The organism is Psychrobacter pygoscelis, from assembly GCF_004335015.1.
GTDB lineage: Bacteria > Pseudomonadota > Gammaproteobacteria > Pseudomonadales > Moraxellaceae > Psychrobacter > Psychrobacter pygoscelis.
Genome location: NZ_RQRU01000001.1, coordinates 1 through 57,671, shown reverse-complemented (window position 1 = coordinate 57,671; position 57,671 = coordinate 1). Strand labels below are relative to the sequence as shown.

General features: G+C 43.8%; 42 protein-coding genes and 1 pseudogene. 19 read left to right on the top strand and 24 right to left on the bottom strand.

All coding sequences use genetic code 11. From position 1 onward, the window contains the following. The first annotated feature begins 38 nt into the window (after positions 1–38). Positions 39–470, top strand: a complete 432-nt coding sequence (locus tag EGV92_RS00210) for an HIT domain-containing protein (RefSeq protein ID WP_131667218.1) — start codon at positions 39–41, stop codon at positions 468–470. A gap of 309 nt (positions 471–779) precedes the next feature. Here EGV92_RS00210 and fdx read toward each other — a convergent pair whose 3' ends face one another. From fdx to EGV92_RS00170, 8 genes are all read right to left on the bottom strand, one after another. After that, positions 780–1,118, bottom strand: coding sequence for an ISC system 2Fe-2S type ferredoxin (fdx, locus tag EGV92_RS00205; protein WP_131667216.1), 339 nt, complete (start codon positions 1,116–1,118; stop codon positions 780–782). A 159-nt stretch (positions 1,119–1,277) separates the two neighbouring features. Continuing rightward, a complete protein-coding gene (gene hscA, locus EGV92_RS00200) occupies positions 1,278–3,164 on the bottom strand; it encodes a Fe-S protein assembly chaperone HscA (protein ID WP_131667214.1) in 1,887 nt (628 codons plus the stop codon). Between the two features lie 175 nt (positions 3,165–3,339). Further along, positions 3,340–3,933 carry a Fe-S protein assembly co-chaperone HscB gene (gene hscB / locus EGV92_RS00195; RefSeq protein ID WP_131667213.1) on the bottom strand — a complete coding sequence of 198 codons (594 nt, stop codon included), beginning with the start codon at positions 3,931–3,933 and terminating at the stop codon, positions 3,340–3,342. A 262-nt stretch (positions 3,934–4,195) separates the two neighbouring features. Then, positions 4,196–4,516: an iron-sulfur cluster assembly protein IscA gene (gene iscA, locus EGV92_RS00190; RefSeq protein ID WP_131667211.1), complete on the bottom strand. Its 321-nt coding sequence runs from the start codon at positions 4,514–4,516 to the stop codon at positions 4,196–4,198. A gap of 337 nt (positions 4,517–4,853) precedes the next feature. Then, complete coding sequence (gene iscU / locus EGV92_RS00185) at positions 4,854–5,246, bottom strand: Fe-S cluster assembly scaffold IscU (RefSeq protein WP_131667210.1); 393 nt, start codon at positions 5,244–5,246, stop codon at positions 4,854–4,856. Positions 5,247–5,393: 147 nt separating this feature from the next. Continuing rightward, positions 5,394–6,620, bottom strand: coding sequence for an IscS subfamily cysteine desulfurase (locus EGV92_RS00180; RefSeq protein ID WP_131667208.1), 1,227 nt, complete (start codon positions 6,618–6,620; stop codon positions 5,394–5,396). Further along, the gene (locus EGV92_RS00175; RefSeq protein ID WP_131667206.1) at positions 6,617–7,114 is read right to left on the bottom strand and encodes an Rrf2 family transcriptional regulator; all 498 of its coding nucleotides are present in this window, start codon (positions 7,112–7,114) and stop codon (positions 6,617–6,619) included. Before EGV92_RS00175 ends, EGV92_RS00180 begins: the two co-directional genes overlap by 4 nt. A gap of 624 nt (positions 7,115–7,738) precedes the next feature. Beyond that, positions 7,739–8,383, bottom strand: a complete 645-nt coding sequence (locus EGV92_RS00170) for a hypothetical protein (RefSeq protein ID WP_131667204.1) — start codon at positions 8,381–8,383, stop codon at positions 7,739–7,741. Between the two features lie 864 nt (positions 8,384–9,247). Between EGV92_RS00170 and EGV92_RS00165 the strand changes: the two genes are divergently transcribed. Then, positions 9,248–9,520: an HU family DNA-binding protein gene (locus tag EGV92_RS00165; protein WP_131667202.1), complete on the top strand. Its 273-nt coding sequence runs from the start codon at positions 9,248–9,250 to the stop codon at positions 9,518–9,520. A gap of 842 nt (positions 9,521–10,362) precedes the next feature. Beyond that, a complete protein-coding gene (locus EGV92_RS00160) occupies positions 10,363–12,237 on the top strand; it encodes a SurA N-terminal domain-containing protein (protein ID WP_131667201.1) in 1,875 nt (624 codons plus the stop codon). Between the two features lie 203 nt (positions 12,238–12,440). Here EGV92_RS00160 and purH read toward each other — a convergent pair whose 3' ends face one another. The 6 genes from purH to mrcB all read right to left on the bottom strand — a co-directional run bounded on the left by purH (position 12,441) and on the right by mrcB (position 21,368). Beyond that, the gene (purH, locus tag EGV92_RS00155) at positions 12,441–14,021 is read right to left on the bottom strand and encodes a bifunctional phosphoribosylaminoimidazolecarboxamide formyltransferase/IMP cyclohydrolase (RefSeq protein ID WP_131667199.1); all 1,581 of its coding nucleotides are present in this window, start codon (positions 14,019–14,021) and stop codon (positions 12,441–12,443) included. Positions 14,022–14,404: 383 nt separating this feature from the next. Then, positions 14,405–14,704: a DNA-binding transcriptional regulator Fis gene (fis, locus tag EGV92_RS00150; RefSeq protein ID WP_131668034.1), complete on the bottom strand. Its 300-nt coding sequence runs from the start codon at positions 14,702–14,704 to the stop codon at positions 14,405–14,407. Positions 14,705–15,386: 682 nt separating this feature from the next. Next, complete coding sequence (locus EGV92_RS00145; protein WP_131667197.1) at positions 15,387–16,523, bottom strand: DUF3426 domain-containing protein; 1,137 nt, start codon at positions 16,521–16,523, stop codon at positions 15,387–15,389. A gap of 156 nt (positions 16,524–16,679) precedes the next feature. Beyond that, positions 16,680–17,630 carry a 50S ribosomal protein L11 methyltransferase gene (gene prmA / locus EGV92_RS00140; RefSeq protein WP_131667196.1) on the bottom strand — a complete coding sequence of 317 codons (951 nt, stop codon included), beginning with the start codon at positions 17,628–17,630 and terminating at the stop codon, positions 16,680–16,682. Positions 17,631–17,746: 116 nt separating this feature from the next. Then, positions 17,747–18,802 carry a tetratricopeptide repeat protein gene (locus tag EGV92_RS14125; RefSeq protein ID WP_242678538.1) on the bottom strand — a complete coding sequence of 352 codons (1,056 nt, stop codon included), beginning with the start codon at positions 18,800–18,802 and terminating at the stop codon, positions 17,747–17,749. A gap of 67 nt (positions 18,803–18,869) precedes the next feature. Continuing rightward, positions 18,870–21,368 carry a penicillin-binding protein 1B gene (mrcB, locus tag EGV92_RS00130; RefSeq protein WP_131667194.1) on the bottom strand — a complete coding sequence of 833 codons (2,499 nt, stop codon included), beginning with the start codon at positions 21,366–21,368 and terminating at the stop codon, positions 18,870–18,872. A 504-nt stretch (positions 21,369–21,872) separates the two neighbouring features. Here mrcB and EGV92_RS00125 point away from each other — a divergent pair. After that, positions 21,873–24,749 carry a heavy metal translocating P-type ATPase gene (locus EGV92_RS00125; protein WP_242678603.1) on the top strand — a complete coding sequence of 959 codons (2,877 nt, stop codon included), beginning with the start codon at positions 21,873–21,875 and terminating at the stop codon, positions 24,747–24,749. 146 nt (positions 24,750–24,895) lie between these two features. On the opposite strand, the gene EGV92_RS00120 is transcribed toward EGV92_RS00125, so the two are convergent. Further along, positions 24,896–25,615, bottom strand: coding sequence for a Bax inhibitor-1/YccA family protein (locus tag EGV92_RS00120; protein ID WP_131667192.1), 720 nt, complete (start codon positions 25,613–25,615; stop codon positions 24,896–24,898). Positions 25,616–25,875: 260 nt separating this feature from the next. Here EGV92_RS00120 and EGV92_RS00115 point away from each other — a divergent pair, with 260 nt between their 5' ends. Continuing rightward, positions 25,876–26,892 carry an NAD(+) kinase gene (locus tag EGV92_RS00115; RefSeq protein WP_165525526.1) on the top strand — a complete coding sequence of 339 codons (1,017 nt, stop codon included), beginning with the start codon at positions 25,876–25,878 and terminating at the stop codon, positions 26,890–26,892. Between the two features lie 138 nt (positions 26,893–27,030). Beyond that, positions 27,031–27,342: a YeaC family protein gene (locus tag EGV92_RS00110; protein ID WP_131667190.1), complete on the top strand. Its 312-nt coding sequence runs from the start codon at positions 27,031–27,033 to the stop codon at positions 27,340–27,342. Between the two features lie 235 nt (positions 27,343–27,577). Here EGV92_RS00110 and EGV92_RS00105 read toward each other — a convergent pair whose 3' ends face one another. The 5 genes from EGV92_RS00105 to EGV92_RS00085 all read right to left on the bottom strand — a co-directional run bounded on the left by EGV92_RS00105 (position 27,578) and on the right by EGV92_RS00085 (position 35,400). Further along, a complete protein-coding gene (locus EGV92_RS00105; RefSeq protein ID WP_131667188.1) occupies positions 27,578–27,952 on the bottom strand; it encodes a HopJ type III effector protein in 375 nt (124 codons plus the stop codon). 137 nt (positions 27,953–28,089) lie between these two features. Further along, positions 28,090–28,335 (bottom strand): carbon storage regulator CsrA, encoded by a 246-nt coding sequence (csrA, locus tag EGV92_RS00100; protein ID WP_131667187.1) that lies wholly within the window; start codon positions 28,333–28,335, stop codon positions 28,090–28,092. 535 nt (positions 28,336–28,870) lie between these two features. Next, entirely contained in the window at positions 28,871–30,157 is a 1,287-nt protein-coding gene (locus tag EGV92_RS00095; protein WP_131667185.1) for an aspartate kinase, read from the bottom strand. A 250-nt stretch (positions 30,158–30,407) separates the two neighbouring features. Then, entirely contained in the window at positions 30,408–33,083 is a 2,676-nt protein-coding gene (alaS, locus tag EGV92_RS00090; protein ID WP_131667184.1) for an alanine--tRNA ligase, read from the bottom strand. Between the two features lie 454 nt (positions 33,084–33,537). Further along, positions 33,538–35,400: a DUF389 domain-containing protein gene (locus tag EGV92_RS00085; protein ID WP_131667182.1), complete on the bottom strand. Its 1,863-nt coding sequence runs from the start codon at positions 35,398–35,400 to the stop codon at positions 33,538–33,540. A 661-nt stretch (positions 35,401–36,061) separates the two neighbouring features. Here EGV92_RS00085 and EGV92_RS00080 point away from each other — a divergent pair. Then, the gene (locus EGV92_RS00080; protein WP_131667180.1) at positions 36,062–36,277 is read left to right on the top strand and encodes a hypothetical protein; all 216 of its coding nucleotides are present in this window, start codon (positions 36,062–36,064) and stop codon (positions 36,275–36,277) included. 191 nt (positions 36,278–36,468) lie between these two features. On the opposite strand, the gene EGV92_RS00075 is transcribed toward EGV92_RS00080, so the two are convergent. After that, a complete protein-coding gene (locus EGV92_RS00075; protein ID WP_131667178.1) occupies positions 36,469–37,974 on the bottom strand; it encodes a L,D-transpeptidase family protein in 1,506 nt (501 codons plus the stop codon). A gap of 499 nt (positions 37,975–38,473) precedes the next feature. On the opposite strand from EGV92_RS00075, the gene prmB reads away from it, so the two are divergent. Beyond that, positions 38,474–39,586 carry a 50S ribosomal protein L3 N(5)-glutamine methyltransferase gene (prmB, locus tag EGV92_RS00070; protein WP_131667177.1) on the top strand — a complete coding sequence of 371 codons (1,113 nt, stop codon included), beginning with the start codon at positions 38,474–38,476 and terminating at the stop codon, positions 39,584–39,586. Positions 39,587–39,649: 63 nt separating this feature from the next. Further along, positions 39,650–40,756: a chorismate synthase gene (aroC, locus tag EGV92_RS00065; protein ID WP_131667175.1), complete on the top strand. Its 1,107-nt coding sequence runs from the start codon at positions 39,650–39,652 to the stop codon at positions 40,754–40,756. A gap of 238 nt (positions 40,757–40,994) precedes the next feature. Here the strand turns inward: aroC and EGV92_RS14315 are convergent. Next, positions 40,995–41,267 (bottom strand): annotated as a pseudogene (locus EGV92_RS14315) (hypothetical protein); the annotation flags it as partial. 579 nt (positions 41,268–41,846) lie between these two features. Between EGV92_RS14315 and EGV92_RS00055 the strand changes: the two are divergent. From EGV92_RS00055 to EGV92_RS00025, 7 genes are all read left to right on the top strand, one after another. Further along, positions 41,847–42,740 (top strand): hypothetical protein, encoded by an 894-nt coding sequence (locus EGV92_RS00055; protein ID WP_131667173.1) that lies wholly within the window; start codon positions 41,847–41,849, stop codon positions 42,738–42,740. A 304-nt stretch (positions 42,741–43,044) separates the two neighbouring features. After that, on the top strand, positions 43,045–44,190 hold the full coding sequence (gene serC, locus EGV92_RS00050) for a 3-phosphoserine/phosphohydroxythreonine transaminase (RefSeq protein ID WP_131667171.1): 1,146 nt from the start codon (positions 43,045–43,047) through the stop codon (positions 44,188–44,190). A 378-nt stretch (positions 44,191–44,568) separates the two neighbouring features. Then, the gene (locus tag EGV92_RS00045; protein WP_131667169.1) at positions 44,569–46,563 is read left to right on the top strand and encodes an extracellular solute-binding protein; all 1,995 of its coding nucleotides are present in this window, start codon (positions 44,569–44,571) and stop codon (positions 46,561–46,563) included. A gap of 190 nt (positions 46,564–46,753) precedes the next feature. After that, positions 46,754–47,533, top strand: coding sequence for a hydroxyacylglutathione hydrolase (gloB, locus tag EGV92_RS00040; RefSeq protein ID WP_131667167.1), 780 nt, complete (start codon positions 46,754–46,756; stop codon positions 47,531–47,533). A 126-nt stretch (positions 47,534–47,659) separates the two neighbouring features. Then, positions 47,660–48,724: a microcin C ABC transporter permease YejB gene (locus EGV92_RS00035; RefSeq protein ID WP_131667165.1), complete on the top strand. Its 1,065-nt coding sequence runs from the start codon at positions 47,660–47,662 to the stop codon at positions 48,722–48,724. A 45-nt stretch (positions 48,725–48,769) separates the two neighbouring features. Then, entirely contained in the window at positions 48,770–49,822 is a 1,053-nt protein-coding gene (locus EGV92_RS00030) for an ABC transporter permease (protein WP_131668030.1), read from the top strand. A gap of 63 nt (positions 49,823–49,885) precedes the next feature. Then, positions 49,886–51,574: an ATP-binding cassette domain-containing protein gene (locus tag EGV92_RS00025; RefSeq protein ID WP_131667164.1), complete on the top strand. Its 1,689-nt coding sequence runs from the start codon at positions 49,886–49,888 to the stop codon at positions 51,572–51,574. Between the two features lie 124 nt (positions 51,575–51,698). On the opposite strand, the gene folE is transcribed toward EGV92_RS00025, so the two are convergent. Further along, on the bottom strand, positions 51,699–52,265 hold the full coding sequence (gene folE, locus EGV92_RS00020) for a GTP cyclohydrolase I FolE (RefSeq protein WP_131667162.1): 567 nt from the start codon (positions 52,263–52,265) through the stop codon (positions 51,699–51,701). A gap of 470 nt (positions 52,266–52,735) precedes the next feature. Here folE and EGV92_RS00015 point away from each other — a divergent pair, with 470 nt between their 5' ends. Then, positions 52,736–53,536, top strand: a complete 801-nt coding sequence (locus tag EGV92_RS00015; protein WP_131667160.1) for an enoyl-ACP reductase FabI — start codon at positions 52,736–52,738, stop codon at positions 53,534–53,536. A gap of 160 nt (positions 53,537–53,696) precedes the next feature. Next, positions 53,697–54,380 carry a YoaK family protein gene (locus tag EGV92_RS00010; protein WP_131667158.1) on the top strand — a complete coding sequence of 228 codons (684 nt, stop codon included), beginning with the start codon at positions 53,697–53,699 and terminating at the stop codon, positions 54,378–54,380. A 114-nt stretch (positions 54,381–54,494) separates the two neighbouring features. On the opposite strand, the gene EGV92_RS13795 is transcribed toward EGV92_RS00010, so the two are convergent. Continuing rightward, positions 54,495–54,659, bottom strand: coding sequence for a hypothetical protein (locus EGV92_RS13795; protein WP_165525525.1), 165 nt, complete (start codon positions 54,657–54,659; stop codon positions 54,495–54,497). Between the two features lie 1,253 nt (positions 54,660–55,912). Between EGV92_RS13795 and EGV92_RS00005 the strand changes: the two genes are divergently transcribed. Continuing rightward, on the top strand, positions 55,913–57,671 hold a 1,759-nt coding region (locus tag EGV92_RS00005), incomplete at its 3' end, for an ESPR-type extended signal peptide-containing protein (RefSeq protein WP_278248236.1).

The following is a 57,671-nucleotide window of genomic DNA, read 5'->3' as shown; positions in this document are numbered from 1 at the left end:
TTAGCTGGTTTATTCGTTACTTTAGAGACAGTGTTCCTATGTTCCAATTACATCCTACCTTAGCTCAAGATACTTTTTTAGTCGGTGACTTTCCATTATCTACCTGTCGATTGATGAATGACTGTCAATTTCCTTGGTTGATTTTGGTACCCAGAGTAAGCGGTATCAAAGAGCTTTATGAGCTACCTGAAGCCGAGCAGATACAATTTTTGCGAGAGTCCAGTTGGTTGTCTAGCCAATTAGCAAAGGCCTTTCAAGCCGAAAAAATGAATGTGGCTGCACTGGGCAACCAAGTGCCGCAGCTACACTTTCATCATATTGTCCGCTATCAAAACGACATTAAATGGCCAAATCCTGTTTGGGGAACGCCTGCGGTACCTTATACTAAAGAAGTGTTATCGCAGATGCAGCAGACCCTTATGATGGCGCTGCGTGGTCATCATCAGATGCCATTTGATTGGAAGATGTAGATCAGCTGTGATTATTAAAGCTGCTGTAGAAGGTTGAGAGTTTTAGACTTCTTTAGCTCAAACAGCCCTAAGTATTATTCAGTGGTTGTGGATTACACGACTATTAATAGTCACTCTGTAGCAAATTTTAGAGTAATTTAATCATAGCTGCGACCTATCTGGATGTTGACAATATCAATATTTAGTTTAGGTTGAGTGGTGTTGATTACTTCAGTGTAGACGGCTTTGATACAAAAAAGGCAAGCGCTAAGAGTTAGCGTTTGCCTTCTTGCACGATAGAGCTATAAAGTAGCTCTAACTGAATATTTATTAATGATTTTCTTTAGCGTGATTTAGGGTGTATTTAGGAATCTCAATGGTGAGGTCTTTGTCTTCTACAATGACCTGGCACGATAGTCTTGAGTCTGCCTCAAGTCCCCAAGCGCGGTCCAACAGATCAGCTTCAATATCATCCATCTCATCCAAGCTATTAAAGCCTTTTCGTACCACGACATGACAAGTGGTACAAGCCTTCGACATCTCACATGCGTGCTCGATACTAATGCCTTTTTCTAACAAGCCAGCACATAAGTTGCTACCGCTATCAAGGTCGACTTCTGCACCTTCAGGGCAAATTTCATGATGGGGTAGTACAGTAATCTTTGGCATAGGTACAACATCCATTGCTAATCAATCAACTAAAATTTAGCCCAAATATAATATATATTTGAGCTTACGAATCGCACTCAATAATATCTATAAGTTACCGATGCGCGCCTAATTATTTATGTAGGGCTATTGGGCACTGGCCGTAAGCATAATTAGCGCCTACCAATCTTCTGCTTTGGTTCCCGCCATCGTACTCTTGATACTTAGGTCCATAATGCGAACTGCAAAAGCATCGCTACCTGGTTTTAATTCGGCTTGGGCTTGATCTATTGACGCTTGATCATCTGAGCTTATAGCGTCCTTCACCGCTTGGATATTCTGCTTGAGCGCTTCAATCTCTGCTTCGCTAAGTAGGCTTGCGAAATCTTTGAGAGCAGATTCTAATGCCAGTACTTCACGCTCTGCTTCTACCTTAGTCTCAATAAGTGAGCGAGCTTGCTTATCTTGTTCAGCGAATTTGAATCCAGCCAATAATAGCTGCTCCTTTTGCTCGTCTGATAATCCATAAGCAGGGGAGATTTCGATCTGACTATTTGTTCCCGTAGTGGTCTCTTGAGCGCTTACGGTTAGTTGGCCATTGGCATCAATACTAAAGGTCACCTCAATTCTAGCAAAGCCTGCCTTCATAGGCGGGATACCAAACAGCTCAAAGCGTCCTAGCGTACGGCAGTCAGCCACGGTCTCGCGCTCGCCTTGGACCACATGAATAACCATACCGGTTTGACCATCTTGGTAGGTAGTAAATACTTGGCGTTTTTTCACTGGGATTGGTGTGTTGCGCGGAATAATAACTTCCACCAAGCCGCCCATCGTTTCAAGACCTAACGATAAAGGAGTGACATCCAGTAGTAGCATACTATCATCGCTGCCGTTGACCAGTTGATGCGCTGCTTGAGCGGCCCCTAAAGCGACGACCTCATCCGGGTTGTGTCGGCATAAAGGCTGGGTAGCAAAAAAGTCGGCTACCAGCTCTTGAATCACAGGCATTCGGGTAGATCCACCAACTAAGATGACCTCATTAAGGGCAGACTTGTCTAGCCCGGCATCGCGCAGCACTTGATCACAGACTTGTAAGGTGCGGCGGCTCACTGGTTCAGTAATTGCGGTCAGGTCAGTTTGCGATAGTTTGCCTTGCCAAGACTGACCATTAATAGTTACTTCTACTTCAACTTGCTCATGATCACTAAGCTGCTGCTTGTAGCGTTTTGCCTGCCTAGCAAGCTCCGATTTATCATGGCTACTGATATTACTTGGAGAGTGCCCAGATTGTTTAATTAACCAATTAGCAATAAGGCGATCGATATCATCGCCACCTAAAGCGCTATTACCACCGGTAGCTAACACTTCAAATACCCCATCAGTCAACTTCAATATAGACACATCAAATGTACCACCGCCCAAGTCATAAATCAGGTAGTAATGGGTCTTTTGAGCGGATGAAGAGTCTTCGCTAGCCCTATCAAGGCCATAGGCAATAGCAGCAGCCGTGGGCTCATTGAGTAGGCGGAGGACATTAATACCAGCCGCAGTAGCCGCATCCTTAGTCGCTTGCCGCTGAGCTTCATCAAAATACGCTGGCACGGTAATCACTGCGCCGGCGATACTGTCCTCGGGTAAGGCAGAGATGGCACGCTGATAAAGGGTATTGAGTATCTGCGCGGAGACACCAACAGGAGAGATATCACCTTGCGCGGTGACAAATGTCGGCATGGCATTGGCATCGCCGCTCAAGGCATAAGGGTGGGAGAATTTAATATCTGCCTGACTTCGGCCCATAAAGCGTTTGGCTGAGATAATCGTACTGGCAGAGTCCTCACTTCTATACTGTAAAGCATCATGACCTACAATGGGTGATCCAGACTTTGGATAATAAACGACGGAGGGCAATAATGTATCTTCAGGATTATTGGCTTCAATAATCTGCGCTTTGCTAGAGCGAACGACGGCGACCAATGAGCGAGTTGTTCCTAAATCAATACCAATGCCATAGCGGTGCTCATGCGGTTTAGTACTTTGGTTAGGCTCAGCAATTTGCAATAAAGACATAATACAACTCAAATTTATTTACTAGAATAATGAATGAAACTGCTCAATAATTCCTATTTTATTGAGAGTACGACCTATAAAGGTCAGAAGCCCTAACTTAGACATGACAGCAGACCTAGAGCAGATCACCTGTCAATACTAATGCTAGCCTGTCAGGCGTTTAGCTAGCAAGTCGTTAGACGTACAAATCATCGTCATTACCATCTGCCTGATTGGCGATAGCATCTATGCCTGCTAAAACATCGGCATTGAGTTTGTTCAAAAACTTCAACTTCTGAGTAGCGTCACAAGCAGTAGCCCAGTCTTGGGCAGAATATGTTTGCTCAAAGCGAGTAGATTGAGACTGTAGGCGAGAGGCTATCTGCGGCTTTAATTGCTGAAGAATCGTCAAGTCATTGTTTTGGATAGCGTCATCTAGGACGATTCTTAACTCCATCGCGTCATCTAAAAAGTCCAAATCGGCAATGGAGTCATTCAAGCTGTCCGCATTGCCTGCCAGCTCTAGCAGATAAGTCGCTCGACTATCGGCAGCTTTGAGGGTCTGATAAGCATGGTTAATCAAAGCTGAGTGGCCGCTTGATGGTGTCTCAGACTGCTGAGAGGCAGTGGTAGTCTCAACCAATTTATCCGGATGATACTGCTTTTGTAAGGCACGGTATTGTAAGTCGAGTTTGGCCTCATCTACGGTAAATTGCACAGGTAGATTAAATAAAGCAAAGAAGTCATTATACTGAGCAGGGTTTTTATCGTTTGCAGATTCGCGAGTCATAATAGTGCTCTTGTAATGGAGGAGAGACGAAAATTACCGCAAAGTGAAATTAGCTCGAAGAAGCGCGGTCAATTAAAATATCAAATAGAAGATCAAAATTATAAGGATAGCGTCATTATAGAGATAGAGTTAGAATAATTAGCTCTATACTAAAATAATAGCGGAGCCTACAAGACTTAAGTTTTTGTAGTCGTGCTAATTAGGCGTTATAAAGCATCAAGATGATTATCACTACCATTCTCTATCTTAAATTTAAGCACTTTTAAACGGTAAATGATTCACCACAGCCACACTCACCTTTTTGATTGGGGTTGCTAAATTTGAAGCCTTCATTGAGTCCATCGACCACATAATCCATATGTAGACCATTTAAATAAACCATGCTTTTTGGATCAACAAAAATATTGACATCTTGGCTGACAAAGCGCTCGTCATTAGGATCAGGGTCATCCACGAATTCTAATACGTAGGCAAGCCCAGAACAACCCGCAGTACGAATGCCCACACGGATGCCTTCACCTTTTCCGCGATTGGCCAAAAAGTCTTGAATATGCTTAGCGGCACGTTCGGTGAGTTCTATCATAGTGACTCCTTATTACAACAGCTTATTCTTACATAAGGGTAGTAGTTTACTCAGTCGGTATTGATTGACAGCCCTTCAACGCTAGACATAGAGAGCTTTTTTCTTCAAAAATAGAATGAGCTTCTGACTTTAAAAATAGGACGGCTAAATAAGGCAAAGATGACAATGCAAACTGCAGATTGTCACCTTTATTCCCTTAAAGTCTATAATGCTTACTCGTCCACTCAGGCATTGAAGTTATAGCACCGTACACTCAGTTAATTAAGCGTCAATTAATGACACTTTAATAGAAAATATGGGTAATCGTCTCTCTATACAAGGCTAAGCTAATAGTAGATTAAGCGTCAGCAGCTTGATGCTTGCCTTGGTAGTCACTGATGGCAGCTTTAATAGCATCTTCTGCTAATACCGAGCAGTGAACCTTAACGGGGGGCAGGGCTAGCTCTTCAGCGATATCACTGTTCTTGATAGTACCAGCTTGGTCTAAAGTCTTACCTTTTAGCCATTCGGTCACTAGTGAGCTTGAAGCAATGGCAGATCCACAGCCGTAGGTCTTGAAGCGAGCGTCTTCGATAACACCATCATCATTTACTTGGATTTGTAAGCGCATGACATCACCACAAGCAGGCGCACCTACCATACCGGTACCGACATTGCTAGCATTTTTGTCAAGATTACCAACGTTGCGTGGGTTTTCGTAATGGTCAATAACTTTATCGCTATAAGCCATGAGTTTTCTCCTAGTTGGACGAGGCGACTATAGTTTTGGCCTAAAGACAAGTAATGTCAAAGGACAGTCACCTCTATATTTGGGGTCAAACGGTCTTTAATTCAACACAGTTTGCTGTTATATAAGGTTATCTATCGTAGACTGGGCTTAGTGTGCAGCCCATTCTACTGAGTTTAGGTCCACACCTTCTTGGAACATATCCCACAGTGGAGATAGAGCGCGTAGCTTATCTACTGCTTCATGCATCTGAGCTAAAACAGTGTCGATATCTTCTTCAGTTGTGTAGCGGCCAAAGCTAAAGCGAATGGAGCTGTGCGCTAATTCATCAGAGCGGCCGATGGCACGAAGGACATAAGAAGGCTCTAGCGTCGCTGAAGTACAAGCTGAGCCTGAAGAGACCGCTAAGTCTTTTAGCGACATCATTAGCGACTCACCTTCGACGAAGTTGAAGCTAATATTGATGATGTGAGGTACGCTATGATCCGCATCACCATTAAGGTAGATCTCTTCGATATCTTGTAGACCATCCCAAAGTTTTTGGCGCAGTTTAGCCGCATGAGCGTGGTCTTTTTCATAGCGCTCACCAACCAGCCTAAAGGCCTCACCCATACCTACGATCTGGTGGGTCGGAAGCGTACCAGAACGCATACCGCGCTCATGACCACCACCATGCTGCTCAGCTTTTAGACGGATACGAGGCTTACGGCGAACGAATAAAGCACCAATACCTTTAGGGCCATAGACTTTGTGACCAGAAAAGCTCATCAAGTCGATTTTTAATTCTTCAAGATTAACGGGTACTTTACCGACTGACTGCGCACCATCGACATGAAATACAACACCGGCCTCACGAGTAATCTCACCAATAGCACCGACATCTGTAATAGTGCCAAGCTCGTTATTGACCATCATTAATGAGACTAAGATGGTATCTTCACGGATGGCGTCTTGAACTTGCTGAGGTAGAATCATACCAGTGCCAGGCTGCGGCTCAAGATAGGTAATCTCAAAGCCTTCTTGTTCAAGCTCACGGCAGGTATCGAGTACCGCTTTGTGCTCAATTTTACTGGTGATAATGTGCTTACCACGAGACTGATAAAAGTGAGCTGCGCCTTTAAGAGCTAAGTTATCTGATTCGGTAGCGCCTGAGGTGAATACGATCTCTCGAGGGTCAGCATGAACAAGTTCAGCGATTTGCTGACGCGCGGTCTCTACCGCTTCTTCAGCCTGCCAGCCATAGCCATGGGAGCGTGATGCTGGGTTACCAAAGATACCATCAACGGTTAAATACTGCCCCATCTTTTGAGCCACCTGCTTGTCAACAGGGGTCGTTGCGGCATAATCGAGATAAATTAAATGGTTAGTTTGACTCATGCTGGGTTCACCTCGCTGGTCGATAAAGTAATAGTAGATATATCATTATCAGCAATTAAATGCTGGCGCTCCGCTACAGATTGGACATTTTCCATATCTAGAAGCTGAGCTAAGGTAATATTATTTAGATACTGCTCTATATGATTCGATAATGCACACCATAAATCATGGGTCAGACACATTGCACCGCCTTGACAATCGCCTCTACCTTCACATTGCATCGCATTTACAGACTCATCTACGGCAGAGATAATACTCATAACGTCAATCTCGTCAAGAGGCTTGGCCAGATAGTAGCCACCGGCAGCCCCACGAATACTCGTCACTAAGCCACGCTTACGCAGTTTAGAGAAGAGCTGCTCTAGATAAGATATGGAGATAGACTGACGCTTGGCAATGTCAGAGAGGGATACTGCACTGTCTTGCTGGCTATTTTGCAAAGCTAAATCGAGTAGTGCAGTAACCGCGTACCTACCTCTAGTCGTCAAGCGCATAAAATCTCTCCCATTAAATTTAGTGCCATCTTATGAAAATAAGCGATAGGCTTTCTATGTTCAGCGGCAAGCTCGAGGGATTATTAAGCCAATATTAGGTTGCTAATCTCAAGCCAGCTTTGCCAGTGACTGCTTATATCAATTCATAATGTTCCATTGTTATGACCGCTATTATACTTAATCCTGAGTAAAATAGTCAAGATTGATTTTACGCTTTATGTCAGTGAGGTATAAGATAGGGATTAGTCTTAGAATTCAGTTAAATATAGGCTACTTAGGTCAGTTGGTAGCTAACTTTTCATATTGTTAGCGCCTCTTATATTTATCTTTCTCGCCAATCATACTATAGAATTATTTAAAACTACTGAGATAAAGAACGTCAAATCTAAGGACAGCCTCTAGAGCGTTCATAAGCTATCGAAAGCCATGACCTCCTGATACGGTGAAGTGAAACCTTGCAGCCAAAACAGATTTAACTATAACGGCTTCTCAACCCTATGGCAGCTTCTCATTCATTCATAAAAAAACACCATCGAAACGACAGTGTGGATAAAAAACGACAAGTAAAGTATGAGAAATAAGCTATATCTAAACGATGATAAAAGTCCTCAATGAGCTTTAGGGTTAATTCATCAGCCAGCCCACAATAGCCACCAGAGCAATCAATGTCATAATACCTAGACCGATCATTAGAGTTTTTTGCTTGCTTTGTAGTTCTTTAACCGTAGTTTCAAGCTCACGATTCTTGGTGCTTAGCGTACTGATTTGGGTCTGTTGCTCACTGATTCTAAGCTTGTAATCCTCTGTTTTTTGCTCACGAGTCTCGCCATCTTCAGCATCTCGCTTATTAGACCCTTTAACCTTTCTTAGCAAGCTTTGAACAAGGCTAGCAAGCCCCAATTGCAGTAAGAAGTTTTTGACCAGATCAACTTGAAGGGCGTCACCACGCATCTGCAATTTATTCACTTGAGCTTCGTTATGACTGGTCAAAACGTTGAGTACTTGAATGCTATACGCATTAATAATGACATCTGGCTCTGTGCGACCACTGGGTAGGGTAGCATCCAATAATACGCCCTTATAACTAAAGGTTGCATACACTTCCGTATGAGGTAAATAAAGTCGTAGGCAGACGACAGTGTCCCTCTTCGCCAGTGGATAAGCGGCTCTGCGTAGCGCTGGATCTAAGCGTAACAACAAGGTAAGAGCAGACTCAATAAACACCAATATAATATTTAAAAGAGAGTGTGACAACGAAGTACGCTTCATGTAATCAGTCCAATTGGTTAACAAATCGATAAAAAGAACAAAGATTTAATAGCTCGAAATGACATAAGATACAATATTACGTACGATTTTATCAAATAACCTTGAGCAAAATGTAGCTGTGTCGTTATAGTAAAGCAATAGTCAACAAAGTTTGGGAATAAGTGGGTAACAGTTAATAAACCAAATATACTGTAGATTATCCTACTACACTAGAGCGCTGAGGTATCTTACCTTTTGAGCGATACAGAAGCTAGCTATCATCGTTAGCGCGACTATAATGTATAAATTTCGCGTTACTGAGCGTATATTTAGTAAAAATTGCTCACAGTTACAGGAAATATGTAAAATCGCTTGCGCTCCGTCTAGCGCCTTGATATAACTGCCCTAACCCTATATTTGGTTAGTCATTTAGACACCCAATATTGATATAAAAGTTTGAGAAATCATAAAAGTTAATAAGTGAAAGTACTTATTAATTTTTTCTTCTCCTGTTGTTTTTATAGAAATAATGGGGTTAACTAGATGATACATCTAGGCATGTGTTGAGTAATATGTGTTTTATTTTAGCAGGTTAGCTACTTTTAATGGCCGAGCTGCAATGTTGCTTATGTGTTTTTATCCTTGAGATAAGAAGAGTAATATAGCGAATTCGCGCAAAATTGTAGTAGACTAGCACCTTATGTAGCTTTTACAGCTACTTTGTCTGCTAAGATAGGCAACGATTATCTCATACATGCCTGCCGTGGAAGGGCAATTATGTCTTAATCCTACGGTAATAGGTGTGTGTATTGCTTAAATCAAATTTGGGCGATACAATACCTAACGCAAACAATTATCATAGCCTCAACTTTTAAGGATACTTTTATGAATAAATCAGAATTGATTGACAATATTGCTGAAAAAAGCGGCCTAAATAAAACTCAAGCAGGCGACGCATTGAATGCTTTTATCGAGAGCGTTGGTGAAGCCCTTGAAAATGATGACAGCATCTCTTTGGTAGGCTTTGGTACTTTTAGCGTAAAAGACCGTAAAGCACGCACTGGTCGCAACCCTAAAACAGGTGAGCCACTTGAGATTCCAGCTAGCAAAGTGCCAAGCTTTAAAGCAGGTAAAAACCTTAAAGATCGTTTGAACTAAGATGACTATTAATTATTTTAAGAGTTAGCACAAATAGCGCTATTTATCTTAGAATAATGAAATCGGATAGTATTGGTCTAAATATTTTTGATAGTTTGATTAATAACCGTTCGATTTAAATAGTAAAAGATAGTTTTAAAAAGCACCTAATATTAGGTGCTTTTTTTTGTTTTTAGGGTATTTTTAATGTCAGTTTAGAGATAGAGTTTCATTACAGTCGCTTCTAAATAAAATAGAGTCGTTGAATTAAGTTGTAGAACTGGTATCGACATTTCTGGCTTGCTGCGGGTAACTGACAAAGGCTACAAAAAACTCACAGTACTGCTATATCGTTTTTATAATGCACTTACTACATAAGGGCGAAATTAACTTGTTATTTTATTACTGCTGTGTCAGTGAGCATAGATGTCTTAATAAGCGATTTGAGCGTGAAAACTTTGAGTCTTAGCAGGATTTGACGTATCATAGGACGTTTCATTTCCTGCTGTTTTATTCTGATTGAAGTAAATCCTCTCCATGACATAAGCTTGTGGGAATGAGTAAAGCGCATGCTGTTATATAGCGCCAGATGGTATTACTTTGTAGGGTGGTCTTTGTAGGGTAGTAGTGGGCAGATGGTGACATCTAATAAGTTTGAAAATAAGATGGACTATTGAGGTGTGGAAATATACTTATCGAATATAAGCTATAGGTAGCGGCTGCTATTTGCTTGTCGCTAGCTTACTTAAAGTTATTTAAGTTATTGGCTTATCTACTTGAGCGCCCATTTTATCAAGTGATACCACGCCGAAAGTCATAAACATTGCAAACGTATTTTAATTAAGGTTAAAGCAGAATTAACTATGGATAAATTGCGCGATTTTTTGAAAAGCTGGCCCGGACGCATTTTATTAATACTGTGCTTATCGCCTCTAGCATTACTCGGTATCGAAAGCTATCTGCAAGGTAGTGTCGATCCTAACGAGATTGCCCATATCGGTGATTCTAGTATCAGTATTAATGAGTATCAGACTGCCGTGAATGCCCGTCGCTCTGAGGTATTGGATCAGCTTCCAGATGCCAGTTTGCTAAATGAAGATGTCTTATACCAGCAGGTGTTAAAAGGTTTAATAGATCGCAAGTTGCTCGAGCAGCAGGCAGGCAAGCTTGGTATGACAGTCTCTGATGAGACCATCAATCGTCTGCTACGCGAAGAGGATATTTTTAAGGACGCGCAAGGTGAGTTCTCAAATGAGAAGTTTGCGACTTTTTTACGTCAGCGCGGTATGACCAAAGACCAACTTTTCGCTGAGTTCCGTAATCAGTTGAGCCTAGATCAACTAAATTCTAGTATCGTTGGTACGGCAATTTATCCTATGGCAGCAGTGAATAAACTGATCGATATCCAGTTAGAGAGTCGTCAAGTCTGGCTACATCGCATTAACTGGCAGGATTACGCCGATCAAGTGACAGTAACGCCCGAGGCGATCAAAGCATACTATGAAAGTCATAAAGATTCATTGAAAAGTAAAGCAATGGTGGATCTTGCTTATATCCAGCTAACGCCTCAAACTGTACAAGTTCCTGAAGTGACGGAAGAGGATATTCAGCAGCAGTATGCCGCCTATAAGCAAAGCTTAACTGCAGAGGATGACCGTGAGCTGGCCCAAATCCTAGTCACTGGTGCTGATGCCCAGCAACAAGCAGCAAAAATAAAGGCTGAGCTAGATCAAGGTGCTAACTTTGCACAGCTGGCTAAGCGATATTCTGAAGACCCAACAGGACAGCAGGGCGGTGCAATTGGCCGTTTTAACCCTTCAGTATTTGGTAATGATGCTGCCAATGTAGAAGCGGCGCTACAAGGATTAACAGTAGGAGAGGTCAGTCAACCTGTTAAGACCAGCTATGGCTATCAGATATTCACAGTGACAAAAGATAATAGCGCTGATGTGCCAAGTTTAGACAGTATGCGTGAGGAGTTAACGGCTAAAGCGGCTGCTTATAAACGTGAAGCGGCCTACGCTGATAAAATAACTGCTATTAATGACTTGGCTGCTGATGGCTTTAGTATGGAAGATATCGCTCAGCAAGAAGGTCTGCAAGTACGTAATATCAAAGACTATAGCAAAACTGATAACCAGTCGGTGCTATCACAGCCAGCGGTGATTAATCAAGCCTTTGACGACTTTACTATTCATGATCAAGCGGTTACGACGGGTATTGAAGTGGCAAATGGTACCGTTTGGGTCCAGCCTACTAACTATCGTCCAATTCAAACCCTTAGTCTTGATCAGGCGCGAAATAGTATCGCGCAACTACTACGCCAGCAAAAGGCAACTAAGTTGGCGCTAAACGACGCTAAAAAGATTGCTCAAACGATTAAAGTGCCTGCAGACATCAATAAGCAGTCAGTACCTTTTCAAGCATTGGGACAAGTCAATCGTCAGTCGCCGCAATTGAGCAATAAGGAGCGTAGTATAGCCTTTAGTGAGCCTGCTCCTAAAGATGGCGTGGTGGCTATCGCTATTGAGTCAGAGCAGGGCGCAAGTATTTTGGTCGCCGATGCGTTGCAGACCCAAAGCAAATCAGCCCTATCCGATGAGCAAAAAGCACAAACCGCGGCCATCATTCGTGATAACTTGGGTCAAGATCAGTTACAAGACTACCTTGAGTACCTACGAATGGTATATGATATAAAAATGAATGAGGCAAACTTAGCTGGCGCGCAAGGCCGCTAATACCACATTTAGCTCATCGTATAAAAAACCACCGCAACCATAGTTGCGGTGGTTTTTTTATAGAAAAATAGCATAAGGTATTAACTATAGACTTATATATTGAAGCTACGGCCGTATTTTAGCAAGTAGCCACGCTGGCTGTACCACTTCGTACTTCCTGCGTGAGCTACCCTAATACTAGCGCTACATGACTTTATAATAGCTTAGTGTCTAAAATGACGCATTCCTGTGAATACCATTGCTATACCATGCTCATCAGCAGCGGCAATAGTCTCTTCATCACGGACAGAGCCGCCAGGTTGAATAATCGCTTTGATACCTACTTGTGCAGCATTGTCAATGCCATCACGGAAGGGGAAGAAGGCATCAGATGCCATGACCGCCCCTTGAGTAGTTAAGCTGGCATGCTCGGCTTTGATAGCTGCGATTCGAGCAGAGTTGACTCGGCTCATCTGACCTGCACCAATACCGATTGTGCGCTTGTCTTTACCATAGACAATGGCGTTAGATTTCACGTATTTTGCAACTGTCCAAGTAAACAATAAGTCCTCAAGCTGAGATTGGCTAGGTGCGACTTTAGTGACGATTTTTAACTCATCGGCACTGATACTGCCCAAGTCTTGCTGTTGAACTAGCAGGCCACCTTCAATGCGCTTATAGTCCCACTGCGCTTGGCGTTCACTTGGTTTTGGCAGATCACCGCAAGTCAACACTCGGACATTTTTCTTTTTCGCGGTAATCTCTAGAACGCCAGCTTCTACGCTTGGAGCAATGATGACTTCGACAAATTGATTGTCAACGATCGCTTTGGCAGCGGCTTGAGTTAATGGTCGATTAAAGGCAATAATACCGCCAAAGGATGACTCAGGATCGGTACTAAAGGCTGTCTGATAGGCCTTGACTTGATCAGCATCAATAGCTACGCCACATGGATTGGCATGCTTGACAATGACACAAGCTGGTGCATCAAATGATTTGACACACTCAAGAGCGGCATCAGTATCGGCGATATTGTTATAAGACAGCGCTTTACCTTGGTGCTGCGTCGCTGTGGCAATAGAAGCTTGAGCTTGATGAAGGGGATGGTTTTCGACATAAAACGCTGCTTGCTGATGTGGGTTTTCCCCGTAGCGCAGGTCTTGAGATTTGCTAAATTGAAGATTTAAAGTTCGGGCAAATGGCTCAGGTTCTTCGACGTTATCAAGACGCTGACCCAAAAAGTTAGCAATCATACCATCATATTGGGCAGTATGTTCAAAAGCTTTCACCGCTAGATCGTAACGTAGCTTAGCAGGTAGACTGCCTTCAGATTTAAGCGCTGCTAAGACGCGGTCATAGTCCGCTGTGTCAGTAACAATACCAACATGGGCATGGTTTTTGGCCGCAGAGCGAACCATCGTGGGACCACCAATGTCGATATTTTCAATCGCATCGCTCATAGTGACTTCTGGATTAGCAATGGTCTTCGCAAAAGGATATAAATTAACCACGACCAAATCTATACGTTGAATGCCATGCTCATTCATAATATCGTCATCAACGCCGCGGCGTCCTAAAATCCCACCATGAATTTTAGGATGTAGAGTCTTGACTCGGCCATCCATCATCTCAGCAAAGTTGGTGTAATCTGAAACCTCAGTAACTGCAATATTATGCTCTTGTAATAGTTTAAATGTACCGCCCGTAGAAAGAAGCGCGAAACCTGAATTAATCAGGCCTTGAGCAAACTCAGTCAATCCTGATTTGTCAGAGACAGATAATAGGGCATAAGGTTGGTAAGACATAGTTAGCTTCCAAATAAAAAAGGGATATAGTAACGGATTAATGATTTGAATTACAATTTTAGTGTCAGTGATATCAGCGATTGTCTATGACTAAAAGTTTAGGGCGTGTCCTTATGTATCAAAACTCACGTTAATGGGCTTAAAACAGCTATATTTCTGTCAGTCTTTGCAAATTTGTAGACAATATACTCATATTCTCTGTAAAACTTGCTTTGACTGACAAAGATCTATCTTATTTTAAGCCTCGTGAGCTAATTGAGGAAATGCCCTAGGCTCATAGCTAGAATTTACTGAATCAAAGCGATCGTCAATGCTACTTTTACGCTGTAGCTACGCCAAAAGTGGCAACAAGTTGACGAGACACTTTCGCTTTTAATAAGCGGCTAGAGTAGATGATAGGTTTTTAGTTTGGTTCGCAGAGTGCCACGATTGAGACCAAGAATCTTGGCGCATTTTGACTGATTGCCCTGAGTGTATTCTAGGACCACAGTCAGTAACGGCTTTTCAACTTCACTTAAGATGAGCTCATATAGATTTGATGACGCTTCACCATCTAAGGCAGCAAAATACTGCCGAACTGCATGCTCAACGTGCCCACTTAATGGCAGTGATGCACAAGCATCGCTAGGGTTATCTTCAGCTACTTCAAGCGTCGCCTTAGAAGGGCGCTGATTAGCTGACATCAGATCAACAGCAGCACCATTTAACATGAGACTTACATCACTACTTAAGTCTTTTGTAGCATCGCCATTAGGACTCGTACCAGTATTTTCGCATTCAATAGTATTTGTGCTATCAGGAATATAAGTATTGCGCTGATAAGCGATATCGAAGTAATTGATGAGTTCTGCTGAGTCTTCAAAGTAGGTCGTTTGGGCAAATAGACGCCCAGCGTTGCTGGAGTCATCGCTACCCGTAACGCAGGTAACGGTGGAGCTAGGGCAGAGTAAAGCGGGAGTATGAGTCATGAAATGGTCTTACGATCATTAAAAACAGTAAAGATATAAACTGTGGGCTGCAATAATTATAAATAGAAGAAAACAAAAAGTGTTCAACTGAAACCAGTTTAGCTGTAGCGAGCTATTCTAACTAAGTACCATCTAAAGCCTTGCAAAGTTTATAAATAGACCACTAGCCGTATGGTAACGAGTAACAGCTCGGTCATGATAAGCTCAGCTTATTAACTTAAATCTAATTAGGTAAAGATAAGGCTATAATAACAAACCTCGATGAATAATGTACTGCTATATGACAGGCTGTGCCCTTAAATCCTTATCTACCCTTAAAATAGATGCCGAATCAGTCGATAAGCATAGTCGATAAAAAGTTAACTGATATTCAATAATAGCAAAACACCATAAATCATTAGTAAAAAGGTGTCATTTCTATTTCCGTAATAGAAGAGGACTTAATCGGTAATGTAAACATCAGCTGCTGAGAATGATTGGCCAGTATTAAACGCTGCGTAGGTATTAAATATTCATCAGGGCTGGCAATAAAGTCACCGATTAAGCCAGACTGACCATATAAGCTTACTTTTATATTAGGAAATAACTGATCTTCATCGTTATGGTTGATTAAAGTCGCCATAATATCACTATGCGTGCCTGCATCACTGATACGGCTGGCACTGTGCTTGATATCGGCAACGTCAAATTTATCGATATCTGCGCCTGGTAGAGTACATTGAGCCATCTGACAAAACGACGTTAATTTGCTTGCATACCTAGGATCTTTTATTAATGAATCAATGTTAAAAATAACGTATTGAGCGATTAAAAGTAGCGCTAAGCTTGCACAACCTAATCCCCATAGCAATCGGCCGACTACAGAGCGCTGCTCTGTCTTAGTACGAGCTGAATGAGATGTTTGCTCGCTTTGCAATCGCGAGTTAATTTTAGCCAGTACTTCTTCTTTAGATTTGGTCGTCGGCTCGGCAATAGGAACGCCAAAGTCAGAAAGTAGTTTACCTAGACCTTCATCATCATGAACTGAAGAGGTGGTATCTATTTGGGAAACAGTAGTAGCTGAATCGTTGAGTAGATTGGTTGATGCTGAGTATTCAGCGTCTTTATCAGAGCTAAAAGTATGACTTTCTGTCTGCCTAGCTTTGCTGATGCTATCAGTATCAGCTTCATGTGGGTTAGAGTTATGAGCCAGTGAATAATCATGAGGATTAACTGCATCACCTTCAATATGAGCCTCATGAGAATCGCTATCTTCTGATAAAGAGCTATAGTTATTGAGCCATTCGTTTGTGGATGCTTCGTTCATCAAGTCTTTTGACTGCGAGGCGGCGACTGACTGAATAGATGATGGGCGCTCATCACTAGCGACTGTATCAACAGCCGCTTTGGAGGGGGAGGGACAGAGGTTTTTATTAATAAAAAAAACGTGAAAGCAGTGATGACAGCATGCCCTAGCATTTGGATTATTGATGGCTTTTAAGGGTAGCTTATATTGTGCACTGCATTCAGGACACTGAGTCTTCTGTTGAGGCATGGGCTAATTTCCATTTATACGCGCTAGTATGATTCAATCCTGAAATTGCTATAAGTTACTATAATATATTCAATAATATCAATTAGTTATCCTAACATAAGTTGTGAAATATCGCTACCCTATAATCACTATCCTACACCCACTACCCTGTAGTGATTACCCTATATAAGTCCCTGCCAATCGAACCCAATGCTTGTCCTCTTGTTGGGTAAACTTATGCTGGTCCGCTAATTGGAAATAGGGCTTGTAAGCGTCTATAACTTCTTCAATCTGCGAATCAATCAAGCCTGCTAATACGATCTTACCATCGGCTTTAATAAGGGTCGCAAAATAAGGCGCCAACTCCATCAGTGGCTTGGCCAAAATATTCGCCACAATCATATCGACAGGCAGTACATCATGCTGATCGCAGTAGTGCTTAAACTCATGCGGTAGAAAGGTACGAAGACGGTCATCGACTTTGTTGCGTTCAGCATTTTGTTTGGTAGCCAATACAGCTTGAGGATCAATATCGACAGACAGTACCTGCTCTGCGCCCAATAAAAGAGCGGCTATACCTAATATACCTGAGCCACAACCATAGTCAATCACCATCTTGCCGGCTAGTGGCTGCTCTGTCAGCCAATCTAAACATAATCGAGTAGTAGCGTGATAACCGGTACCAAAGGCCAGACCAGGATCCATAATAATATTGGTAGCATCAGAGTCAGGCGGCGTCAACCACTTAGGAACGATCCAAAGATTATTGGCACAGGGAATCGGCTGATAGTGACTCATCCATTCGCGCTCCCAATCCTTGTCTTCAAGTGCTGTTAACCAAACTCGACTGGCATGAACTTGTGTGGCAATCTCTTGACCTAAGGCCTCAAAGTCGGAGGTTGCTGACTCTGACATGGTTGAGCTGTCTGTACCACTGTCTGCTAGCTGAAATATTGCCGTTAGCACCACCTCATCCCATAGTGGCGACTCACCCGGTAGCGGCTCAAATAAGGGCTGGTCACCGGCATCTTCAAGAACAATAGAGACTGCTCCAGACTCTAAAAATAGCGCCTCAGCAAGATCAACCTGAGATTTTTCGCATTGTAAGTGGATTTGTTGCCAAGCCATTAGGGCTCCTTAATAAGTTTTGAGGTTAAATTTTTATATATGAAATTAGATTGCTGAGTGCGTGTATTCAAAGCCGGCTGCTAGCGGGGCAGATAAAAATAGTTCACAACTACTAACTAGCGCAATGCTCGAGTGGCTTCACTAATCACCTTAGAGTTGCCTTGCATCTGGCCTGAGCGTAGTATCAGCTGCCATAAAGCGCGGCGCCGACCAGCATCTTGTGCGACGACTAAGCCTCTTCGGGCCATCGCCTCTGCCTTGCGCGGCTGGTTCTTTTTAATGGCAACTTGACTTAGATAGTAGTAAACCGCTGAAGATTTAGGCGCCAATCTTTGTGCACGAGTGAAGCTGCTTTGTGCTTCGGTTAAACGGTTGGCTTTTAGAGCATTAGTACCGCGCTGCATCAGCTGACGAAACGCTGGTAGGTTATTACCTCTGCTAGCGGGTAGCGGCTGAGCGTTATAGCTACGACCACTGTTTTGCCGAGCGCGCTCTAGTAAAGCTGCGCGCGCAGACTTAACTGATGCTGAAGGCGCTACTACAGCTGGGATAGATGGCGTGGTAGTCGGTTGTTGCGAGCTTGATGGTGAGCTCGATAGCGGGTTTGCTGGAGAGCTAGCAGTTTCAGAGGGCGTTATGGAAGCGTTTGATTCATTTGTGCCAAAAGGGATAGAGTGGTTACTAACGCTAGGAGCAGGCTCAGGATAGTTGCTCTCCTGAGCAGTAGGAGTCTGGGTTAGCGGATTGCGCTCTATAGGTGCTGGATCGATATTGTGGTCAGCAGCAGCTGCTACGGGCTGGCGCTTGTCATTGGTCGAGACACTAGGCTCAATAATAGTCCTTGGCTGTGGCTGCGATAATTCGTTTGGCGCATCTGTGATAGTGGGTTCAATACTTACATGCTCAGTATAAGTCTCTGGCTGAGTAGGTGAGTTATTAGTCCTAGAGGCTATAGTCGGTGTGGCTGCTGGGGCTACTGTCGTCTGGTTAGTCGTTGGTACTGAATTACACGCTGTCAGCCCAGCCAAGCAAGTGCCCACCATCAATAATCCTAAACGGTGACTATTCATTATTAGACCAGTTTTTAGTTTGGTTCTTAAACCAGTAGATTGGTTGTAGCAATGAACAGAACGTGTGGCATAACTTAATGGCGGCAATGACTGTAACCTCATAATATATCCTCAATATAGATAATGCGTAACGACGTGAATGGCATGGTTTTATGACGCTTATAATCCGTTAAAACCATTCACGGGCTTTGTCATACCAAGTCTCTGTGGCTGATTCTGATTCAGCGCCAGAATCCTCATCAGAGCTTTGAGGTACCACTGCTTCCTCGGAATTCTCTTCGTCTTTAGGAATGACACGCCGATTAGGGATAGGTAAGCCTTCTTGGCGACGTTGACGCATCTGCGCCTGCTGGTCTTGAAGCCACCGATGTTGAAGTCGCGCTTGTTCTTGCTCGTAGATATCAATAGCGCAGCGACTGGCTTCTTCGGGTAAATATTTAGACATCACTGGCAGGTAGCGGGCGTTCGGGCACTTCTCATTCGACAGCTTTCCTGAGTTATTCTCTAACCATAGCCACTCGATCCCTTCTGGCTCAGGCATCACTACAGGGGTAAGCTTTAAGCGCTTCATGTAGTCAATCCATACCGGTAAGGCTCCGCTACCGCCGCTAAGACCGATGGGCTTATTATCATCACGACCGACCCAGACTACGCTCACGTAATTGCCACTATAACCTGCAAACCAAGCATCACGGTAATCATTGGTCGTTCCTGTTTTACCCGCTAAATTCAGATTACTACCCAGAGTCTGTGCACGTTTTGCTGTACCTGATTTCACCACTTGCTGCAAAGCATAGTTGGTCATAAAGTTAGCTTCAGGTGGAATGCTACGCTCGGTATTTAGCCCCGAGCGCTGTAATATCCGGCCGCGATCATCGACGACAGAGCGGATGCTATGGATAGGAGTACGAAAGCCGCCAGTTGCGAAGACTTGATAGACGCCGAGCATGTCCATAGGACTAAGATTGACCGAGCCTAATAGTACAGAAGGATAAGCAGGAATCTCTTCTTTGACACCCATTCGGCGTAGCTGGGTAATAAAGGTACTAACGCCAAACTCATTGCCTAAGCGCACCGCACTTTGGTTATAGGAGTTGGCAAGCGCCGTCGTCAAGGGTACATATCCGTGGTCACGACCATCATAGTTGCGCGGTGTCCATTTGCTACCATCGCTTAGATTGATCGTAACAGGGGAGTCATCCACGGAGCTGGCAAGATTGTAGCGGCCACTTTCAAGGGCGGTCATATAGATAACAGGCTTTAATAATGAGCCGACTTGTCGCTTAGCATCTACCGCGCGGTTAAAGCCAGTAAAGGTGCTACCACTACCGACCACAGCGACCAACTCGCCAGTTTCGGGATTGGCACTAACCAAAGCACCTTCTAAACTTTTAGCCTTGGCACTGCGTTTGCGCAGTTCAGAGAGCTTCTTATCGACTGCCTTATCCGCTGCCATCTGGGCAATAGGATCAAGGGTACTAATAATTTTTAACCCTTCGTTTTTGAGATCATCAGCATAATAGACTGCATTAAGCTCACGTTTGACGATATCTAAAAAGTCGGGAAAACGGCTCTTACCCACGCTAGGTTTATCAATAACTTTTAAGGGCTGAGCAATAGCTTTGTCATAGTCCTCTTGGGACAGTTTACCCATTGCCTTCATGTTACCCAGTACTACATTACGGCGCTGAAGCGCATTATCTGGATAGCGACGAGGGTTATAGACACTAGGCCCTTTGGCGATACCGACGAGAAAAGCCTGTTGATCTGTACGCAGCTCGCTTAAAGGCTGATTGAAATAAAACTGTGAAGCGAGTCCAAAGCCATTGATTGAGCGCTTACCATTTTGACCCAGATAGATTTCGTTTAGATAGGCCTGTAAGATTTCATCTTTGCTATAATGCAGCTCTAGCAAAACGGCCATGAGCGCTTCATTGACCTTGCGTTTTAAGGTGCGATCAGAGTTTAGATAAAAGTTTTTGATCAACTGCTGGGTGATGGTAGAGCCACCTTGCATGGAACGGCCAGAGAAGTTATTAACAATGGCACGGGCGATACCACGTACCGAGATGCCTTTATGCTCATAAAAGCTGCGGTCTTCAGTAGCAATCAAGGCGTCAATAAGTGGTTGTGGAATCTCTGATAGCGCGGTGACAATTCGATCCTCATTATTATCGGGATAGATACCACCGATACCTACAGGCTCTAATCGGATAATCCCCGATTCACTAGGCACTGTACTCTGAATGTTTTGAATTTTATTGCCATTAATCGTCAGTTTAATGACTTGTTCTTTATCCAAATCCCCCGCACTATAGCTAAATCCACGGGTATGAATGAAATAGGTGTTATTCTTTTTGGCATAAGTCCCTGTGCGCTCATAGTTACTATCGCTTCGATAATTTAACAGCTCAAGCCATGAGTCAAGCGTAGACTTATCAACGTTTGCGCCTTGATACAGCTCAAGCGGCTGTGAATATACCTTAGCGGGGATATCCCAGCGTTTACCCTCAAACTTATTGGTAATCGTTCGATCAAGCTTAAGTAAGTATAGGGTTAATAAAACTAAGGCAACGATGATAATAACTAATATCAATACGCCCATGACCAGACCACGCTGGGAATGGGGTGAGGAAAGTCGCTGAGTTGAGACACGTGAATTGGGCATATATTTTCTTTGCACGGAGGCGATACCAATCTAAAAAACTGACTCATGATGACGTAAATTGACGAATTTTTCAATCCATCATTATGGAATGCTTGTGAAATCAAGAGTAGGTCGCCGCTGGTGTTATAATAATCGTCACCGCGACTCTGGCTTCTTTTTTTATCGGCTCATCAGTCCTTATTATATATAGATAAGATAGGGGTTATATTTCGCCTATCTTCATTGTTTATTACTGTAATAGGTTATTTGTTATTGTAATAAATAGCCCTAATTAAGAGTCATCGAATATTCAATGCCAGATTTTAATCATAAAGCTAAGGCCAAGGTCTATAAAGCCGTATAGTTAACTTACAGTACTTAACTTATTGTATTTAAAATAGATCTTTTAGATCACTGTCCTTAGATAAGGTAGCCCCTGTGCAAGACAGTCAATTTCTCGATAACAATGATCCAAAAACCACTAAAGCCACTGATAAAGATATCGGTAGTGGCTTTGACAGTAGTATAGATGTCCTCAGTACTACCTTAGACGATGCCTCAGTCTTAGATGGTGGCTTAGTGCTGCCACCAGCAGGCCATTGTTTTCATTGTGGAGATCCAGTACCCAGTCCGCCCTTCTTTAGTGAGATATTGGGGGCGAGGCGTGAGATGTGCTGTCTTGGCTGCCAACTGGCATCGCAAAGTATTGTTGAAGCAGGGTTAGAGCAGTATTATCTAGATCGCTCGGAGATTAATAGAACGGCAAGCTTACCGGCTGAGCTAAGCCGACTACAAGCTTACGATCACGATGAAATCAAAGCGCAATTTGTCTATCAACAAGAAGGAAAGTCCGTCGCTGAGCTGTCTGTTAATAACTTGCGCTGTGCAGCGTGTACTTGGTTGATTGAGTCGCGACTTTATGAGCTTGAAGGGGTCAGTCAGTGTCAGGTCAATCTGACCAATCAGCGTATGCGGGTGATCTGGGATGAGGCTAAATTGCCCATCAGTCAGATACTGGCCACCGTAGGCGAGATAGGCTATGACGCCAAGCCCTATAGACAAGATACTCATGAAGCGATGCTGGCACGGCACAATAAAAAAATGATGCTCCGTTTAGGTATCGCTGCATTGGGGGCAATGCAGTCAATGATGTTTGCCGTGGCTCTATATTTTGGCGAATATGGTGAGATGTTAATCAATCAGCGCGACTTTTTGCGCTGGGTATCGCTATTTGTGAGTGTGCCAGTGTTCTTTTATGCTGGCGTGCCATTTTTTACCTCAGCATGGTCAGCGATTCGCGCTCGACAAGTCAATATGGATGTGCCAGTCAGTATTGCCCTTGTCGTCACTTTCTTTGCAAGTTTGTACGCCACCATTACTGGCGATGGTCATACCTATTATGACTCAGTCAGTATGTTTATCTTCTTCTTACTGGCAGGACGCTATATCGAGCACAATGCTCGCTTAAAGGCCGCTTCGATGGCGAATGATTTGGTGGTCATTGAGCCAGTATTGGTGCCAAAGCTTGCTCACGATGATACTGCTGCAAGCAATATATTAGCAATCTTAGATTCAGCGCAAAACCAGTCTTTGTTCCTGCACAGTGAGCTTCCTGATACGCTAAAAGTACAGACCTCTAAGATAGCCGCTTCGCTTCTCAAGACTCATGTGCTAGATAAGACCGATAAAGCAGATATTGCTAATACTATACCTGATAATGCGTCCGCTGAGCATGACCCAGCAAAACAGATGATTACCGCTCAGAGCTTACAAGTCGGTGATGTCGTGATGATTGCGGCAGGTAGTGAAGTCATAAGTGATGGGATTTTACTTAGCGAGTCGGCTACAGTATCGCAAAGCCTGCTCACGGGTGAAGGGGAGCTAATCGTTAAGCAGCAAGGTGACTATGTCGTTGGTGGCTCTCAGAATGACAGTCAGCCATTCTATATGTTGGTGACAGCACTGGCTCAAGACAGTCAGATTGGACTCATCGATCGCCTTATGAACCGAGCGATGAGTGAAAAACCCAAAATCGCGCAAAAGGCCGATGAGTTGGCGCGCTGGTTCGTAGCACGCATATTAGTACTGTCTGTCTTGGTATTTGTGGGTTGGTATTTAATAGATCCTAGCCAAGCTATATGGGCTACGGTAGCAGTCTTGGTTGCTACGTGTCCTTGCGCGCTATCCTTAGCCACGCCAATTGCCCTGACTGTTGCGACTAATAGGCTGGCAAGCTACGGCTTTTTGACCACTCGAGGTCACACCTTGCAGACATTGGCTGAGATTACTCACGTCGCCTTTGACAAGACAGGGACGCTAACTTACGGTAAGCCTAATCTATTGAATATTGAGGTACTATCAGGCCCTGACGCTAACAAGCAAGTAACTAACTTTGGTCAAAATAAAAAGGGGCAGGAGGTAACGCCTCTAACATCAAAGACCAGTGCTGATGAACTATTGGCGATTGCGGCTGCGCTTGAGGTCGGTAGTCGCCATCCAGTCGCACACGCCTTGCTAACGGCAGCATATCAGATGCATCTTCCCAAGTGCTCAGAGCAGATAAATTATCCTGCTGGCGGCGTTGAGGCAGTGGTGACAACTGAGCGAGGCAGTCAGCGTTATCGCATCGGTCATTACGAATTTGCAGTGCCCCAAGATGGCGCTGAGGATAATAATGAGATAGGGCGGCCAAGCTTACAACGTCATCGAGCCAGCTCAGCTGTGGTACTCTCCATCGAAATAACCTCTGAGCAGTCTGCTGCGGCATACGAGGGAAGCGTCTATAACGAGGATGCTCAATCAGTAAAGCTAGACGGTGTAGAAGACAGCCATGCAACATCAAAATGGCAGCCGCTAGCCTTCTTCTACTTTAATGATAGTGTGCGTAGTGAAGCCAAAGCGCTTATAGATCAATTAAAAAGTAGCGGTATTTGTCCCGTCATGCTGACAGGAGATCCAAGCCCACAAGCATTGGTGCTGGCTTCAGAATTAGGTATTGATGATGCTTATCATGGCCTATCTCCTAAAGATAAAGTCACTCATATCCAAAGCTTACAAGCTAAAGGCGCTAGGGTACTAATGGTAGGAGATGGTATCAATGATGCCCCCGTACTCGCTGCAGCCGACGTCTCCTCCTCGATAGCTGGTGCGGCAGATTTAGCTCAAGTCTCAAGTGATAGTGTGATTCTAAACGGACAGATAGCTGCGATAGGCGACGCCAAAAGGATAGCGGATAAGAGTCATCAAATTATCAAGCAAAACTTCGCTTGGGCACTTATTTATAATGGCGTCGTACTGATACCAGCAATTCTAGGCTATGTCCCACCTTGGCTGGCGGCAATAGGGATGTCATTTAGCTCATTGCTAGTGGTCTTGAATGCGTTACGGCTAAAACGCAGTTAGAGCTCTACCCTAAATAGCGGTATGTGACATCCTTATCTTACTATTTATTGTTTTATCATAAATAAAAAAACCGCCTCAATTGAGGCGGTTTTTAATAGCTCTCTAAGCAGTTATCAACTAAATAGCTATCAATAAGTTAGCAAAATTTAGTCTTGAAGATAGCTTAGCAGACGCATAAATTCGATATACATCCAAACTAAGGTAGCAAGAATACCAATACTAAACAGCCATTCGTAGTCTTCTGAGATACCCATTGCCACACCGCGCTCAACATTGTCAAAGTCTAATAACAAGCTAAAAGAGGCAATCACCACCACAAATAAGCTAAAACCAATAGCAATCATACCGCCATCAAATAAGAAGGGTAGACTAGAGCCAAAAGCGATAAAGCCCCACTGAACGAGGTACAAAATCATGATGGCGAATATAGCTGACATCATGATAGAGCGGAACTTCTCAGTAACTTTGATGACGCCGGAGCGATACATACCCAACATGACAGCAGCAGTCACAAAGGTAGCGCACAGTGCTGTAACGGGAACACTTGGGTACATTCTCATAAAAAACAGTGAGATACCGCCTAAAAATACACCTTCAAGAAGGGCATAAGGTACGGCCAAGGTTTTGGCTTTTTGCGGTTTAAAGGTGATGAAAATCGCCAAACCAAAGGCAGCAAACATACTGCCGAAAGCAGCGATAGTGATAAAACCTCTAGATAAGCCAGCCGCTAGCGCGTAAAAGAAGAAGCCTAACCCAGTAATGGCAGACAGACCCAGTAATATACTGGTCTTTTGCACCACACCTTTGACGGTCATAGGATTAGCGCCAACCGCAAGCTCAGCACGACTGACAATAGGGTTTGCCATAATAGTGTCCTTAACTTAATAAATAGATTAAACATAGAAGTTAACGATACTCTAGCAAATCAGGGTTGATTGTCAACTAAGTTTGCGTATCTATAAATAGCGAGTTAGGCTTAGCAAATATAGATGACAATGTTTTAACAATTGGCGTAATGTGAAGCCACTCAGTAGGATAAATACAATCTTAAACAAAATCTGCTAGTCTAAATGTGCAAATCTCGTTATCATTGACGCGCATTTTAGGAGAAATTCCGAGCCCCAGTATGGAAGAAAACTCAGTGCAGTCAGAACGACTACCGCACCTACATACCTCAGAGCTATTTAAAAATATCAAAAACCCTGCGTTTCGCCGAATAGGTCTTATGGGCCGCGCAGGCAAGCGTACTGTCACCAGTACTCTAGTGCAGATTGCCCAGACTATTCATGAGATGGGTATATCGCTCATTATGGATATAAGGACAGCGAATCTTCCCACACTAGATCTGAGTGAGCTGTCACAAGTTCAGGTCGTTAAACGCAGCCTTATCGGTGAGATCTGTGATTTGGTCATCGTGGTGGGAGGCGATGGTTCAATACTACATGCTGCTGAAGCATTAGCGCGATACCGTGTTCCGGTATTGGGTGTCAATCGAGGTCGTCTTGGCTTTTTGGCAGATGTCAATCCGCATGAAGCCGCTTTTAAGTTACGTCAAGTGCTAATGGGAGATTATCAGCTGGATCACCGTTTTTTATTAACGATGGAGATCCGAGAAGGTCGGCGAGTCATTTATGAAGATATGGCCTTAAACGATGTGGTTCTGCACGCCGGTAAGTCGGTGCATATGATCGATTTTCAAATGAAAATCGATGGTCAAGATGTCTACCGCCAGCATAGCGATGGTCTTATTGCTGCCACACCTACCGGCTCTACCGCTTACGCACTCTCTGGTGGTGGACCGATTATTCATCCTAGTATGGATGCGATATGTCTGGTACCTATGCATCCGCACACACTATCGAGTCGACCAATCGTTGTCAGTGGCAATAGTGAAGTGACCTTGCAAATTCACGAAGACAATCGTACTCAGCCTATGGTTAGTGCCGATGGCAAGCCTAGCGTGCCGATTGAGCAAAATCAGCGGCTATATATCCGCAAGCACCCCGATAAGCTGACTTTGTTGCATCCGCCGGGCTTTGATTTTTATGAAGCCTGCCGCACTAAGCTGCACTGGAATGTCCATGCTGAAGAATTTAGCTTGGATGCCGACTGTGATGACAGTGACGATAGCGAAGATTTATAATTAACAGCCTTCTAAACAGTTCACCGGCCTGATTTCAATGGTCACTGCCACCTTAATAGTAGAATACGCCAGTAGGGTGAGCCAGTAGTTATGAAAGTAGAGCAGCCCTTAAATCCAACTCAACCAAACGGATGACGCATGGACAAACAAACTATTTTAGCCAGTTTAACTCCAGAAATTGTTGAAAAATTTCGCTTGGCGATTGAGCTAGGTAAATGGCCGGATGGTCGTAAGCTTAGTGATGAGCAGCGCCAGACTTGTATGCAAGCAGTCATGGTATGGGAGCACGAGCATCTACCGCCTACCGAGCGTACCGGCTATATTCATAAACCTGTCAAAGAAGATGGCACCGTAGAAGGTGAGGCTTGTGACATTGAGCACGAGCATCATTATCCCAATATGCCCAATCCTAAAGGCGCGATTCAACCGGTTAAGTTTCGGGACAGTTAGTCATTGAAAGCTTTTTTATCCATGTGTGAAGTTAGCTTTGGATAATCAAGCTAACTATTGAATAGTGGATGACTAGAAAGGCAAATAGGCAGTCGATTAGACTGCTACGCTCGCCATAATGAAAAAAGCCACGATTATCGTGGCTTTTTTGGTAATTAAAGTAGCTGATGCCTAAAAGTAACTACCATGCGTACTCAGCAGTAACACTCAACCCTTTAACAATCCATAAGGGTTATTAAATAGAGGTTGTGTCTACATTAGGCCGCGGAGTTAATGGATTTTTTTCCATCAAAAAGGCTTGCCAGCCCCAATGTAAAAAATTACGAATATTAGCATGATCCGTACCATTTGGCGTGGCAACCACTTGTTGGTAATGCTCACCAAATAAGCGCAGTGTATCCAGCTGACTTAAGCCATGATGCTTAGCAAAGCCAAAAATTTTGGCGCTGCCTTCGTTCTCACCTGGGGCATTATGGAGCAACCCATTAACAAAGGGTACTGGGGTATAGCGGTAGTAATCGTCAATAAAACTAATGACGTCGTTAAAACCTATGGCTTTTTTGTTCAGACCATTTAATAAAGCAGAAACATCAGATTGACGGATACTCATAATCTAACACCTTAAATCCACTATTAAAACATTAAGCGAATAAAGTAGTACCATGCTGACAAATTATCCTGCTCACCCATAGAATTTGAGCAAAGATACACGGCAGCTTAGCTATTCACTATATTAAGTGCTATAAATCAACGATTAAAGTAATCTTCATCATCAAATGATGTATTAAAATTACCTTGCTCTAAATGCTGCATGTGCGACTGAACCGAACGCTCATGTTGAATGCGTTGATATATCTCTTCACGATGCACAGCAATCTCTTTAGGAGCGTTGACGCCCAATCTTACTTGATTACCTTTAACGCCTAACACCGTTACACTAACTTCATCGCCAATCATTAATGTTTCGCCAACCCTGCGTGTCAAAATCAACATGCGTCACACTCCTTATGTCGCACTAATAACTTATAAATCATTAGATCACTTCTCAATTATAAAAAACCTAGAGACGCGTGAATTGCCACTGCAACAATCAGTAAAAATGAGTTGGTAATCACGCGATCTAGAAGAATGAAAGTTCATTCGCCCAAATGACAGTCTATTATAAGTGTCATAATCAGTACTGTCACGGCTTTTAACAAAACTAATCGTACGCAGAAGGTAGGTATCTACTAATAACATAAAGGATTTTTATTGGAACTAAATGATCCACCAAGACTATAAACCTCAGTTTATAAGTGATGTTTAGTATTTAGCTGGATTAACAATCTGATTAAATAAAGCTTCAAAGGAAGCAATCAGGGTAAGACAGGCTAGGGATGACCACGTAAGCTGCTCAAAACTGGCAGCCAATAAAAAGGCGCTAGAATCTATTGATTCTAACGCCTACTGTAAAACTGGCCAAGAAACTAACGAGTTACTTTGTGAAATATAGACAATGAGCTGTTAATATTTGCAGAATAAAGGCGCGTTACACTCCTGCTACTTTGCTAGCACCGTCTTGACGGTCCAAGCCAAAGGCCGTGTGTAGGAATTTAACAGCTTTTTCAAGATGTTGCTCTTGGATAAGGACTGAGACTTTGATTTCGCTGGTAGAGATCATCTGAATATTGATGTTGTTTTCAGCTAAAGTCTGGAACATAAGGCTCGCTACACCAGCGTGTGAGCGCATACCCACACCGACGAGTGATATCTTGACCACATTGTCATTACCAATCACTTCTTTAGCATTAATCTCGTCTTTGACTTCATTATTTAACACTGCAAGGGCTTTATCTAAGTCTGGACGGTTGACCGTAAAGCTAAAGTCTGTCGTGCCATTGGTCGAGATATTTTGAACAATCATATCCACTTCGATATTGGCGTTACCGATAGGGCTTAAGATAGCGGAGGCAATGCCTGGATGATCAGGAACACCGCGTACGACTACTTTGGCTTCATCACGGTTAAAGGCGATCCCTGAGATAATAGCTTGTTCCATGTTGTCTCCTTCATCAATAGTTATTAGCGTACCGACATTTTGTTTGAAGTGCTCATCAAAGCTGCCATCATTTGACTCATCAAAGCTGGACAACACACGTAAGGGCACTTGATACTTACCTGCAAACTCTACAGAGCGAATCTGCAGTACCTTTGAACCAAGGCTGGCCATCTCTAGCATTTCTTCAAAAGTGATTTTGCTGAGCTTTTTGGCCTTTGGTGTGACGCGAGGATCAGTCGTGTAGACCCCATCTACGTCAGTATAAATCTGGCACTCATCCGCCCCTAAAGCTGCGGCTAGCGCCACCCCAGTAGTGTCTGAACCGCCGCGGCCAAGGGTGGTGATATTACCTTCTTCATCTACCCCTTGAAAGCCTGCCACAATGACCACATTACCCGCGTCTAACTGCGCTCGAATCTTCTGATCGTCAATACTTTGAATACGGGCCTTGTTAAATGAGGTATCTGTCTTAATAGCGACTTGACCACCAGTGAAGGAGCGAGCGCCGATACCCAGATCTTTGATAGCCATCGCTAATAGCGAGATAGAGACTTGCTCGCCAGTTGATACCATCTGATCATATTCACGAGGATCAGGCTGAGAGCTAATCTGACGGGCAAGATCAATCAAGCGATTGGTCTCACCGCTCATCGCTGAGACTACAACGACGATTTGATGCCCATTTTCATGCCAGCGCTTGACCCGCTTGGCGACATTTTTGATACGGTCAATGCTACCCATAGAGGTGCCACCGTACTTCTGCACTATTAATGCCATAACTATATCCATTTATCAAAAGGGACGACGTTGGCTAATCGAGTGACTATCTTGTCGCTACAACCAACGTTTCCACCAAAAATTTCAGCCATCCTTTATATCATAATCGGTGCGTAAGTTTAAGCACTTAGCGCGCCTATAATCATGGTATTTGGTTATATCTTATATAATAAAAGATATAACCAAAGCCAAAACTAACGTACTTACCAAAATGTTTGCTCAAGGATAGGGCTATTATCACTGCTTTTGGCTATTTGTCCAATTGTGACTCAAGCCAAGTAGGTAGTGAGCTGAGGACGGTATTGAAGTTATCCGGCTTCGCCGCTCCGCCTTGAGCATAGTCGGGCTTGCCACCCCCTTTACCGCCAAGCTCACCTGCTAAATGGCGAATAATATCACCAGCCTTGATGGTGGATGTCAACGACTTAGCCACGCTAGCTGCTAATGCTAACTGACCGTCTTTATCACCAATTAGCACGATTATAGTATCGGGCAGTTTGGATTTGATATCGTCCATTAAGGCACGAATAGACTTGCCGTCAATACCTGCCACGTGGCTGATTAGAACTTGATGACCAGCTATGGTCTGGGTGTCATTGACAATACTAGCGGCTTGGCTACTGGCGAGCTTTTGACCAAGTCGTTCGATCTCTTTTTCTAGCTCGCGCTGCTTATCCGCTAGAGTCTGGACTCGCTCCGCAATCTCAGGACGTTTGGCTTTGAGCTGCGCCGCTATGGTGGTTAACTGGCGGTCACCTTGCTGGATGTATTTAAGCGCGCCCATACCGGTAACGGCCTCAATACGACGAACACCGGCTGCGATGCCAGACTCGCTAATAATCTTAAAGATACCAATATCACCCGTACGCTCGACATGAAGGCCGCCACAAAGCTCGATAGAGAAGGGTATCTCAATGCCATCTTTAACCGTACTAGTCCCCATGGTCAGAACTCGGACTTCATCTCCATATTTCTCACCGAATAGGGCCATTGCACCTTTTTTCATCGCCTCATCGATACTCATGTGCTCGATTCGGGCAGCAACGTTGGCTTGAATCTGCTCATTAACGATGCGTTCAATCTTAGCAAGCTGTTGCGGTGTTACAGGCTCATCGTAAGAGAAGTCGAAGCGCAGGACTTCGCTTGATACCAGCGAGCCCTTTTGATTGACTTTATCACCGAGCTCTTGACGTAGGGCGGCATGGAGTAAGTGGGTCGCTGAGTGATTCTTGGCACTAGCGGCACGAAGGTCCGAGGTCACCTGAGCATGAGCACTTTGGTTGGTGTGAATCTCACCCATACTGACCACGCCGTGGTGAATGATGCTGTGCCCTGACTTTTTGGTGTCTTGAACACTAAAAACACCAGAGTCGGTACGGATTTCACCATTTTCACCCACTTGACCGCCGCCCTCAGCATAAAATGGGGTACGATCTAATACTAAGACGCCAGCATTGCCTTCCGTAAGCGTGTCGCTGGCTTTCCCTTCTTCATAAATAGCCAAAATAGTCACGTCGCTGTCATCATGCTTATCATAACCAATAAACTCAGTAGGCGTATCGATCTGAATCACACTACTATAATCGACATCAAACTGACCTGCAGCGCGTGCGCGTAGGCGCTGCTCCTGCATGTGTTCCTCAAAGCTGGCTTCATCAATACGGATACCACGCTCCCGTGAGATATCAGCAGTTAAATCAACTGGGAAGCCATAAGTATCATAGAGCTTAAAGGCGGTCTCACCGGACAACACGTCACCAGATTGCAGGGCATCAAGCTCTCCTGATAGCAGGCGTAGACCTTGGGCTAAGGTCTTGGCGAACTGTGACTCTTCTTTTTCGATAGCCGACTCAATAGCTGATTGCTTTTCGATAAGGTCTGGGTAAGCTTCGCCCATCTCTTTTACCAAAGGAGTGACCATTTTGTAAAAAAACGCAGAGTCTGCGCCCAGCTTATTGCCATGACGAACGGCGCGGCGAATGATGCGGCGTAGCACATAGCCGCGGCCCTCATTACTAGGCAGCACACCATCGGCAATTAAGAAACACACAGCTCGGATATGATCAGCAATCACTTTTAGGGAGGCTTGTTGTGTATTTTCGATACCGAGTATCTCGGCAGCAGCGTCCATTAAATTGACAAAAATATCAATCTCATAGTTGCCATGTACCCCTTGTAAGATGGCACTGATTCGCTCAAGTCCCATACCAGTATCGACGCTAGGCGCTGGTAGTGGCTCTAGGCTGCCATCCTTTTGGCGATTAAACTGCATAAAGACGCAGTTCCAAATCTCAATAAAGCGGTCGCCGTCTTCTTCAGGAGTACCAGGTAAGCCGCCTTCGATATCCGCACCATGATCGTAGAATACTTCGGTGCAAGGCCCACAAGGTCCTGTATCGCCCATTGTCCAGAAGTTATCAGAAGCATAAGGCGCACCCTTATTATCACCGATACGGATAATACGCTCGCTATCTAGCCCAATATCATTGTGCCAGATATCAAAGGCCTCTTCGTCGGTCTCATAAATGGTCACATACAGGCGCTCTTTATCCAGTGCTAGCCAGTCCTCGGACGTTAGAAACTCCCAAACGAAAGGAATAGCATCTTTTTTGAAGTAATCGCCAAAGGAGAAGTTACCTAGCATCTCAAAAAAAGTATGGTGTCTTGCGGTATAGCCGACATTATCTAAGTCATTGTGCTTGCCGCCAGCACGGACACATTTTTGTGATGAGACCGCTCGATGATAGCCGCGATCTTCAAGCCCCAAAAAGCAGTCTTTAAATTGGTTCATTCCTGCATTGGTAAACAGTAGCGTTGGATCATTGTGCGGGATTAGGCTTGATGAAGGCACATGGGTGTGCTGCTTGCTCTTAAAAAAATTAATAAATGCCTGGCGAATGTCGGCTGAGCGAAATGGTCGGCTCACTGTGGCTCCTTAATAATGCATTATGAAATGAATAGAGGGTATGATTAATACATCATACTGATTTATGGGTCATTCGATTATGAGTTTAAATGCGCAATTTTAGCACAGTTGCCCCTTTGATGGGCGCTGTCATCAAGCACAGCGCTATTGGCAATAGCAATGAATGGCATCGGTTATTTTAATTAATTATAGAGCGACTTTAGATATTTTATAGATAGGGCTAAAGGGCTTCGCTAATCAATAGCCAATTAATTGACGACGAAATATTTTAGGATTATTGGTATTCACAGACTATCCTAGTGAGTCGATTGTAAATATCCCACACAGACACGGCGAGATAGCTACGTGGCCTTAGTCTCTAGAGTCTAGCCAATAACCTACATTAATATCACTGCCGTGATGCGACAATGCTTAGTAGGACTGGCTACCTAGCTGTCTATATTACGCCATACCCTTAGTTGGTCAATATTGCGGCATCAGTCTCATCAAGCTTGTCTTGGATGAGAGGGTTTGACTCAATAACTTGAATGGGTAGGTAACGCAGTTGTAACTTGACAGGAAGGTAATTAGGGTAGTTCTCTTCAATATCTTGGGTGATTACTGCTTCAATCTGCTGAACATCATAGGGGGTAGGGTCAGTCTCACCGCGGACAACAGCGCGAATGTTCTGATAGCCATCTTGCTTATCAAATTGCGTATTGGTCAAGACATTGCCTCTATCAATGAAGTGGTCATTGATTGCTGCTTTGACATCGCTCTCAAACCTCTGCTGCTTGGCAATAGTGTTCAGATTAATTGACAGATATATCCCTAAGCCGACAAGCAGCAAAAGGGTGACCGCATTTCGCCGAAAAAAAGTAAGGTAAGTCCCTGACTTGTAGTCGTCGTCTACTAGCCTACGAAAGCCACTAAACCATAGCACCATAGCGTTAGTGAACTGAATGGCAATGATGTTGGTCACTGCTAGCAAAAACGCCCCAAAGCCGAGGGACATCTCGCCATTAGCGAATAAGATGCCGCTGGCGGCAAGAGGCGGCACTAAAGCCGTCGCTACCGCAACCCCCACTACTGCTACTGATAAATTCGGGGAAATCATGGCGTAAGCACCCGCCGTACCGCCCGCCAGCGCAATCATCAAATCCATTGAAGTCGGCTGCGTTCTCGATAGAATCTCGCTGGTCAGAGGCTGACCTTGATGCAGTATCCCGACAATAAAACCAACGGTGACTACCAATAAACCTCCGGCAGCCACTGTAAATAAGGACTTACGAAGTAGCGGCATTCGGTAATCGATAATGGCTAATGCCACCCCAGTAATCGGGCCTAACATCATCGCGACCAACATCGCGCCTATCACCACTGCAGCGGAGTCGGCGACCAAGCCATAGCTGGCAATAATTGCCGATAGCGCATTCATCAAAAAGTACATCTTGCTCGGTAGCGCATTGGCTTCGATTTTGACCCGGACTTGCGGGTAGTCTATCTCACGGTTGTTTTCTTGATAAGCGACGAATTGCTTATACGCTTCAAGCTGCGCCTCACGCTTTTTTTGCTCTCGTTCCTCTTCGGTTTCGTCGTCATCCTCATCTTGCTCTTCTGATTGATTCTCAAGTATAGAGGTGTCGTCAGTATCTGACACCGCATCCGTTTTAGAATCATTAGATGACTTAGACTTATTAACTGCGACTAACGCCGCTTGGATATCAGCTGGCGAGTGGGCATCAGTATTAGTATCGTTGGCATCAATAAGCTCTTGGCTGATTAAACTTTGAGCATCGCTTAGATTCTGAACGTACTCTAGATCCTTTAGGATTTTGGCATCAGGATCAGCTCCATTAGCGTCACTACTAGCCGCAGCGGTGTTTGAATCTGTCTCATCGATAGATTCTACTGTCGCGGTTGGTTGTGACTCAGCTGCTTGAGAATCCACTGCTTGAGAAGCACCGGCTTGAGAGATAGTGGCTGGTAAGGCATTGGACTGAGTATCCATACTTTGAGCTGCAGGGGCGTCAGCACGAGCGACACCAGAATTATCAGCTGACGCATCTATATCTGGGTTAAGTTTTGCACTGCTATCTTGCTCGGAGTCTGACTCACTAACCTCAGCAATGACGACGTCAGGGCTGAGAGAAGAGATAATGACTTTGGCTTCAGTTTCGATCTCAACTGCCACCCCATTCCCTTGACTTTCAATAGCACTGTCCAATGGCAAGTCGTCCTCATTTTTGCGATCAGTATCATTACGATTGTCATTAGCAGCGTCCAATACTTGATCACTATTAGAATCTTTGGGGGTGTTTGAAGAGGATTGAGTCATGAGTAGATTGTTTTTATAAGGACAAGATGCGCTATTGTACTGATAAATTAGCGCTGATTGAAAACAATTTCTTGAAATTATACAAATTAATAGTTAACTAACTAGGACGCGACTTTGGTTAAAGCATAGGCGCAAAACGAAGATAAATTTATTGTCAATCACAGGGCATTCTACAGAGAATATTTCTCTTATGGCTATTCATCTATCAAAGACAGTCTCGTCAATCACTTAATACACTGCTGACTTGTAGTCGGGCTGCGATGATGCGCAGAATTGAATATAGGATATGGGTTGTTTTGGACAAAGTAGCAGCAAGGAGGCGTGAGGAAGAAAAAGGGGATTTATCGGTAATAAAAAATAAATAGCTAAAGTAATAGAGGCTAACTTTTGATGACTGACCGCTAAACACTTGGGTTCTTAATAGTGAGACGTTCAACAACAGTAATTGCAACAACAAAATTATTAATAACTATATATTCAATATATTTAACAATAAATTATCAACAACTGTATCAGTCACACAGTCCTACTAATAATAACAATAATTGCTAATTTTGTCAGCGTTAATTCATAAACTATCAGGCAAAAATAAATACTTACACTTTGTAAGGAATAGGAGTATAACTACAGTATACCCACATAACTTATAAGGGATAGACTTATGAATTGGCCATTATTATCTATGATTTACTCAATGACTGCGACTGTGCTTATTGGGGTTATTATGATAGCCGCTCTAGTTATCGGCTTTGATGAGATTCCACACATTATCACCGTGGCTGTCGGTGGCGCACTATTGGCTATCCCTGTGGCTTGGTTCTTCACTAAAAAAATAGGCAGTATCTCTGGTGAAGAGACCAGTAATGGGCATAGTTAAAGACTAGTTATCATTAGGATATTGCCCATTAAGATAAAGGTCATTTGTTAGTATCGGATAATGTGATTTATCTATATTAAAATTGAAGCAGCCATGGCTCTTATAAGCTGAGCGCAAAAAGCCACCATAAATATGGTGGCTTTTAATATAGGCTGCTAATAAGTTGCTCTTAGAGCAAAATCTAGATCAACTTATTTTAACTCAACAGTAGCGCCATTTTCGATATTGGCATAGACTTCGAGGACGTCCCAGTTGGTCAAGCGAATGCAGCCGTGTGAAGCTTGGCGGCTAATACCCTCAGGTTTTGGTGACCCATGAAGGCCATAAGATGGCTTCGAGAGTCCCATCCAGACGACACCGACTGGATTATTTGGACCTGGTGGCAACATATAGACTTGCTTATTCGCGCCTTCACCAACGGTAGCTTTGTACCAAGGCATCTTCACTTTATTGACGATTTTATAAGTACCATGAGGAGATGGGGTGTCGCTGCTGCCTACAGTAGTTGGATAGGTGGCGACCAACTTGTTGCCATGATAAGCATATAGAGTCTTATCGGCTTTATTAGCGACCACGCGAGTAATGCGCTCTTTTAGCTGAGCACCGGTATTGACTACCGTGATAGTCTCGCCAGCTTTATAGGATTTGTTTCTATTTAGCTTGTCTAGATAACGCACGTCCATATGGAAACGCTCACCTAACATCTCTTTGATGTCTTGATAATATAATCCTTTCATTTTTGACTTGGCTTCTGCGCCTGATGGCGTGGTAGCAAAGTTGGATTTGACATCATCTTCAGTCAAGGTATATGTCACTAAGACCGGCTGATTCTTTGGAATATTCTTATTTAGAGCATCCCATGTTTGCTGATTCATCTTGCCAGTCGTTGGCAAGCCTTGCATGGCTTGAAAGTTAATCAATGCTTTTTTGCTGTTCATACCCCAACCACCGTCGATAGGACCAGGAGAGGCGTGGTTCCAGTCTAGCAAAGCTTGCATCTTAATGGTCATTGCCGAGTTTACGTTCATATTTGGCGACCACTGGGCACTATTTACCTGCTGGGCATAGCTGGATAAGTCTAGCGTGGTATAGGTTTTGCCATCTTTATTTTCGATACTTTTAATGGCAGTATCATCTGTCGCTAATGCGCGCTGCTCAGTGGTTGGCTGATTGTAAGGTAGCGGGCTGTTTGATTGCGCATCTTCAGCGCCAGTTGGCGAGGCGACTGCCTGACCTTCTTCGATGTCATCGGTGTTGTCAGATAGCTCATCTTGACGAGTAAGCTCAGCAGCACTCATATTGTCAGGATTTACACTTGAGTTAGGCGCTGGTTTAGTGGACTGACCATTTAATGGGTTGCTAGGCTGAGGCTGAGTAGTCTCTTGCCCTGTATTGCTGTTACCCGACGCTTGATTCTGGTCTTGGCTCTTGTTTTCGATAAGTTGGCCTATGGAGTCAGCCGATGAGCGACTGCGGCTTTCATCGATTGTAGTGCCTGACAAGCTTGAGATGTCAGGTAAGGCATCAATGCTACGCACAGGAAGCGTGCGCTCAGTATCATTAGTAGCAGCTATAGCGCCTGTGCTGAGGCCTGATAAAAGGCAGACAGAGCCAAGCATCGCAGCACGAATAGCCGAGCTTAATGAATACTTGCTAGATAGTTTTTCTGAATGTTCAAATAAAGAAGGTGTACGCATAATTTAGTCACACGTGATTGAAAAGTAATCGGTATTATGCGCATAATTTAAAGCGTTCGCAAATCTTTGCCAAACATTTTTGTGTGAATCGTCAATGAAATACAATGCAGTAAGCATTGATATTGGCGATTGTAATATTGTCATTGGCATGCGTAAGAGGTTATGACTATAATGCCCTAGTTATCACACTTGTGGAATGTGCGATGCTCTCCAAGAGCGAGCTTTATTGGTAATATACCGAAAATAACGGTCTATCAAGTGTTAATTTATGCTGATGACAGCGTGTTAATGATAGTTAAATGTTACTTATCTGTTGCTCATACGTGGCTAATGGCATTGAGCGATTAACTAAATATCGAATATTATTGATGTTCTAGTAACGTTTTTACATTTTACGCCACGGTTATATGCTAAGTCAGTGTTAATCCTTAATCACAAGTTGTGGGTTATTTACTATTATCCATTTACTTATTATCTATCAAGCTATAAAAGGTCACCTATGTCAGATCACCAAACTATTAATGCTGAGTCGATACCGTATTTTACTGAAGATACCGATTTGTCTGAGCTACAGTCGCAAATAGATGAAGCCAGTGAGCAGCTGCATAGTATCCGTGACTTTATTCGCTTTTGCGTCACCCAGCTTCGTGTTTACGATGTGGTCGTAGCCCAAGGTACGACGGATGCGTTCGCAGAAGCTGCCGCTATTGTGCTGCACACGCTATCTCTTGACTGGTCTGCTGACGAGCAAATATTAGATTGCCGCTTAACGAACACTGAGAAACGAGAGGTACTAACGCTACTTCAAGAGCGAATTACCCTGCGAAAGCCCTTAAGCTACCTGATTAATTTGGCTTACTTTTGTGATCTGCCTTTTTATGTGGATGAGCGAGTCCTTATTCCACGCTCACCGATCGCTGAGCTGATTCGCCAGCAGTTCTATCCCTACTTTGACGCTGATGAACGGGCACAGCCTCTAGGCCGCTCTATCTCTAAAATGAGCGACGAGCATAGCACCCCATTTTTTGATCATGGTCTAGAGGTTAAGCAATTAGCGCATCCAGAGCGTATTTTGGATTTATGCACAGGGTCGGGCTGCATAGCCATCGCTTTGGCTTCGCGTTTTGTCGATGCCGCGGTAGATGCTGCGGACATTGATAAAAATGCACTAGAAGTCGCAGCCGTCAACGTTGATCATCACGGCATTGCTCATCAGGTCAATCTTATTGAGTCCGACTTATTTAGCAAGATTCCTGCAGAGCAACAATACGAGCTTATCGTGACTAACCCGCCTTATGTCGATGCCGAAGCCATGGCAGAACTACCCCCTGAGTTTCTATACGAGCCTGACCATGCTCTAGCTGCTGGTCAAGACGGTCTGGATTTGGTGCATCAAATTTTATTTGATGCACCAGACTATTTGACCCGTGACGGTCTTTTGGTCTGTGAAGTGGGTGATAGTGAGTGGGCGCTCAATCAAGCCTATCCTGACATTCAATTTGACTGGCTTCGTTTCGCTCACGGGGGCCGCGGGGTATTTGCCATTACCTGTGAAGAGCTGATGGAGAATCGTGAACAATTTGCTCAGTATGCCAACGCTTTAAGATCATGATGCGGTATAAACATTCTTAGCAATTAGCACTTTTTATTAATCGTATAGTAGATAGGATGACGAATGGCAGGTAATAGTATTGGGCAAGTATTTCGAGTAACGAGCTGCGGTGAGTCCCATGGGCCAGGGCTACTGGCTATTGTCGATGGCGTACCGCCTGGCATGAGCTTGTCCGAAGCTGACTTGCAAGGTGACTTGGATCGGCGCAAGCCAGGCTCGTCCAAATATTCTACCCAGCGCCGCGAAGCAGATGAAGTTGAGATTATCTCAGGGGTGTTCGAAGGAAAAACAACGGGGACTTCAATCGGACTACTGATCCGAAATACCAATCAGAAATCTAAAGACTATAGTGATATCAAAGATACCTTTCGTCCCGGTCATGCCGATTACACCTACAGTATGAAATATGGCTTTCGCGACTACCGCGGTGGCGGCCGCTCCTCAGCCCGAGAGACGGCGATGCGCGTCGCTGCTGGCGCTATAGCTAAAAAGTATCTTCAAGATAGATTGGGAGTTCAGATTCGCGGTCATGTCACCCAGATCGGTGATGAGTATGCTGCGGCCCAAGACTTTACACAGATAGATTGGGACTTTGTTAATAGCAATCCCTTCTTTTGTGCTGACGCGGATGCGATTCCTCGCTTTGAGGTCCTTATTGATAGACTACGCCGAGAGGGTAGTAGCTGTGGGGCTAAGCTTGAGATTATTGCATCGGGCGTGCCTGTAGGTCTTGGAGAACCGGTGTTTGATCGCTTAGATGCTGATATTGCCCATGCGATGATGAGTATTAATGCGGTCAAGGGTGTGGAGATTGGTGATGGTATGGCCGTTGCAGGCCAATTTGGTCATCTGTCCCGTGATGAGCTGACCCCAGATGGCTTTACCGCCAATCATGCTGGCGGTATCTTAGGCGGTATTTCATCGGGGCAAGATATTACTGTGAGTATTGCGCTTAAGCCGACCTCAAGTATTACCACCAAAGGTCGCAGTATTGACAGTCAAGGACAACCGACCCAGATGCTGACCAAAGGCCGTCATGACCCTTGCGTTGGTGTGCGTGCCACACCAATTGCAGAAGCAATGCTGGCAATCGTTCTGCTGGATCACTATCTGCGCCATCGTGGTCAGAATGCAGATGTCACTCAGCCTGTCACTCCTATCGAGTCATAGTGTGACGCCGTAAGGTGTTACATTTGTAATGAAAGTGAGCAGCAGCTTTTGATGAGCGTTACTTATTGTCTTACGTGTGTCCTGATGAATATATTATTGACCAATAAAAACCCCAAGCCTTAGCGCTTGGGGTTTTTAGTAGCTTCACTATAAAAAATCTACGACATTACCAAGATGCCGAACTGCGCTATTGGCGTGAACGAAATGCCTCTCGCCTGGGTAGTTTTGTTTTTACCTACTAGTTGATGTTCGCTAGGAATATGGTAATGGAACTGCTTAAGCTCATAGCGCTCCCCTCTAAAGTGATAGTATCGGCAGATGTCATTGCAGTGTAAACTACGGTATTCCATTTTACGGTATTGCCATTATCGTTGATTCGAGCGTTAGCAGTTTTACTGTAGCTGATAGCTGGCGGGGTAGCGGAGCTAGCAGTGACTTTAGTAATTTTATTGATATTGATTGGCGATTGTTCTTGGCCAATCTTGCAGGCGGTTGCTCCTTTGCTATCACTCCAAAACTTGGGCCTGAGTTGCCTGAATAGGGAGAGAGTAGTGAATGGAAAAAGCTTCTATAAATTGGCTATAGCAAGCTTTTGAAGACTGTCTGACCCATAGGTTTGCATATAAGTACACGTATCATAGATTAATAAATAACCTTTAGTAATTAGTTTTAATAAATATATAAATCTATAGTAATAACATTATCAAGAAATAACTATTAGTAGTGGCTATTACTGTAGTTCTGCTACTGTAGTTCTGCATAAAGCCTAACAGGTGCTAAGTTAATGAGATGATACTAAATAATAGAGACTGCATAAGGGTTGATTATTACCTATGCGCTGCTGATTTTAAGGTCTAGCTATCGTTCCGTGATATGATAAGCAAGCAATGCCAATCTTTAGTTTATGAGATACAATATGCCGAATATGCTGCTTACTAGGCCTAAAGTTTATGGTGAATTTACGCTATTACAGTCGTTTATATTTTTAAGCCATGATTGTTTTATATCCTTAGCTGATATTAATAAAAATCGCTAAGCGCTATAATAAGCCAGCCATTAACCCTCTCACTCAACCGATGCTAATAACACTATGATGATTCAGCGGGAAGTTCAGCGCCGACAAATTTTAAGCATGATGGGGGTAACGCCTTGGGTGAGCCGTGAAGCGACCTGTAAAAATATTCAAGATATTTTAGCCGCTAATGTCCAAAGCCGTCAAAACACAAAGGCTTTGACTGCTGAGACGCTGCAACAAAACAATCCATCGCCGATAGCACAAGGGGGTGCTAATAATGAGCAGTCCAATTCTGTCTCAAGCGTTAACCCTGAAGCCAATCTGGGTCAATATAGTGCTGATGCCCGTAATCAGCAGTCGTCGCCTGTAGTTAATAGCGGGTCATTGACCCAGCCTACTTCCTCTGAAACACACGGCGACTATAATAGTTATGAAGACCATGAAATCTACGCTACAACATATGCAGATGAGAAGACGCCAGTAGCGAAGGCTGATCACTCAGCAAAATCCGTGCAAGGATTGTCTGGTAATGAGCTAAATGATACGTTCAATACTGATCTTGAGGCTGATTTTGATGATAATCTTGAGAGCGAATCGGCAGTTGAGGTGGTTGTCGAACCCTTCACCCTGCAAGGATTAAAATATAATGGCTGGGTACTATTAGTGGATGTAGCAAGCTTGTCGGCTCAATCTTTGAGGCTCTGGCAGAATATGCAGGTTGGCTTATCTACGACCATTGATCAGCTGTCATTTCCTTTTTGTAAGAGTATGTCGACCTTAGATATGGCCAATGCCAGTCTTGCAGGATTTGTGTTTAAGCTTGGTGGTAGTGAGCAGCTGCAAGTCGCTGCCTTGACAGAGCTACCAGAAGGCTTAGATCACGCCCAGATGGTACGGACGCCACTACTAGAGGAGATGCTGGCTGAGCCTGCACAAAAAAAACAACTGTGGCAGCTGTTATCTGCCTAAACTGCCCGTTCTAGTACTGGGCTGAATTTTATTAATTATTTAAGTAAATTAATTCGTTACTAATTATAGAGTCAAAATAGATATCATTAAGTCTCATCATAATCTCACTAAGCTTGCGTCAAGGATAGAGCCAGCCCTATAAATAGGCGCTAGGCTGCGAATTGACGTGAATCTATGGGAGTGCATCATATCCATAAGGCCCTGTGACTAATAAGGGTCGCTATTTCGTTAATAATTTAAGTCTGAGAGCTTTTACTTTTACCACTCCCATACTTATGTGACAACATTCAAGATAGGAAGTAATATGACCAACGATACACTAGCAAACCAAACAAATACTACGAGCGATAATCTCTCTAAGCATCGCTTACCTAATTTTAGTGCTGGGCCTGCTTCTATACCCACAGAAGTACTTGCCAAAGCCCAAGCTGAGCTACTAGATTGGCAAGGGCGCGGCGTATCGGTAATGGAGATGAGCCATCGTAGCGCAGACTATATCGGTGTGGCAGAGCGTGCGGAAGCTAAGCTACGCCAGTTGATGGCTATTCCTGATAATTATAAAGTGCTGTTCTTGCAGGGCGGAGCAAGCTTGCAGTTCTCCGCCATTCCTCTCAACTTATTGGGCGGCAAGGTAGCGGACTATCTAACCACTGGCGCTTGGTCTGGCAAAGCTCTCAAAGAGGCCAAACGTTATGAAGCTTTAGGCTTAGGAAAGGTCAATCTTGTGGCAAGTGGCAAGGAGAATAACTTCACCGATGTGCCTAATAAGGACAGCTGGCAGCTAAGCGACCAAGCCGCTTATTTTCACTACTGTGCTAATGAGACAATTCACGGGTTACAAATTTTTGAAACCCCTAAGGTGGATGCGCCAATCATCGCTGATATGTCCTCTTCAATTTTGTCGCAGCCAATCGATGTCAGTCAATTCGCAATGATTTATGCAGGCGCGCAGAAGAATATCGGCCCTGCCGGACTGGTCATCGTCATTATTCGTGAAGACTTAATCGAAGAAGCTAGCGACTGGTGTCCGCTGCTGCTTAACTATAAGCATCAAATTGAAAAAGCTTCTATGTCAAATACCCCTGCCACTTATTCATGGTATCTAGCAGGATTGGTATTTGATTGGCTAGAGGCGCAAGGTGGCGTTGAAGCTATTGGTAAGATTAATCAGCAAAAAGCGGCGCTTCTATATGATGCTATCGATAGCAGCAGCTTCTATCATAACCCTGTTGCTAAAGCGCATCGATCTATAATGAACGTTCCTTTTACTTTAGCAGACAGTAACCTTGATAAAGTATTCTTACAGCAAGCTGAGCAAGCAGGACTACTCAACTTAAAAGGTCACCGTGACGTCGGCGGTATGCGCGCCAGTATTTATAATGCTGTTAGCCTCGACTGGGTGTCACAGTTGGTAGACTTTATGAGAGAGTTTGAGCGAACTCAAGCCTAACTTAATCGTAAATATCAGCCATTGTAGCTAATTTGCAGTCGCTGCTAGAGCGTGACCAGTGGATAATTTTGAGCGGTTAAATAAGGCATGGTCTTAATTGGTTCAAGAATATCCACTAGTATAAGGTTTATCCATTTGATGTTATCCAGACTGTAGGCCGTCAATATGCTGGCTTCAAGCTTATTGCTAAAGAGCTGAGTAGTCAGCAGCCAAGCAGCTGTAAGCTATGGCTCTTTTTAGCTACTACTTTGGTTATTTTGCTACTAAGACACCACTTTTAAGCCTTTGGTTTTGTCTTTAGCTTAGCTGCGAACTCGCCTGTCTTAGCCTAGCGAGGTTTGCTATGATAAAGGCTGATGCCAAATCAAGTCTATTTTCATGCCAGTGATTCACTATACCTATCCGCCCGTAAATACATCTACATCTTCTGTAGCCCCAGTATTGGTGCTAGGAATACCTAGAAAGTCGCATAGTTATCGTCTCGATAACCCCTTAACCTTGTGTGTTGAGCAGGTATCACCACGTCATTTTAGCGCGATTAGACTATTGTCACTGGCAGCTGCTTATCCATGTTTAGCTTTTTTATTACTAACGGTGGCCCCCAGCTATGCTGAGATTGTCACTACTAATGCTCTTGGTCACCATAGCACTGCGACTTATCAACATGCTCCACACTTACCTTATGCCAATCCTGAAGCGCCTAAGGGCGGGGAGCTATCATTAGATGCACGTGGCTCATTTAATAGTGCTAAGAAGTGGACGACGACTGGGATACCGATGATAGGTACGGATTATCTCTATGATACCTTGATGACAGGCTCTTTGAACGAAGCTTTTACTATGTATCCTCAGCTGGCAAGTAAAGTCACCTATGATACTGAAGATGCCAGCTGGATTATTTATCATGTCAATCCCAAGGCACGCTTTTGGAATGGTGATGAGGTTACCAGTCAGGATGTCAAAGCAACTTTTGACGCGCTGCTAACACGCGGTCCGATGTCTATCCGTAGTTATTTGGCAGATATCAAAATGGTAGAGGCACTGGATAAGACCCAAGTGAAATTTACCTTCAATTCAGATGATAATAGAGAAGCCTTACTGACAGTGGGACAGTTCCCTGTCTTCTCAAAAGACTCAATCGATACTGACTTTGATAGCATTAGCTTTACCCCATTGATGGGTAGTGGGCCGTATAAGCTTGGCAAGGTAGAGGCAGGTCGTAGCGTTACTTATGTGCGGGATCCCAACTACTGGGGACGCGATCTGATGGTCAATCGAGGGCGCTATAACTTCGATATGATAAAATACGTTTACTACGGTAGTGATGAGATCGCTTTTGAGGGTTTCAAATCCGGCCAATACCGCTTTCGGACTGAAAATAAAGCTGCCAACTGGGCGACCGCTTATAGTTTCCCTGCGGTAAAAGATGGGTTGGTTGTTAAAGAAAAGATTGCTAATCATAACCCCGTACCTATGCAGGGCTTGGTAATGAATCTGCGCCGCCCACTATTTCAAGATATTCGCGTTCGCCAAGCTTTGACATTCGCCTACGATTTTGAATGGATGAATGTCACCTTATTTCATGGTCAATATGAGCAGCCACAAAGCTACTTTCACGGTTCAGACTTGGCCGCCACAGGCACGCCCTCTGCTGAAGAGATGCAAGTGCTTAGCCCCTTATTACCTATGCTAGAGCCGATTCAACGTCAGGCGGTACTAAGCGAGTGGCAGCTGCCAAAAAGTGATGGTCAGGGATTCAATCGACAAGGGTTGCTCAAAGCTCGAAAGCTACTCCTTGAAGCTGGATTTTACTATCAAGATATGAAGCTCTATCAGCCTGATGGTAGGCCTGCTAAGCTTGAGATACTGATGACAGGAGATACAGTGGGAAGGGTAGTAATCTCCTATATTCGGAATCTAAAGCGCTTAGGCTTTGACGCGCAAGTTCGTCAAGTCGATGCTCCGCAATATTATGAGCGCATGCGCCGTTTTGACTATGATATGACAGTAGATGTCTTTATACAGGGGCTGTCTCCTGGGGCAGAGCAAGCGTATTATTGGGGCAGTAAAGCTGCCGATGAGCAAGGCAATAAAAATAGCGCCGGTATTAAAAATGCAGCTATTGACACCGTAATAGAGCAGCTTCTTGATGCGGATAATCGTCAAGATATCGTCCTTTATACTAAGGTATTAGATCGTCTGCTACGAGCAGGCTATTATATGGTGCCAACGCTCGGTAAATCGACCACCAATGTGGCGTACTGGGATCAATATCGTCACGTCGAGTCATTACCGACTAATGCCGTCGGTATTGATTACTGGTGGGTCGATAAAACTGCTGAAGCTAAGGTTGATGCTTATCTACGTCAATAATAAAAAGGGTTTAACATAAACCCATCGTCTTAATACTACGCTCTGTGATTATAATGGTCTCCTAATATCATCTTTATTGCGCTGATGACTAGGACGTGCCGTAATATGGTTATGACTTATTATTAATCATTTATCTGTCGTTTTTGACTTAGCTGCTAAGCGAATTTAAACACTATCTCGAAGGATTTTTATGAGTATTATCATCCACCCTATTAAAGCTTTTTCAGACAATTATATCTGGACGCTCATTAATGATGTTAATAAGCAGGCCATTGTGGTGGACCCTGGACAAGCAGAACCGGTTATTGACTATTTAAAAGAATATGGTTTAGACCTAACTGCCATTTGGATTACCCACCATCATCATGATCATATTGGCGGTGTGGCAGAGCTGCGTGAGCACTTTCCGATGACGCATGTTGTCGCGCATAGTGAGCACGGTGTCAAGCCCGACCAGACCATCAAAGAGGGTAGCTCAGTAAGTGCTTGGGGCGCATCGGCGCAAATTTGGGATGTCGCTGGTCATACTGCCAGTCACATGGCCTATGTATTAGACATAGACAGTCAAAAGCATGTGTTTTGTGGTGATACCTTGTTTAGTGCTGGCTGTGGCCGAGTGTTTTCGGGAACGATTGAACAGCTATTTAATAGCTTTAAGCGCTTAAATACGCTACCAAAGGAGACGCTACTGTATCCCGCTCACGAATATACGGCCAATAATCTGCGCTTTGGTCTGTCTATTGAACCAGAAAATATCGCTATGCAAGCGGCATTAGAGGTGGCAATCGAGCAGACTGCCAATAATCGTGCAACGCTACCTGTCACCCTTGATCACGAGCGAAAAGTTAATGTGTTTTTGCGCGCTAGTGAGCCAGAAGTCATTGAGGGTGTAAAGGCGAAAGTGTCATTACCAGATGAAAAACCGTTGACTGTCTTTGCGGCGCTACGCGAGCTAAAGGACAATTATTAGATTAGTGATTGATTGGACGAGTGGTTTATTTATCAAATGCTTGGGTAAGCAACAACAATTATAAGTAGAAAATAACTAGCGTCTAATAGTGAACGTCTAATAATCAACAGCTAGGGATATTAAATCATGGGTCGATACATACTCAAAAGATTGCTGCTTATTATTCCAACGTTGTTTTTGATTCTATTGGCTAACTTTATCATTGTTCAAGCGGCGCCTGGCGGCCCAGTTGAGCAGCAAATTGCTCAAATTGAGCTTAGTAGCAAATTTGATGCGACCAATCAATCAGTAGGCGCTGGCAATCAAGGTAACAGTAATTATCAAGGCACTAGGGGGCTATCTGAGGAGATGGTTGAGGCTATCAAAGCGCAATATGGCTTTGATAAGTCGGCGCCAGAGCGCTTTTGGCTGATGGTCAAAAGCTATGCTACCTTGGATTTTGGTGAGTCATTCTTCAAAGGTCAGCCGGTGACAGCGTTGATTATTGACAAGCTACCAGTGTCAATCTCACTAGGACTTTGGAGCACTTTGCTCATCTATCTTATCGCTATTCCCCTTGGTATCTACAAGGCTGTCCATAACGGTAGCATCTTTGATAAAAGTACGGCGCTACTGCTGGCTGTGGGTCATGCCATCCCTGTCTTTGTCTTTGCCGTGATATTGTTGGTATTTTTCGCAGGGGGTAGCTACTGGCAGATATTCCCTCTACAAAATCTAACTTCAGAAAATTTCGATCAGTTAACTGCCGTTGATAAGGTTAAAGATTACTTTTGGCACTTGGCACTGCCTTTACTTGCCAGTACGGTAGGCGGCTTCGCAGGACTGACCTATTTGACTAAATTTAGCTTCTTAGAAGAGCTTAGTAAGCAATATGTTCTGACGGCTCGAGCTAAAGGGTTAGGGTGGAGTAAGGTCTTGTACGGGCACGTTTTTCGTAACGCAATGCTGATTATCATAGCAGGAGTTCCTGCAGCCATTATCGGGATATTCTTCACAGGTAACTTCTTAATCGAAATTATCTTTAAGCTCGACGGCTTAGGACTTCTCGGCTTTGAAGCAATTCAGCAGCGTGACTACCCAGTGATATTTGGCTCATTATTTATCTTTACTTTGGTCGGCTTGCTGCTACAGTTAGTCAGTGATATCAGCTATCACTTGATTGATCCGCGTATTGATTTTGAGGGTCGGTAAATGAGAGCAAATAATGCTGATAATACACGCAGTAAAAAGTATGACATGCCACATTCTAGCTCTCAAAAACACTCGGCTTTTAAGCTAAATAACCCCATTTGGCAGGCACGTATCGCTAGATTCCGCCGTAATCGCTTGGGGGTATGGTCTCTGATACTGTTTGCCGTTATTTTCGTTCTGTGTATGGCGGTAGAGTTGATAGCTAATGACAAACCTCTGCTAGTGAAGTACCAATCGAGTTATTATTTTCCTATAGTTAGCGCTTATCCTGAGACTACCTTTGGCGGTATATTTGAGACCGAAGCCAATTATAAGGACCCTGCGGTTCAAGCACTTATCAATGCAGATGGCTATTTTATTATGCCATTGATACCTTTTGCCGATCAGACACCGAGTGTAGAGCGAGTCGAGCCGTATCCTGCCCCGCCCAATGCTCATAACTGGTTAGGTACCGATGATATCGGCCGTGATGTCTTAGCGCGAATACTCTATGGTCTACGAATCTCATTGCTGTTTGGTATTGCTCTGACTACTGCAGGCGCAGTTATTGGTATTATCGTTGGAGCGATTCAGGGCTATTTTGGTGGTTGGGTAGATCTGGCCGGTCAGCGCTTTATGGAAGTGTGGAGCGGTATGCCGCAGCTGTTTATGATTATCATCTTGGTCAGTCTATTTAGCCCCAGTGTATATATCTTATTTGCTTTGATGCTATTGTTTGGCTGGATGGGTTTGGTTGGCTTGGTCCGTGCGGAGTTCTTACGGGCGCGCAATTTTGACTATGTGCGTGCTGCTCGCAATCTAGGCGTATCAGATTGGCAGATTATGCGTCGGCATATTTTGCCCAATGCCTTAGCGTCGAGCCTATCACAATTGCCTTTTATGCTGACCGCCAATATCATTGCTTTGACGTCACTAGACTTTTTAGGCTATGGTCTACCGCCAGGCTCTCCATCGTTAGGTGAACTGATGGTTCAGGGGAGAAATAACTTAGACGCTCCTTGGCTGGCACTCTCTGGCTTCTTTAGTTTGACCTTTATCTTGTCATTATTGATCTTTATCGGTGAGGCACTTCGCGATGCCTTCGATCCAAAGCATTAGCTCACTATACGCCTTCACTTAACTGCTACTATTATAAAGTTACTGATATAAAGTTATCATAATATGACCCATAAAAATGCCGCCAATGATCCTATTTTATCGGTTCAGAATTTAACGATTAAATCTGCTAACAAGACGCTAGTAGGAGATTTATCGTATGACTTATTTGGTACGCAAACGTTAGCTATCGTCGGTGAGTCAGGGTCAGGAAAGTCAATATCTACTCTAGCTTTAATGGGGTTATTGCCCGCCAGTCTAAAAATCTCAGGGCGTATGCGGCTGGCAGAATTTACAGAGCTGCCTTTGGCTCACGATTCTCAGGCACATTGGCAACCGTCAAAATTAAACAAACAACGTGAGCTGCGTTTTAAGCAGATTCGTGGTCGGCGTATTGGCATGATATTTCAAGAGCCGATGACAGCGTTAAATCCCCTACATACGGTCGGAAAGCAGCTTGCAGAAAGCTTGGCTCTGGCCGGTGTGCCAAAGTCGCAGCGTCTATCTGCGAGCTTAAGTCTACTAAAAGATGTGAATATTAGTGAGCCTAAAAGTAAGCTGGCTCGATATCCCCATGAGCTGTCCGGGGGACAGCGGCAACGGGTGATGATTGCGATGGCACTAGCGCAGAGGCCTGACGTATTGATAGCCGATGAGCCTACCACCGCTTTAGATGTAACACTACAGCACGATATCCTTGCACTACTAGCAAGATTGAAAGTGGACTATGGTATGGCCATGATTCTGATCAGTCATGATCTTAATCTTGTACGGCGTTATAGCGATAAGATAATCGTTATGCAGCAAGGGCGAGTGATAGAGCAGGGCGATACAGATACGATATTCACTAATCCGCAAGCAGAATATACTAAGCTATTAATGACCCATGATTTTGGCTCAGCGCTGTCAGCATACGATTTGTCATCATTAGTGACTGAAAATAAAGATAACGCTCAGGCACTGACAGTGAAAGCTCTTGAGGTAGCCTATCCTTGGCATAAGGGCTGGTTTGGCGGTGTGAAATCTTGGTTACCTGTGTTACAGGCTATTGATATTGATCTGGCTCAGGGCTATGCGCTAGGTATTGTCGGCGAGTCTGGATCAGGAAAGACCACAGCGGCTCTAGCTATTGCTCGATTACTCAGCTCACAGGCCAAAGTCTCAGGAGAGGTTCAAGTAGGAGAGCGAGCTATCTATCGACTGGGTAAAAGAGCACTAAGAGCATCTCGCTCTGAGATTCAAGTGGTATTTCAAGATCCTTTTGCCAGTATTAATCCGCGCTTTACAGTTCGGCAGATTATAGAAGAAGGGCTGTTGGTGCAAGGTCAGAAGAAAGCAGTGCGTGAGCAGGCAGTCATGGATGCTCTGCACACCGTCCAGCTGGCGTCTGAGATTGCAGATCGCTATCCACATGAGCTATCAGGAGGTCAGCGGCAGCGCGTGGCTTTAGCAAGGGCACTGGTGATGCGGCCACGGCTTATCATCTTAGATGAGCCGACCTCAGCACTTGATAGTACCACACAAGTAACTGTGGTTACGCTATTACGCCAGATTCAGCAAGAGTTTGGTATCAGTTATCTCTTCATAAGCCATGATTTAAAAGTAGTGCGCGCCCTGTGTCAGCATATCATGGTGCTACAAGCTGGCTATTGTGTGGAGTCAGCAGCAACTGAGACGCTATTTGCTAATCCGCAGCATCAATATTCTAAAAAACTGATTGCAGCCAGTTTGGATAGTGCGATGTTTGAGGCATAAAACAGCCATCTATGAAAATTCCTACAAGAAGTAACGTCGTAGACAGCATGAGATGCAAAAAGCTTGCCCTGATGGCAGGCTTTATTTGCACAAGGAAGCTAAATAGTAGCTAGCTCAATAAGAGCTAGCGTTTCGGTACTGCGGATAGGAATTCATTGCGGGCTTGATTATTTGTACTGAATTCGCCCAGCATTGCGGTACTTCGAGTGGTAGAATGCTGCTTGCTCACGCCGCGCATCATCATACACATATGCGCTGCATCCATAACCACAGCAGCACCGCGGCAGCCAGTGATATCCATAATTGCTTGAGCCACTTGCTCGGTCAGGTTTTCTTGGATTTGTAACCGGCGCGCATACATATCAATGATTCGCGCGAATTTTGATAGGCCCAGTACCTGACCATCTGGTAGGTAGCCGACATGAGCCACTCCATGAAAAGGCAACATGTGATGCTCACAGAGGGAGTAAAACTCGATATTTTGTACTATGACCAATTCGCGATTGTTCGAGGGAAATACCGCCTTATTACTGACCTCTTCTAGTGTTTGATGATAGCCCTGAGTCAGGTAGGAAAAGGCCTTGGCAGCTCGAATAGGCGTATCAACCAGTCCGGGCCGATTTAGGTCTTCCCCGGTTGAGGCGATAAGTTGGCTATAGAGATCTTCATTTGGATAGTTTTGGTCAGACATGGCACAAAGTAAGGTAATGAAACGTGGCTATAGCTTAACTCCAAAACTCAATTTGTAAAGGTTTTTTCGCAAAATCTCAAGGATTCCTGATTATTTATTGAGTGATGAAGATAAAAATACGATATCAGGGCAAACACCCTGAATAATGTTAAAGGCAAGCGCAATATTATTCAGGGTGTTTGTTTAATGCTGGCTTTGGCTAGCTTTGATTGTTTGCACTTGACTAAGCCCAGTTAAGTTGCGACTACAGCTCGTCTAATAGGGAGCTATTATCTGATTTGTTGCAGTGCGCCAAGATAAACTGGTTTACCATTTATTGGCCTACATTAATAATAGATTGATGCTGTTCTAGTAACTCTATTTTGGCTGACTTTCGGCTGACAAAGTTTGCAGTTTCTAGTAAACAATCGTAAACTGAGCGCTATTGCGATTTAATTTTTCTTTTTGATCAAAGTTTATAAGGATGAATCATGCTGCTACAAGGTCAACGCTTCGTGGTAACGGGTATTGCTAGTAAATTATCTATCGCTTGGGCGATAGCGGAAGCGCTGCACAGAGAAGGCGCGTCGCTCATACTGACTTATCCGAGTGATAAGATAAAAAAACGAGTCGACATGGCGGCTGAACAATTCGATGCAGATTTAGTATTAGAGTGTGACGTAGCGTCAGATGAATCAATAGAAACGTGCTTCGCTGCCGTTCGTGAGCATTGGGGTGATGGTATCGATGGGGTGGTACATGCCATTGGCTTTGCTCCCATGGATCAGCTTAATGGTGATTTTACAGAAGTCACCACCCGTGAAGGCAGTCAAATTGCCCATGATATCTCAGCTTATAGTTTTGTGGCTCTGGCAAAAGCCTCTCGTGACTTGCTAGCAATGCGTCACGGTTCTTTATTGACTCTGACTTATGAAGGTAGCATATCTGTACTACCAAATTACAATGTCATGGGTATGGCTAAGGCCAGCCTTGAAGCCAGTGTTCGCTATTTGGCGACCTCTTTGGGAGCAGATGGTATTCGAGTCAATGCTGTCTCAGCAGGTCCGATCCGGACGTTGGCAGCTAGCGGCATTAAGTCTTTTCGCAAAATGCTCGATATCAATGAAAAGATAACCCCATTACAGCGCAATATTACGCAAGCTGAAGTCGGTAATGCTGCATTGTTTTTATTATCACCATGGGCTTCAGGTATTACAGGGGAGATATTATTTGTAGATGCTGGCTTTAATACGGTGGCGATTAGTGAGCAATTGATGCTTGATGATGAGTAGGTTTGACTATGTAGTTTGCTCAGTTAAAGTGTCTCTTACGCGCATTTGTTGTTAGCGCTAAGTGGCTAAACATCTAACCAGTATAAACAAAGGCAGCCAATAGGCTGTCTTTTTTGTATACTAGGTATTTTTTGTACGAAGAATAGCGTTGGTGGTAAGTATGGTAACCAAACTTCCAAGATGGATATTATGGGGCGGGGCAGTACTGGCATTTAGTGCAGGCTGTCTAAATACAGCAGCGCTCATGGGATTTACCAATCTATCAGTGTCTCACGTCACGGGTAACGTAAGTTTATTCTCAGCGGCCATAGCCCATTTTGACACACGGAGCGTTTTATATATCGGTGCTTCGTTGATCTCGTTTTTGATAGGGGCAATATCAAGTGGCTACATCATTGGTCAGACCTCTCTTAAGCTAGGTAAACGTTATGGCGGCGCCTTATATCTTGAAGCCGCGTTATTATTAATTAGTTATATGCTCTATCAGCAGCACGACTATTTGGGGCAATTAGCTGCGGCTATGGCCTGCGGGCTACAGAACGCCATGGTAGCTACCTATAGTGGGGCGGTCATCCGTACCACTCATTTAACAGGGTTGACCTCAGATATGGGAGCGGCAATTGGCAATTGGCTGGCCGGTCGCCCGATTAGTAAACCGACCCTAGGCTTTCAAGCCATTATTTGGTATTGCTTCTGCGGTGGCGGGGCAGTTGGCGCATTTCTGTACGCTAGATTTGAATATGGAGCGCTATTTGTGCCCATTAGCATTGTGCTATCTGCCGCCTTTATCTATAACTTAGCGTCAGACCGGCTACAAGAGGTCCATAAGCCAAATAAGTCATAATATTTAACAGGCGTTGCAGGTGGCTAAATCTGGCAATAAAAAACCGCTGATAATGTCAGCGGTTTTTTTATTTTCAAATCTTGTCACTCATTAATTTAAGATAAATAGTCTCCCTTATTTATCTTCAGTTTGTTCTTCATCATGGTTTTCATGTTCATGCATTCCTTGCATCATATCTAATGCCGAATCATCGGTACGCTGCTGATTCTCTTTAGTAAGGCCATCTTGATTAATATCATTGGGCGACATCTGAGTGGTTGGATCAACTTTGTTCGACATAATCTCTCTCCATGTAGTGAATTTGGACTGCTTTCCTTAATATTATAGACAAATACCCTTCAATTCAATATACGTGATTTGTAAGGCAAAAATATGTTGTCACCGACTATATTCAGTCGTCGTGGCATAGTGACAGTGTCCATTTAACTTGCTGACAATATATAGTTAATCCTATTTAAAACTGGTACGTAAAACAGTAGTGGCTGTAAATTTATTGGTTAGAAGTCGTGAGATGACTTAGGAGGGTGTAAATTCATCTCAACGACTTTGTGGCAGGTTGAAAATGGATTGACTATAAGCTCTTGGTATTAGTAATGGCTATGAAGTGGCCATCCTATACTTATTAATCCACTCAGGTAAGTAGTATATTAAGACCTAAAAAGTTTAGCTAAACAATAGGGAATTTTGGTTAAAAAAATATTAAAAATAATTGATAAAATCTAATAGAAAGCACGGAATTCCTACCATTAATTATTAACAATTGTTGGGTTTTATCTTTTAATTACCTAACTACTATTAAAAAAAGTATTAATCTCCATAAATTTAATTTGGTGTATTAGTGGACTATTGTTGTTAAATATATAATTATTATTAATAGGCATAGATATAAGATTTTTTAAATTTAGTAATAATTATAAATGTTAAACGTTATATTTAAGCTCAGAAGACTTTTCACCTTTGAGAATAGCTGATGTATAATATTGAAGTTACTAATAGGTTTAAGGTTGTATATAAACTCAGCTTAATAATGGTAATAATTTATTAAAAATAACTCATTAAAAGCATGTGGTTTATAACATTATATGAGGTCCAACTTTATTGTCTGTTATTTGTCGGAACATTCAACCGCTTATCTTGCTAGAAGTGAAATTTGCTTGTAGTGATGACAGTATTTATTTATGCTCACTATGCAGTTTTATTATCAGCCATTACTATTAAGTAGGACTAAATTGTAATATTATATCCATCTACAATATATCTTATAACGAGCTTTTATTTATATATTATTTAAAGTTATAAATTGCTTTAATTTAAAGAGTATATAGGTCTAAAAGTTTAACTCTACTCTAGCTTTTTGCTCCACCGTATCTATCTAATGAGTCTAAATACCTATTTATGCGTAGTTCTGTACATACTTTAAGCAAAAACCTTTCACACATAACTTCAGAATTAAAGTACGTAGCTGCTATTCAAAGCGCTGCTACTAAAATTTTGTCTGTATTCATTCATATGTTGAGTCAAAAGGAACTGTCATGAACCATATCTATAAGGTCATTTTTTGTAAGGCAACGGGCACATTTGTCGCGGTTGCAGAGTATGCCCGTGCTCACGGCAAGAAAGGCGGTGGTACTGTTGGCTCAATCATTGAGAGCTCAGAGAGTAGTCAGGTTACCACTGGGCGCTATACGGTGGGATTAAGTGGACTAACAACATTATCAGCTGCAGTACTTTTATCTTTAGGTTTAAGTACGACAGCTTTTGCTGCAGCTGACACCTGCCAAGAGTTAGAAATACAAACTGGTAACAATATTAAATGTGGCTCAGGCACAGAGACTGATAGCGGGAAGTCAGTAGCTATAGGGGTTAATGCTAAGACTACAATGGATGCGACTAATTTGGATCCAACTACAGGTAGTGGGAATAATACTGCTGTCGGCTGGGGCGCTGAAGCAAGGGGTGGTAACGCTACATCTCTTGGCCGTGAGTCTAAAGCATTAGGAGGCCAGTCCGTTGCTATTGGCGTAGACGCTGTAGCATCTGCAAGTCAGTCTACCGCCGTGGGTATGACATCTAAAGCATATACTGCCAATTCAACGGCGCTAGGTAGGGGGGCTCAAGCAGGCAGACAAGGTTCAAATGAAATTAGTGCAACGGCTATTGGTTCTTCTGCAATAGCGAAATTCAAAGACAGCGTAGCATTGGGGGCTAACTCGATAACTACTGATGTAGCACCTACTAATACAGGTGATCAGAACGATTATCGTATCACAGGACGGCCTGATGCAAAGGCCATTAATGCAACAAGTGTTGTATCGATAGGTAGCGCTGGTAGTGAGCGTCGAATTACTAACGTGGCAGCCGGTAGAATTAACGCAGATAGTACAGACGGTGTTAACGGTAGTCAGTTGTATCAGACTAATGAATTGCTGCTAGGTGGATTTGAGTTAGGTCAAGGGGATAACGGCACTAAAGTTGCTGACATCTCTCCTAAAGAGCGTATCGACTTTATTAATGGTACTAATACAACAGCTAAAGTTACCGCTGATGGTACTGGCGCTAATGTTGCTTATAACTTAAATCCTGATATTAATATTACTAGTGTAACCACTGGTAATACTAGGATGAATACATCAGGAATAGTCATTAATGCTGCTAATGCTGCGCCTAATGGTTTAACGCCTAAAAACGTGATTTTGTCTAATACTGGTTTAGATAATGGTAATCAAAAAATCATTAACGTAGCTCCTGGTACTAGTGACAATGACGCTGTTAATGTTAAGCAGCTAAATGATAAAGTTGCTAGCATTACAACGGGTTCAAGTGCAACTAGTAGTGTAGTTAATGGTGAAAATACTACGGTTACGTCAACTACTTCGGGTGATAACACTGCTTATAAAGTCAATGTTAATGCGCAAGGGGTGATTGATGACGCCCAGCTTCCTGTGGTTTATACCGATGCTGCCGGCAATCGAGTGTATGCACAAACCAATCCTGAGGGGACAATCACCGGTTATAACACCGAGCAAAATGGTACAGGGACTCCAGTAGAGACGGCGGGTGTCATCACCAGCGTTCAAAGCGCAGATGGCAGCACCACAAAAGCGACCAAGCTGAGCAACGTCGCAGCAGGCACCAAAGCCACAGACGCGGTGAATAAAGGTCAACTAGATCGCATTAGCACTGCTGGCGACACAAAAACCAATATACTCGGTAGCAGTACCGCCAGTAACTTAGGTGGCGGTGCGACGTATGACAGTGAAACCGGCACAGTAAGTGCGCCAAGCTACAGCG

Excerpts from the sequence above, each read along its gene's own strand:
- EGV92_RS00175 (WP_131667206.1), bottom strand. The coding sequence starts at position 7,114 with ATGCGCTTGACGACTAGAGGTAGGTACGCGGTTACTGCACTACTCGAT.
- EGV92_RS00210 (WP_131667218.1), top strand. The coding sequence starts at position 39 with ATGTTCCAATTACATCCTACCTTAGCTCAAGATACTTTTTTAGTCGGT.
- EGV92_RS00105 (WP_131667188.1), bottom strand. The coding sequence starts at position 27,952 with ATGAGTATCCGTCAATCTGATGTTTCTGCTTTATTAAATGGTCTGAAC.
- folE (WP_131667162.1), bottom strand. The coding sequence starts at position 52,265 with ATGTCTGACCAAAACTATCCAAATGAAGATCTCTATAGCCAACTTATC.
- EGV92_RS00145 (WP_131667197.1), bottom strand. The coding sequence starts at position 16,523 with ATGCCTCAACAGAAGACTCAGTGTCCTGAATGCAGTGCACAATATAAG.
- hscB (WP_131667213.1), bottom strand. The coding sequence starts at position 3,933 with ATGACTCGCGAATCTGCAAACGATAAAAACCCTGCTCAGTATAATGAC.
- purH (WP_131667199.1), bottom strand. The coding sequence starts at position 14,021 with ATGTCTTACCAACCTTATGCCCTATTATCTGTCTCTGACAAATCAGGA.
- iscA (WP_131667211.1), bottom strand. The coding sequence starts at position 4,516 with ATGATAGAACTCACCGAACGTGCCGCTAAGCATATTCAAGACTTTTTG.
- fis (WP_131668034.1), bottom strand. The coding sequence starts at position 14,704 with ATGTCAGCTAATCAGCGCCCTTCTAAGGCGACGCTTGAAGTAGCTGAA.
- iscU (WP_131667210.1), bottom strand. The coding sequence starts at position 5,246 with ATGGCTTATAGCGATAAAGTTATTGACCATTACGAAAACCCACGCAAC.
- prmA (WP_131667196.1), bottom strand. The coding sequence starts at position 17,630 with ATGGCTTGGCAACAAATCCACTTACAATGCGAAAAATCTCAGGTTGAT.
- EGV92_RS00085 (WP_131667182.1), bottom strand. The coding sequence starts at position 35,400 with ATGACTCAATCCTCTTCAAACACCCCCAAAGATTCTAATAGTGATCAA.
- EGV92_RS00160 (WP_131667201.1), top strand. The coding sequence starts at position 10,363 with ATGGATAAATTGCGCGATTTTTTGAAAAGCTGGCCCGGACGCATTTTA.
- EGV92_RS00010 (WP_131667158.1), top strand. The coding sequence starts at position 53,697 with ATGGTAACCAAACTTCCAAGATGGATATTATGGGGCGGGGCAGTACTG.
- hscA (WP_131667214.1), bottom strand. The coding sequence starts at position 3,164 with ATGTCTTTATTGCAAATTGCTGAGCCTAACCAAAGTACTAAACCGCAT.
- fdx (WP_131667216.1), bottom strand. The coding sequence starts at position 1,118 with ATGCCAAAGATTACTGTACTACCCCATCATGAAATTTGCCCTGAAGGT.
- gloB (WP_131667167.1), top strand. The coding sequence starts at position 46,754 with ATGAGTATTATCATCCACCCTATTAAAGCTTTTTCAGACAATTATATC.
- serC (WP_131667171.1), top strand. The coding sequence starts at position 43,045 with ATGACCAACGATACACTAGCAAACCAAACAAATACTACGAGCGATAAT.
- EGV92_RS00170 (WP_131667204.1), bottom strand. The coding sequence starts at position 8,383 with ATGAAGCGTACTTCGTTGTCACACTCTCTTTTAAATATTATATTGGTG.
- EGV92_RS00110 (WP_131667190.1), top strand. The coding sequence starts at position 27,031 with ATGGACAAACAAACTATTTTAGCCAGTTTAACTCCAGAAATTGTTGAA.
- prmB (WP_131667177.1), top strand. The coding sequence starts at position 38,474 with ATGTCAGATCACCAAACTATTAATGCTGAGTCGATACCGTATTTTACT.
- EGV92_RS00030 (WP_131668030.1), top strand. The coding sequence starts at position 48,770 with ATGCCACATTCTAGCTCTCAAAAACACTCGGCTTTTAAGCTAAATAAC.
- csrA (WP_131667187.1), bottom strand. The coding sequence starts at position 28,335 with ATGTTGATTTTGACACGCAGGGTTGGCGAAACATTAATGATTGGCGAT.
- EGV92_RS14125 (WP_242678538.1), bottom strand. The coding sequence starts at position 18,802 with ATGAGGTTACAGTCATTGCCGCCATTAAGTTATGCCACACGTTCTGTT.
- EGV92_RS00055 (WP_131667173.1), top strand. The coding sequence starts at position 41,847 with ATGATGATTCAGCGGGAAGTTCAGCGCCGACAAATTTTAAGCATGATG.
- EGV92_RS00095 (WP_131667185.1), bottom strand. The coding sequence starts at position 30,157 with ATGGCATTAATAGTGCAGAAGTACGGTGGCACCTCTATGGGTAGCATT.
- mrcB (WP_131667194.1), bottom strand. The coding sequence starts at position 21,368 with ATGCCCAATTCACGTGTCTCAACTCAGCGACTTTCCTCACCCCATTCC.
- EGV92_RS00015 (WP_131667160.1), top strand. The coding sequence starts at position 52,736 with ATGCTGCTACAAGGTCAACGCTTCGTGGTAACGGGTATTGCTAGTAAA.
- EGV92_RS00045 (WP_131667169.1), top strand. The coding sequence starts at position 44,569 with ATGCCAGTGATTCACTATACCTATCCGCCCGTAAATACATCTACATCT.
- aroC (WP_131667175.1), top strand. The coding sequence starts at position 39,650 with ATGGCAGGTAATAGTATTGGGCAAGTATTTCGAGTAACGAGCTGCGGT.
- EGV92_RS00075 (WP_131667178.1), bottom strand. The coding sequence starts at position 37,974 with ATGCGTACACCTTCTTTATTTGAACATTCAGAAAAACTATCTAGCAAG.
- EGV92_RS13795 (WP_165525525.1), bottom strand. The coding sequence starts at position 54,659 with ATGTCGAACAAAGTTGATCCAACCACTCAGATGTCGCCCAATGATATT.
- EGV92_RS00165 (WP_131667202.1), top strand. The coding sequence starts at position 9,248 with ATGAATAAATCAGAATTGATTGACAATATTGCTGAAAAAAGCGGCCTA.
- EGV92_RS00080 (WP_131667180.1), top strand. The coding sequence starts at position 36,062 with ATGAATTGGCCATTATTATCTATGATTTACTCAATGACTGCGACTGTG.
- EGV92_RS00035 (WP_131667165.1), top strand. The coding sequence starts at position 47,660 with ATGGGTCGATACATACTCAAAAGATTGCTGCTTATTATTCCAACGTTG.
- EGV92_RS00120 (WP_131667192.1), bottom strand. The coding sequence starts at position 25,615 with ATGGCAAACCCTATTGTCAGTCGTGCTGAGCTTGCGGTTGGCGCTAAT.
- EGV92_RS00115 (WP_165525526.1), top strand. The coding sequence starts at position 25,876 with ATGGAAGAAAACTCAGTGCAGTCAGAACGACTACCGCACCTACATACC.
- EGV92_RS00180 (WP_131667208.1), bottom strand. The coding sequence starts at position 6,620 with ATGAGTCAAACTAACCATTTAATTTATCTCGATTATGCCGCAACGACC.
- EGV92_RS00025 (WP_131667164.1), top strand. The coding sequence starts at position 49,886 with ATGACCCATAAAAATGCCGCCAATGATCCTATTTTATCGGTTCAGAAT.